Origin of the sequence: Streptomyces sp. NBC_01237 (genome assembly GCF_035917275.1) — a bacterium.
Lineage (GTDB): Bacteria > Actinomycetota > Actinomycetes > Streptomycetales > Streptomycetaceae > Streptomyces.
This window is the reverse complement of sequence record NZ_CP108508.1, coordinates 6,014,771-6,070,907: the sequence shown is the minus strand read 5'-3', so window position 1 is coordinate 6,070,907 and position 56,137 is coordinate 6,014,771. Positions and strand designations below refer to the sequence as shown.

Here is a 56,137-nt window from a genome sequence, read left to right as displayed (position 1 = left end):
GGTGTCCTCGGTGTCCAGCACTCCCAGCTGCTGGAACACCGCGCCGTCCACCGCCAGTCCGGCGAGCCGGAACCTGCTGGTGACGGCGACGAGGCTGCCCTCGGTGCCCGGCAGCAGGGGGCGCACCTGGCCCGCGCTCACCGCGTTGTCCAGCATCACGGCGATCCGGCGGCCCGCGGTACGGGTACGCCACAGGGCGGCCAGTTCGCCGAGCCCCTGCGGTACCTGCGTGAGGCCCAGGGCCCGCAGGAACTGCGCGAGTATCTCCGCGGGCGGGGCGGGGCTGCCCGTCGCGGAGTGGCCGCGCAGGTCCGCGTAGAACTGCCCGTCGGGGAACTGTTCGCCCATGCCGCGCAGCCAGCTGGACGCGAGCGCGGTCTTCCCCACCCCGGCGGGTCCGCTGATCACCGCGAGCAGGGGCGCGGTCGGTAATCGGCCCGTCATCTCGCGCAGCGAGCCGAGTTCGCTCTCGCGGCCGAGGAAGTACGGGGGCGCGGGCAGCAGTTGACGTGCCGTCGCGACGGCCGGCTCGGGCGCGGTGTGGAAGTGGACTCCGCCGTGGATGCCGTGGGCCTGGACGACGGGACCGCTGAGGGTGGCGTCGCCGCTGACGGTGTTGTCCTGAATATTCGGACCGCGAAGGCCGCCCCGCCCCCCCTCCGCCGTGTGGCCGGACCCCGGTACTGGTTCCATATCTGCCGCCTTCCCCCGTATGCGCCACCATGTACTTGCCCGCGGTCTCTCCGGTCGGCCCGTGGTTTACCCCTTTCTTGGTCCACACAGACCAAAAGCCCTTACACGTTGAACATTTGAGCCAAGATAATCGATCATTCGATGCCATCTTTTGATCAAAGTTGGCATCGTGTCATCCTTTGGCTCTTGCTTTGGTACGCGCCTCGACACGGACGTCAGCGGTGGGTCGTGGCGACGACGGACTGCCGTGGCCGCAGACCGGCGCACGGCGGCACGAGCGGAACAGCCGGTCCGCGCGCGGACCGGCGATGGGGGCGCTGGTGGAATTCGAGATCCGCATCCTGGGGTCGATCGAGTTACGGGTGGACGGGCGGGGTGATCCGCTCGGCACGGCCAAGGAGAGAGCGATGATCGCCGCGCTCGCCGTCGACGCCGGCCGCCCGGTCGCTCTGGACTCCCTGGTCCACCGGCTGTGGGACGACGCCCCGCCCGCGAAACCCCGGGCGAGCCTGCATGTGTACGCGGCGAGAATCCGCCGCAGGCTGGGCGAACGGGCGGGCGGGCCGACCCGTATCGTCCAGCAGGCCCACACGTACTCCCTCGTCGTCGATCCCGACAGCGTGGACAGCCATCGCTTCCAGCGCCTGACCGCCGAGGCGCTCGCCCGGTCCGACGACGGTGACGGGCCCAGGGCCCTGGCCCTGCTGCGCGAGGCCGACAGCCTGTGGCGGGGCGATCCGCTCACCGGGATGCCCGGCCTCTGGGCCGAGAGCGTCAGGACGAACCTGCTCGAAAAGCGCCTCGCCGCGACGCTGACCCGCGTCGGCATCGAACTGCGCACCGGACGGTACGCGGAGCTCGTACCCGACCTCTCCACCCTCTTCGAGCTGCACCCCACGGACGAGACCCTGGCCGGCCACCTCATGGTCGCGAACTACGGCTGCGGTCGGCAGGCCGACGCGCTGCGCACGTTCGACACCGTCCGGCGCCGGCTCGGTGAGGAGTTCGGATCGGATCCGGGCGAGGCGCTGACCAGGCTCTACCAGCTCATCCTGAACCGGGTACCGGTATCCGAGCTCCTGAGCGGCCCCGAGCCGGTGACCACGGCCCCGCACACCCTGCCCAGCCACGGCGACCTCGTGGGCAGGGACCGGGAGATGCTCACCCTCCTCGCCCGTCCGCCGGCGGGCTCGGTGATCGCACTCCAGACCATCAGCGGCATGGGGGGCGTGGGCAAGACACTCCTGGCGCTCCACGCCGCCCGCGCCCTCACCCCGCACTACCCGGACGGACAGCTCCATCTCGACCTGAGCGCACACACCACGGACGGGCACCCGCTGAGCCCCGAGTCCGCGCTCACCCGGCTGCTGAGGGACTTCGGGGTGCCCGTCACGGATCTGCCGGACGACCTGGAGGGGCTGGTGTCCCTGTGGCGCACCCTGCTCAGCACCCGTCGATCGGTGATCGTCCTCGACGACGCGGCGGACGCCGAGCAGGTGGCCCCGCTCCTTCCGGGCACCTCCGAGTCCCTGCTCATCATCACCAGCCGCCGACGGCTCACGGGGCTGCCGGGCATCCGCTCGCTCTTCCTGGACGTCCTGCCGGCCGACGACGCGAGCACGCTGTTCCGCAGGCTGGTGGGCCCGGAGCGGACCTCCGAGCTCGGCGAGGTGGCGGAGATCGTCCGGCTGTGCGGCCACCTTCCGCTGGCCGTGGAGATCGCCGCGGGCAGGCTGGGCTCACGCCCGTCCTGGACCACTTCCCACTTGATCGAAAAACTGTCGCGCGAACACGGACGCCTCAATGAAATCCGGGACGGCTATCGAAAGATCGCCGGAGTGTTCGAGATGTCCTACCACACACTCGGGACCGAAGAGCGAACGATCTTTCGACAGCTGAGCCTGCATTTTGGGCCGGATTTCACCCCCTACTCCGCCGCCGCGCTCACCGGGCTTCCGCTGGAGGAGACGGAGCGCGTCCTGGATTCCCTGCTGGACGCGCATCTCCTCCAGGAACCGGCCCCGGAACGCTTTCGCTTCCATGATCTTGTGGGGGAGTACGCGCGGAGCCTGAGCGCGACGGAGGACCGATACGAAGGTCAACTCCCCGCCGTACGGAGGATGATCGATTTCTATGTCCACGGGGCCGAGAAGGCCGACCGTCTGATCTATCCGCGGCGCCTGAAAACAGATATCGCGGAAACCGCACCGGAGTTCGCCCTGCCCGAATGGCAGGACGCCTCGGCCGCCCGGCACTGGCTCGCGCAGGAGCACGGCGCCCTCGTCGCGGCGGAGCACCGCGCCCGAGGCAACGGACTCACCCGCCAGGCCGCGCGCCTGGCCCACGCGCTCGCGGCCCACCTGGACGAGGAGGGCTACTGGGGCGAGGCACGGCCGATGCACACCGCCGCCGCCGAGTTCTGGCGCGAGAGCGGCGAACGCCGCCCGGAGGCCCTCGCGCTGATCGATCTCGGGACGACGCTGGCACGGGCCGGCCGCTACGAGTCCGCTCTCGCCGCCGGTCATGCCGCCATGCGGGCGGCCGGCACGCTGGACGATCCGGCGACGGACGCCGAAGCGCGTCATCTGCTCGGCGTCATTCACTGGCACAGGGGACAGCTCGACGAAGCCCTTTCCTTCCAGAATCAGACCCTGGAACGCCGGCTCAGGTCGGGTGACATATGGCAGCTCGCGCGGACAAGAAACAACCTCGGCATCACCCACCTCTTTCTCGGAAACCACACGACATCAATGGAATTCTTTGTGTCGGCCCTGAGCGGATTCCGTCGGTCGGGTGATGCGCGCGAAGAATTCAATGTGCTGAACAATCTCTCGGACCTCCACTTCCAGACCGGCGACCGTGAATCCGCGCGACGACTCCTGAAGAAATCGCTGTCGAATCCCCGGCTGGCCGGAACACCTCTGGCCCGCGCCACGGGGCAGGTAAATCTGGCGAACACCATGGAAATGCCGGAGGAAGTGGAAGCCGCGCTGGATCTCTATCGCGAGGCGCTGCTGTCGTTCCGGCAGCTCGGTGACCGGCGCAACGCGTCCATCACCCTGCACCGGATGGGCGTCGCGTTCGAGGAGTCCGGCAACGACGACCAGGCGGTCGCCCACCACGAGCGCGCCCTCGACCTGGCCACCGGCATCGGCGCGGGACACGAGCGCATGCTCGCGCTCCGGGGCATGGCCGCGGCGGAACGGCGGCTGGGCCGCACGCAATCGGCCGCGCGACATCTCGCGGAGGCGCTCACCCTCGCCCAGCACATCGGCACCATGGACGAAGCGGCGCGGACGCAGGCCGAATTCGCCGCTCTCCAAGAAGAATCCGAGGGCGCCGGAACAGAGTGACAGGACCCCGGCGGGAAAACAACGAAATTACCGCCCGACTTGATCACCCGAGGGCATATGGAGAGTATGAGCACTCGGCACGAACGCTGCCGAAGAATCTCCCCGTATGCCTGGAGAAATGCGCACCATGTTCAAGAAGTCACCGATCATGCCCGTGGCATATGCCATTCTGGGCGCCACCCTCGTCGCCCTGATCTGCCTGCCGTCGATGTCCGCACCGAGGAACGTCACGAATACGACGACCGTCAGCTGATCCTCCGACGACGGCGACCGTCACGCCGGTGCGCCGATAAAGGCGCCCGGCGGCGAAACACACCGAAGCGGACCTGAGCCGCAAAAGGCGCGCCCCGTACCGGAATGTGCAATTCCAGTACGGGGCGTGACGGCGGGCGGGCACGGGGCGTGACGGTCAGGCGAGTTCCAGCGGGAACGCGCCCCGGTGGCCGGTCCCGGCCCCCTCGGCCGGGCGCGCCTCGAACTCGCGGCAGCTCCAGATCTCCTGCACGAACCCGCTCCGCCGGTCCCACAGGTCCAGGACGTCGTCCTCGCCCGCCGCTCCCCGGTACGCGTCCTTCGCACCGCGGAAGCAGGCGAGAGCGCCGGAGAGGCCCCGGCCCGGGGCCGGGAAGTAGTCGGAGAAGGCGCAGGCGATACACGTCTGCACCTGTGTGCCGGACGGCAGGATGCGCTGGATCGTGGCCATCGCGGCGGCGAAGTCGCGTTCGGCACGGGCGGATTCATAGACCGCGCCGTCCAGATGCAGGGCGAGGTAGAGGTCCGGATCGCTGCGCCGCAGCGACAGCAGGCAACTGAGCGTGGCCTGGCGGACCGTACCCGCGGAGCGGACCGGAAGCGGGAGATCCCACTCCAGTACGCAGTCGGTGAGGGCGCCGTCCGCCAGGGCGAACATGCCGCTTTCGGGCGGTATCCCGCCCACCGGAACGAGGTCGTCGAAGCTCTCGCCCTCGAAGTCGACTCCCCTGATCCGGATCCGGAGTTGCTGTCCGTCCGTGGTGAGAACGACGGCATCGGAACCCTCGCGGTCCCGGTACCAGCCTGCCCACGACTCATCTGTCATGAGCAGGGACTGTAGCCCGTGCCCGGCGCGGTCCCCGTGGCGCCCTCCACCTGCGCATCAGCCCTTCGCCGGTTCGCGCCACATGGGCCACATGGACGGTCCGTCGGGGAGCTCGACGGCGCGGCCCAGGAAGGTGAAGCCGAGCCGCTCGTAGAGGCCGCGGCTGCGGGCACTGCTGGCCTCCAGGTAGGCCGGGACGCCCTCGCGGTCGCATCGCTCCAGGACCTCTTCGATCAGCGCCGCCCCGATGCCCTCCCCCTGGCGTCCGGGGGAGACACCGACCATGAGCAGATACTCGTGGGCCCGGTCGTGCGGATGGACCGCACCGGTCAGTCTGCCCACCAGTTCGCACCGTTCGTTGCCGGGGTCCGCGGTCCGCCGCATCAGCGCCGGGGTGGGGTCCTCCTCCTCGGGCACCCCGGCCGGCACCGTGAGCCACAGGGCCACGGCGGTGCCGTCCGCCAGCAGGTCGATACGGCCTTCGGCGAGGGCGACATCGACGAAGACGCCGAGGAACTTCCCGTGCACCGCCCGCCGGTGCTCCTCCTCGGGGAAGACCCAGCCGCTCACCGGGTCGTGGTGGAACGCCTCCTCCAGGACCGATACGACCAGGTCCCTGTCCCGCGCGTCCGCACGCCGTGTCCGTACACCCATGACCGGCTCCCGCCCCTTCTTCCGTCCGACCTCGACCGACGGGTGGAATCCTAGAGTTGGGAGGCGGGAGCGGGTCGCGGAAGGCCGGTCAGCGGGTACGGCGCGTGACGAATTCGGCCAGCGCCAGCAGGTCCCCCGCCGCGGCCGGCTCGGGCACCGCGCGGGACAGATGGTGCACCGCGCGCGCCATCCGGTCCGCCGCGCAGACCTGTGCCCAGTCCCGGCCGCCGGCCCGTTCGACGGCGTCGGCGGCCCGCCTCACCTCCCCGGGCGTGTTCATGGCGCCCCGGTAGAGCACGGCCAGGTCGGCGGCGGCGGGGGTGCCCGAGGTGAGCGCGGCCACCACCGGCAGGGACTTCTTGTGGGCGGCCAGATCCGCCCCGGCCGGCTTGCCCGTGTGTGCCGGGTCCCCCCAGATGCCGATCAGATCGTCGATGAGCTGGAAGGAGAGTCCCGCCTCACGTCCGAAGCCGTCCATCGCGCCGACGGCCCGGTCTCCGGCCCCGGCGTACAGGGCGCCGAGCGCGCACGCGCAGCCGAGCAGGGCACCGGTCTTGGCGGTCGCCATCGCGAGGCACTCGTCCAGCGAGACCTCTTCGGGGCCGCGCTCCTCGAAGGCGCAGTCGGCCTGCTGCCCCGCGCACAGCTCGATCACGCAGGCCGAGAGCCGCGCGGAGGCGCGGGCGGAGGCCGGGTGCGGATCCTCGGCCAGCAGCCGCTGGGCGAGGGCGAGCAGGGCGTCGCCCGCGATCACGGCGTCCGGGATACCGAAGACCGCCCAGGCCGTCGGCCGGTGCCGGCGGGTGGTGTCCTCGTCGATGACGTCGTCGTGGAGCAGGGTGAAGTTGTGCGCCAGCTCCACGGCGACGGCGGCGCGGACGGCCCGCTCCGGGTCACCGCCCAGGGCTCGCGCGGCGGCCAGCACGAGCGCGGGCCTGATGGCCTTGCCCGCCTGGCCCGCGGCCGGGCTGCCGTCCGCGTTCGCCCAGCCGAAGTGGTACATCGCGACGCGGCGGATTCCGCCGGGCAGCGACTCCACGGCCGCGCGCAGTTGCGGATCGACGATGCCGCGCGTGCGCTCCAGCAGCGCGGCGGCCTCGTGCCCCTCCGTCGCTGCGTCCGTACTCGTCATGGTCACGGGTCTCTCCCCTGGGTGGTGCGGTGGGTACGGGCGGGGCGGTGGGCCCGGACGGCACTGGCCGGCCGGGCCCACCGGGGGAAAGGGGTCAGTGCCAGCGGCTCACCTCGACGTTCTCCAGTACACCGAGGGCGTCCGGGACCAGGACGGCGGCGGAGTAGTAGGCGGTCACGAGGTAGGAGATGATCGCCTGCTCGTCGATGCCCATGAAGCGGACCGACAGGCTCGGCTCGATCTCGTCCGGGATGCCGCTCTGCTGGAGCCCGATGACGCCCTGGTCGGCCTCGCCGGTCCTCATGCAGATGATCGACGTGGTGCGGGCGTCGGTGACCGGGATCTTGTTGGACGGGAAGATCGGCACCCCGCGCCAGGCCGGTACCTGGTGACCGCCGATGTCCACGCTCTCCGGCAGCAGACCGCGCCTGTTGCATTCGCGGCCGAAGGCGGCGATGGCCTTCGGGTGGGCGAGGAACAGCTTCGATCCCCGCCTCCGCGACAGGAGTTCGTCCATGTCGTCGGGGCTGGGCACCCCGTCGTGCGGCTGGATCCGCTGCCCGTAGTCGCAGTTCTTGAGCAGTCCGAACTCGCGGTTGTTGATCAGCTCGTGTTCCTGGCGCTCGCGCAGCGCCTCGACGGTGAGCCGCAACTGCTGCTCGGTCTGGTTCATCGGCTGGTTGTAGAGATCGGCGACCCGGCTGTGCACCTTCAGCACGGTCTGGGCCACGCTCAGTTCGTACTCGCGCGGCGCCGCGTCGTAGTCCACGAAGGTGTGCGGGACGACCGGCTCACCCACATGGCCCGCGGAGAGGTCGATCGCCGCCTCGCCGTACGGGTTGGTCCGCTGTTGCGGGATGGAGAGCTGACGGGCGAGATGGGCCCGGAGCGAGTCGGATTGGGCCGCGAGGTTGTGCACGTCCGAACGGCGCAGCGTCAGGAGCGTGCAGGGGGTGACGGCGCGGGCGGTGAACTCCCAGGTGGCGTCACCGTCGATCAGGCTCCGGTCGCCGAAGTACGCGCCGTCGGCGAGGACGCCGAGCACCGTCTCGTCCCCGTACGGCCCGGCGCCGATCTTCTCCACCTTGCCGTGCGCCAGCAGGAAGACCCGGTCCGCCGCGTCCCCCGAGGCGGCGAGCACCTCCCCCGCGGCCACGTCCCGCTGTTCGCACCTGCGCGCCAGTTCGGCGAGGACCTCCTCGTCGCCGAACTCCCGCAAGGGCGGCATCTCCCCGAGCTCGGCGGGGATGACGGCGACCTGGTCGCCGGTCTGCACGAAGGTCACCCGGCCGTCGCCGACCGCATAGCTGAGCCGACGGTTCACCCGGTACGTACCGCCCTGTACCTGCACCCACGGCAGCATCCGCAGCAGCCACCGCGAGGTGATCTCCTGCATCTGCGGCGCGGACTTGGTGGTCGTCGCGAGGTTCCGCGCAGCCGCCGTGCCCAGACTCTGCTGCGGCGGGGCCTGCGTGTCGCGAACCTCTTCACCAACGGACATCTGACGTCCTTTCGATCATGGGCTGACCTGCGTGCAGAAGCCTTTCAGCACGGTGAGTTGCTTCGCCATTACACAAACGAGTGTGACTAACCGGGCCTCGAACGGGGCACGTTGCTCAGTGTCGCCCCGCGCACGCCTTAATTTGCATCAGGCATGCCACTTATCTAGCCTGAGCGTCATGCGGCTGACGAGATTCACCGATGTGGCACTGCGCGTGCTCATGCGACTGGCCGTCGCGCGGGACGAGGATCCGCCGACCACCCGGGAGGTCGCGGCCACCATGCGTGTGCCGTACACCCACACCGCCAAGGTCGTCGCCCGCCTCCAGCACCTCGGTCTGGTCGACGCGCGCCGCGGCCGCGGCGGCGGGCTCACCCTCACCTCGGCCGGTCACCGCGCCTCGGTCGGCACGCTCGTACGGGAACTGGAGGGTGCGGACGAGGTGGTCGAGTGCGAGGGCGACACCCCGTGCCCACTGCGCTCCGGCTGCCGGCTGCGCGGTGCGCTGCGCCGGGCGCAGGAAGCGTTCTACGCCACGCTCGACCCGGTCACCGTCACCGAACTCGTCTCCTCCCCCACCGGACCGCTGCTGATCGGCATCAGCACGGGCCCCGCACCGGACTGACCCACCGGGGCGTCCGGCACCGCGAGCGCCGGCACCCCGAGCCGCGCCGCCCCGCGACCAGCACTCCACCGCGCGTTCCGCCCCGCCGGCCGCCCCGCCGCGGCCCGCGCCATCCCGGCCGAAAATACGCATCCCACATTCCAATTAATTACGCCGTCCTCCACCTCACCCCGAGGAGTCCACCGATGCTCTCCGAGACCTCGACAGCCACCGTCCGTGCCACCCTCCCCGCCGTCGGCGCCGCCATCGGGGACATCGCCGACCTCTTCTACCGCAAGCTCTTCGCGGCCCACCCCGAACTGCTCCGCGATCTCTTCAACCGCGGCAACCAGGCGTCCGGCGCCCAGCGCCAGGCCCTCGCCGGTTCCCTCGCCGCCTTCGCGACCCGGCTCGTCGAGGACCCGGACACCCGCCCCGACGTGATGCTGAGCCGCATCGCCCACAAGCACGCCTCGCTCGGGGTGACCGCCGAGCAGTACGAGGTGGTGCACACCCACCTGTTCGCCGCCATCGCCGACGTACTGGGCGACGCCGTCACCCCGGAGGTCGCCGCAGCCTGGGACGAGGTCTACTGGCTGATGGCGGGCGCGCTGATCGCCGTCGAGGAACGCCTCTACGCGCAGCGGGGCGTCGTCGCCGGTGATGTCTGGAGCGAGTGGGAGGTGACCGGCCGGACCGAGGAGACCGCGGATGTCGCGACCTTCCGGCTGCGCCCGGCGGACGGGGCACCCGCCCCCGCCTTCCGGCCCGGCCAGTACGTCTCCGTACAGGTGGAACTGCCCGACGGGGCGCGGCAGATACGCCAGTACAGCCTTTCCCGCGCGCCGGGGTCGCCGCTGCGCTCGATCACCGTCAAGCGGGTGCGGGGCGAGGGGTCCCCGGACGGCGAGGTCTCCCGCCATCTGCACGCCCGCACCCGGACCGGCGACCGGCTGCGCGTCTCCGTCCCCTACGGGGACCTGGTGCTCGACCACACGGACGCCCCGCTGCTGCTCGCCTCCGCGGGCATCGGCTGCACCCCGATGCTGTCGATGCTGGAGCACCTGGCGGACACCGGCCACCGCTCCCCGGTCACCGTCGTGCACGGCGACCGCTCGCCCGCCACGCACGCCCTGCGCACCGACCACGCGCTGTTCACCGGCAGACTCCCGGGCGGCGAAGCGCACTTCTGGTACGAGGACCCGGAGCCCGGCCACCGGGCCGACCGCACCGGCCGGGTCGATCTGACCGGCCTCGGCGTCCCGCCCGGAACGCACGCCTACCTCTGCGGACCGCTCCCCTTCATGCGCGCCGTCCGCGGCCAGTTGCTGGCCAAGGGGGTCCGGGCGGCAGACATCCACTACGAGGTGTTCGGGCCGGACCTCTGGCTCGCCGCCGGCTGACGCGGCGCCCCCGGGGCTGCTCACGGACGTGTCCGGATCGGCTCGCACACCGTACGAACAAATAGCCCAGAAGGCTGCGTTCCGGTACAAGCGGTGTACGGACACACTCCCCACACGCTCCAAAGGAGTCGGCCATGTCCTCACCCATGTCCGCGAGCAGCTTCCTCAAGGCCCTCAAGGACGAAGGTCTCACCGTCGTCCAGGTCGGCGACTGGCGTACGCACAACCGCGACGACAAGGGCCCCTGGGGGCCGGTGCACGGCGTGATGATCCACCACACCGCCACCAGGGGCACCGACCACACCGTCCAGATCTGCCGTGACGGCCACGCGGGCCTTCCCGGCCCCCTGTGCCACGGCGTCATCGCCAAGGACGGCCGCGTCCATCTCGTCGGCCACGGCCGCGCCAACCACGCCGGTCTCGGCGACGACGACGTCCTGCGCGCCGTCATCGCCGAGAAGCGGCTCCCCTCCGACAACGAGGCCAACACCGACGGAAACCGGCACTTCTACGGTTTCGAGTGCGAGAACCTCGGCGACGGGGAGGACCCCTGGCCCGCCGTGCAGCTCGAAGCGATCGAGAGGGCGGCCGCGGCGATCTGCCGCCACCACCGCTGGGGAGCGCCCTCGGTCATCGGTCACCGGGAGTGGCAGCCGGGCAAGGTCGACCCGGCGGGCTTCACCATGGACTCCCTGCGCGAGCGGATCCACGACCGTCTGAAGTGACGCCCCGTGCACCCGCCGGAAACGTGCACCCGCCGGAAACGCGGGCCCGTCGGCGAGCACGTCCGCCGGGGGCACGGGGCGCCCTCGTCGGCCACCCCGTGACAATGGACGCATGCACCACGAAGCGCAGGGCGGCGCCGGACCGCGGCCCGTCCTCCCCTCGCCGCTGCGGCCCGCCGAGGACGAGCGCTTCCGGCGGCACGGCGTGAGCCTGCTGCTCAAGCGCGACGACCTGATCCACCCGGACCTGCCGGGCAACAAGTGGCGCAAGCTCTCCCTCAACCTGGCGGCCGCCGCCGGCCGGACCGTGCTGACCTTCGGCGGCGCCTACTCCAACCATCTGCGGGCCACCGCCGCCGCCGGACGGCTCCTCGGTTTCCCCACGGTCGGTGTCGTCCGCGGCGACGAACTGGCGCACCGCCCGCTCAACCCGTCGCTCGCCCGGTGCGCGGCCGACGGCATGCGTCTGCACTTCGTGGACCGCTCGACGTATCGCGCGAAGACCGATCCTGGCGTCCTGGACGGGCTGCTGAGGCTCTTCGGGGACGTGGACGTCCTCCCGGAGGGCGGCAGCAACGCACTGGCCGCACAGGGCTGCACAGAGCTCGGGCGCGAGTTGCGCGGGCACACCGATGTGGCGGCCGTGGCCTGCGGTACCGGCGGCACCCTGGCCGGCCTCGCCGCGGGCCTGGCCCCCGGCCAGCGGGCCCTGGGCATCCCGGTCCTGCGCGGCGGCTTCCTCGGCGAGGCGGTGGCCCGGCTGCAGCGCGAGGCGTTCGGCGGCCCGGCCGGACAGTGGTCCCTGGACGAGCGCTTCCACTTCGGCGGCTACGCCCGTACGCCCCCGGAGCTGCACGCCTTCGCCGAGAACTTCGAGGACCGGCACGGTCTGCCCGTCGAGCGGGTGTACGTCGCCAAGCTGCTGTACGCGCTGACGGCGCTGACCGGGGCGGGCGCCTTCGCTCCGGGAACGACGGTGACCGCCGTGGTGACGGGCACCCCCTACGAGTCGTCCGTCTCCCGGTAGGCCGCCGCCTCCTCCAGGTCGAGGCGGCGCAGCAGGGTCCGCAGCATCTCGTCGTCGATCCGCCGCTCGTCCCGCAGGCGTACGAAGACCTCCCGCTCGGCCTCGATCATTTCGCGTGCGAGGCGCCGGTAGGTGTCGTCCGCCGATTCCCCGGTGACCGGGTTGGCCGCGCCCAGCCGCTCCCACACGGCGTTGCGGCGCCGCTCCAGAACGGTGCGCAGCCGGTCGGCGAGGGGCGGCGGCAGGCTGTTGCGCCCGTCGTCCAGGAGTTCGTCCAGGCGCGCTTCCGCGGCCGTGGACGCCTCGCTCTGCGCCTGCGCCTCGGCCAGCGTCTCCGCCTGGAGATCACGCCCCGGGAGCTTCAGCACCCGTACCAGGAGCGGCAGGGTGAGGCCCTGGATCACCAGCGTGCCGATGACCGTGGTGAAGGTCAGGAACAGCACCAGGTTCCGGGCCGGGAAGTCCTCCCCGTCATGCATGACCATCGGGATGGAGAACGCGATGGCGAGCGAGACGACCCCGCGCATCCCGGCCCATCCGACGATGAGCGGCGCGGTCCAGTCGGTCCCGGGTTCACGTTCCCGGATGCGCCGGGAGAGCCACCGGGGCAGATACGTGGCCGGATAGACCCAGACGAAGCGCACCACGACGACCGCGAGGAACACCGCCAGCGCGTAGCCGAGCGCCTCCCCGACCCCGTACGCGCCGAGCCCCTTCAGTACGAAGGGCAGCTGGAGCCCGATGAGGGCGAACACGGCGGACTCCAGGACGAAGGCGACCATCTTCCAGACCGCCGCCTCCTGGAGCCGGGTCGCGAAGTCGACCTGCCACGAGCGGTGTCCCAGGTACAGCGCGACGACGACCACCGCGAGGACACCGGAGGCATGCACCCGTTCGGCCGCCGCGTACGCCACGAAGGGGATCAGCAGGGACAGCGTGTTCTGGAGGAGTGCCTCCTTGAGGTGGGTGCGCAGCCAGTGCAGCGGCACCATCAGCACCAGCCCCACGCCGACCCCGCCGAACGCCGCCAGCAGGAACTCACCGATCCCGGCGCCCCAGCTCATCCCCTCACCGACCGCCGCGGCCAGCGCCACCTTGTAGGCGGTGATGGCGGTGGCGTCGTTCACCAGGGACTCGCCCTGGAGAATCGTGGTGACCCGGGCGGGCAGCCCGACCCGGCGGGCGATGGCGGCGGCCGTCACGGCGTCCGGCGGGGCGATCACCGCCCCGAGGACCAGCGCCGCCGTCAGCGGCAGGTCGGGCACCATCAGATAGGCCAGCCAGCCCACCGCGAACGTCGCGAAGAGCACGTACCCCACGGAGAGCAGGGCGACCGGCCTCGCGTTGGCCCGCAGATCGAGGTACGAGCTGTCGACCGCCGCCGTGTAGAGCAGCGGCGGCAGCAGCAGCGGGAGCACGATGTGCGCGTCCAGGGTGTACGACGGCACCCCCGGCAGATACGCGGCCACCAGCCCCGCGGTGACCAGCAGCAGCGGGGCGGGCACGGGCGTCCGGCGCGCCGCCCCCGCGACCGCCGCACTGGCCGCGACCAGGGCAACCAGCGGCAATGCGTCCATCTCACGGTCCTCACATCCGTCGTAACCTGGCAATCATGAGTGAGTGCCCGCATGTTCTCGAACTGCCGCGCCCCGAGCCCGCCCCGCTCAGCGACACCTGCCTCGAATGCCTGGCCGCGGGCAGCCACCCCGTACAGCTGCGCCTGTGCCTGGCCTGCGGGCATGTCGGCTGCTGCGACTCGTCGCCCCTGAGGCACGCCTCCGCGCACTTCGAGGAGTCCGGTCATCCGGTGATGCGGAGCTTCGAGCAGGGCGAGAGCTGGCGCTGGTGCTTCCAGGACGGTTCGATCGTCTGACGTCTGGGTACGTCAATCCGGCGCCGGTTCTTCGCAATTGGCCGCTGCAGACCTCTAGCCACTGTGCGTACTCATGGGCTTACCATGAGTGACGAGTAGGGGTTGGGGTCCTGGCGACACGGCATCATGGTTCGCGATAGCGTCGCCGAGCCAAGAACCGACGACGGACCGCATGGCTCCGGGCCACTTCTCCCGGAACCTCGAAAGAGTTTGTGCCACCTTGGAGGTGAGGGTGTCCCAGATCGCAGGCGAGCCCGGGAATCAGGACTTCGTAGAGGTCCGGCTGCCCGCTGCGGGTGCCTACCTGTCGGTGCTGCGAACGGCCACGGCCGGTCTCGCAGCGCGTTTGGACTTCACTCTCGACGAGATCGAGGATCTTCGCATCGCGGTCGACGAGGCCTGCGCGATCCTGCTTCAGCAGGCCGTGCCGGGTTCCGTCCTCAGCTGCGTGTTCCGTCTCGTCGACGACTCTCTCGAGGTGACGGTGTCGGCCCCCACGACGGACGGCCGCGCGCCCGAGCGTGACACCTTCGCCTGGACGGTGCTCTCCGCACTGGCCGGAAAGGTCGATTCCACGGTCGCCGAAGACCGTACGGTCAGCATCAGCCTCTACAAGCAACGCGGCGCGGGCCCCGGGCCGGCGTGAGCGACGGGAACGGGGACGGTCCTGTGCGGGACGAGACGATCCGACCCGGGGTGGTGCGCCCAGCAGGCATCCCGGAGCAACAGGCCCGGCCGCATCCGGTGGACGGAGCGGACGGGTCCGAGAGCCGTACGGTCGCGGTGGAGCAGTCGCAGGCAGAGCGGGCGGTCCAGATGAGCGAGCACGCGCACCACGATCCACACGACCGCAGCGGGGCGCGGGCCCTGTTCATCGAGCTGCGGGAGCTGCCCGACGGCTCGGCCGAGAAGGCGGAGCTGCGCAATCGGCTGGTCCGGATGCATCTGCCGCTCGTGGAGCATCTGGCCCGCCGCTTCCGCAACCGGGGCGAGCCGCTGGACGACCTGACCCAGGTCGCCACGATCGGGCTCATCAAGTCGGTGGACCGGTTCGACCCGGACCGGGGCGTGGAGTTCTCGACGTACGCGACCCCCACCGTCGTCGGCGAGATCAAGCGCCACTTCCGCGACAAGGGCTGGGCGGTGCGGGTGCCGCGCCGCCTCCAGGAGCTGCGGCTCTCGCTGACCACGGCGACCGCGGAACTCTCCCAGCAGCACGGCCGCTCACCGACCGTGCACGAGCTGGCGGAGCGCCTGGGCATCTCCGAGGAGGAGGTGCTGGAGGGCCTGGAGTCGGCCAACGCCTACAGCACCCTGTCGCTGGACGTCCCGGACACGGACGACGAGTCGCCCGCGGTCGCGGACACCCTGGGCTCCGAGGACGAGGCGCTGGAGGGCGTCGAGTACCGGGAGTCGCTGAAGCCGCTGCTGGAGGACCTGCCGCCGCGCGAGAAGCGCATTCTGCTGCTGCGCTTCTTCGGGAACATGACCCAGTCGCAGATCGCGCAGGAGGTCGGCATCTCACAGATGCATGTCTCGCGGCTGCTGGCCCGCACCCTCGCCCAGCTGCGCGAGCGCCTGCTCGTGGAGGAGTAGGGCCGCACAGCGCAGACCGCCCGGGACGGGCCGCCGGAGCGGTGGCGGCCGCGGCCCCCCGGTCGTGGTCGCTCAGGCGTCGGGGGTCGTACGCGGCCCCCGGCGGATGCCCAGCTCCCGGCTGGTCGCCGGGTTCAGCACGAGCACGAGACCGGTCACGGCGACCGCGGCCAGGACGATCCCGGTGGGGATCAGCGCACCCTGGGCCCGCAGCAGCGTCCAGGCCACCGGCAGTGCCATGAGCTGCGTGACGAGCGCGGGCCCCCGGCTCCAGGCGCGCCGCAGCAGCAGCCCGCGGGCGGCGAACAGCGGAATCAGGCCGAGCGCGACGAGGGTGACCCCGCCGGTCTCCGCCTGCTGGGGGCTCTCGGGCCGGCCGAGCACCCCCATGACCAGCATGTAGATCCCGCCGATGACGAGCGCCGCCCCTTCGAGGGCGTTGAGTCCGGCGAGGACGGCGATCCTGCCCGGCTTCTCCCCGGTGGCCGGAGGGGGCGAAGAGGGCGTGTTCTGCTGAGTACTCACGCCTCTCAGGTTGGCATCCCCGGGCGGTGAAAGCGAAGCCGGGGTACGGGGCGGCGGGTCCGCGGGCCGGGACCCGGGCCGTTCACAGCGCGTGACGAAGGCGAACGCAACGGATCCGGACTACGGAGCGGTACCACCCGGTAGGTACTCTGGCGGGCATGCGCGCACTCCTCGTGGTCAACCCAGCTGCTACCACCACCAGTGCGCGGACCCGTGACGTGCTCATTCACGCGCTGGCGAGCGAGATGAAGCTGGAAGCGGTGACCACCGAGTACCGCGGGCACGCCCAGGACCTCGGGCGCCGGGCCGCGGACAGCGACGACATCGATCTGGTGGTCGCCCTCGGCGGCGACGGGACGGTCAACGAGGTCGTGAACGGGCTGCTGCACAGGGGCCCCGATGTGGACAGCCTGCCGAAGCTCGCGGTGGTTCCCGGCGGCTCCACCAATGTCTTCGCACGCGCCCTGGGGCTGCCCAACGACGCCGTGGAGGCGACCGGCGCGATTCTGGACGCGCTGGAGCAGCGGAGCGAGCGCACGGTCGGCCTGGGGCTGGCGGCCGGCACCCCGGGCACGGCGGACGAAGCCGTCCCGGAACGCTGGTTCACTTTCTGTGCCGGGCTCGGTTTCGACGCGGGAGTCATCGGCCGGGTCGAACAGCAGCGCGAGCGGGGCAGGCGGTCCACCCATGCCCTGTACGTACGCCAGGTGGTGCGGCAGTTCCTTGAGGAGCCGCACCGGCGGCACGGGATGATCACGCTGGACATTCCCGGCCAGGAGCCGGTCACCGACCTCGCGCTGTCCATAATCTGCAACACCGCCCCCTGGACCTACCTGGGCAATCGCCCGATATACGCGTCCCCGAAGGCATCCTTCGACACCGCCCTGGACATCCTCGGCCTGAAGCGCCTTTCCACTCCCGCGGTGACCCGGTACGCCACTCAGCTGCTCACTTCGAGCCCCGAGAAGGGCCCTCACGGGAAGCACGCAGTTTCACTTCATGACCTCACGGACTTCACCTTGCATTCAAAGGCTCCACTACCCTTCCAGATGGACGGCGACCACCTGGGACTGCGTACGAGCGTGACGTTCACAGGCGTACGCCGTGCACTGCGTGTGATTGTGTGAGTGGAAGGGCCTAAAGTCCTTTAACTCGAACGTTTGGGCTGGCCCCCACCCCTTAGAAGTACGGCTGTGACCTAGCCGACACCGAGGAATCAAAAAAAACTTTCCAGAAGGGGTTGTATCCGTCGCCGAGGTTTGCGAATCTCTACATGGCGATCGGGACGGCCCGCAACACCGGCCTCCACTGAGAGCCAGAACCCCTCCTCACCTCACAGACCACATCCAGTTCTCCTGGGAGTCGGCCCGTCATCTGCGGGGGGATTCGTGAAAGCGTTCACATTCACAAGCAACAAGCATGTAATACCAAGGAGAGGTAGCAGCCATGGACTGGCGTCACAACGCCGTTTGTCGTGAGGAAGACCCCGAGCTGTTCTTCCCCATCGGCAACACCGGTCCTGCGCTGCTGCAGATCGAGGAAGCCAAGGCCGTCTGCCGTCGCTGCCCCGTCATGGAGCAGTGCCTGCAGTGGGCGCTCGAGTCCGGCCAGGACTCCGGCGTCTGGGGTGGCCTCAGCGAGGACGAGCGCCGCGCGATGAAGCGCCGTGCCGCTCGCAATCGGGCGCGTAACGCCAGCGCCTGACCGACCCCCCGCGACGAGCCTCAGCCCGGCGGCGCGTACAGAGCGTACGCACAGCCCCGCCTTCGAGTCGCAGCGCGCAGTACCCCCGAAGCGCATCGCAACGTGAGCAGTACACAGTGGGCCCGGACCGTCACCACGGTCCGGGCCCACTGTGCTGCGCGGCGGGATACCGCGGCGCCCGCCGCGGTACCGGACCGAGCGCGACGGCTACTTGTCGCCCCGCACCGGAAGGTCCAGCACCACCTGGGTGCCGCGCTCCGGTCCCGGAACCATGCCGAAGGTGCCGCCCAACTCGCCCTCCACCAGCGTCCGCACGATCTGGAGCCCCAGATTTCCGGCCCGCTGCGGGTCGAATCCCTCGGGCAGACCGCGCCCGTCGTCGGAGACGGTGATCAGCAGCCGGCCCTCGGTGGGCGATCCGCCCCGTACCGCCGAGACCTCCACCGTGCCGTGTTCGGCCATGGTGAACGCGTGCTCCAGGGCGTTCTGAAGGACCTCCGTGAGGACCATCGAGAGCGGAGTGGCAACTTCCGCATCGAGTATGCCGAAGCGTCCCGTACGGCGGCAGGTGACCTTGCCCGGGGAGATCTCGGCGACCATCGCGATGACCCGGTCGGCGATCTCGTCGAACTCGACCCGCTCATCCAGATTCTGGGACAGCGTCTCATGGACGATCGCGATCGAACCGACGCGCCGTACCGCCTCGTTGAGCGCCTCGCGGCCCTGCTCCGAGTCCATCCGGCGCGCCTGGAGCCGCAACAGGGCGGCCACCGTCTGGAGGTTGTTCTTCACCCGGTGGTGGATCTCCCGGATGGTCGCGTCCTTGGTGATCAACTCTCGCTCGCGGCGGCGCAGTTCGGTGACGTCCCGCAGCAGGACCAGCGAACCGATGCGCACCCCCTTGGGCTTGAGCGGAATGGCCCGCAGCTGGATGACACCGCCGGCGCACTCGACCTCGAACTCGCGGGGCGCGTAACCGCTGGCCACCTTGACCAGCGCCTCGTCCACCGGGCCCCGGGACGGGGCGAGCTCGGCGGTGGTCGTGCCGAGGTGGTGGCCGACGAGGTCGGAGGCGAGACCGAGGCGGTGGTACGCGGAGAGGCCGTTGGGACTCGCGTACTGGACGACACCGTCGGCATCCAGCCTGATCAGGCCGTCGCCGACGCGCGGGGACGCGTCCATGTCGACCTGCTGGCCGGGGAAGGGGAAGGACCCGGCGGCGATCATCTGGGCCAGGTCGGAGGCGGACTGGAGATAGGTGAGCTCCAGCCGCGAGGGGGTCCGGACGGTGAGGAGGTTGGTGTTGCGGGCGATGACGCCGAGGACCCGGCCCTCACGGCGTACGGGGATGGACTCGACCCGCACCGGCACCTCCTCCCGCCACTCCGGATCGCCCTCGCGCACGATCCGGCCCTCGTCCAGCGCGGCGTCCAGCAGCGGACGGCGGCCGCGCGGCACCAGATGGCCGACCATGTCGTCCTGGTAGGAGGTGGGGCCGGTGTTGGGCCGCATCTGCGCCACGGACACATAGCGGGTCCCGTCGCGGGTCGGAACCCACAGGACGAGGTCGGCGAAGGACAGGTCGGAGAGCAGTTGCCACTCCGAGACCAGCAGATGGAGCCACTCGAGGTCGGTGTCACTCAGGGCTGTGTGCTGGCGGACGAGGTCGTTCATGGAGGGCACGTGTGCGAGCGTACCCGTGGATACCGAGAGGTTCCGAACCGATCGGCCGCCGCCCCGTGCGGTGACGGAGGGGAAGTACGGCCGGAGGTGTGGCCGGGAAGTGTGGCCGGGAAGTGCGACGGAAAATGTCTGTCCCATGGATAGACACGAGCAATTGGTCTAGTCCACAATGCTCAGGACAAGAACCTCCGCTCTCCCCGCACAGGAGAGCGGAACGAGGCACCCGGCGCTCTCTGCCCTGACTGCGCCGGTGCCTCCATCGGCCGGAGGCACCGCACACCGCCGGCCAGGTAGCTCCGGGCTGCGGTGCCGGACGGGCCGAGGGTCCCGTCGCGGCGCCGCGGCCCGCGGGTGTTTTCGGGGCCACGCCCCTCGGCCGGCCCGGCGTTCAGTGGGTCTCGGTGACCTTGGCGAGGGCGCGCGGCGCGTCCGGGTCCTGACCGCGGGCGATCGTCACCTCGTACGCCAGCATCTGCAACGGCAGGATCTCCAGGATCGGCTGGAGCTCCTCCGCCACCCCCGCCGTCGGCAGCACGAAGCCTGCCGAGGCCGCGTCCACCTGGGCCTTCGGGCCGACCACGAACAGATCGGCGCCGCGCCCGCGCAGCCGGTCCAGGACCGGTTGCAGCGCGGCTCCGCCCCGGCCGTCGGTGACCACCGCGATCACCGGGGAGATGTTGTCGACCATCGCGAGCGGACCGTGCAGCAGGTCGGCGCCGGAGTAGGAGAGCGCGGGGATGTAGCTGGTCTCCATCAGCTTCAGGGCCGCCTCCTTGGCCGTCGGGTAGCCGTAGCCGCGCGAGGTGATGACCATGCGCTCGGCGAAGCGGTAGCGCGAGGCCAGTGCCTTGACCTCGTCCCGGCGCCCCAGGACCGCCTCGGCCAGCTCGGGCAGGACGGCGGCGGCCGCCGTGCCGTCGACGCCGCCCAGGCCCTCCACGAAGAGGTAGAGGGACAGCAGGGACGCGGTGTACGTCTTGGTCGCCGGCAGGGCCTTCTCCGGGCCCGCGAGAATGTCGATGTGGTACTCGGAGACCGCGGCCAGCGCGGAGTCCGGGTTGTTGGTGACGGCGAGGGTGACCGCTCCCGCCTCCCGGGCCGCCGTCGTGGAGGCCACCAGGTCCGGCGAGCCGCCCGACTGGCTGACGGTGATGACCAGGACGTCCGTGAGGTCGGGCTCGGCCCCGTACGCCGTCGTGGTGGACATCGAGGCCAGACCGCAGGGCAGACCGAGCCGGATCTCCAGCAGGTACTTCGCGTAGAGCGCCGCGTTGTCCGACGTACCGCGGGCGGTGAGCAGGACGAAGCGGGGCTTCCTGGCGGCGATCTCGGCGGCCACCTCGCGGATCCCGGGGGCACCGCGGTCGAGGATGCGCCGCAGCATCGCGGGCTGCTCGGCCATCTCGCCGGACATGATCCGGCCGGGCCGTTCGCCCCTGCCGTCCCGCTCGGCCGAAAAGGTGGCGGACATATGGGTGCCTCCCTGCGGTGTCGTCGCTGGGGACAAGTCGACCACGGCGGCACGGGCGCCCGCCACCGGGCCGCGGGGAGGACCAGGGACTGAACGGTTCACCTCGCGGATGCCGCGTTCTGCTAGGTTAGTATTTTGATTGGTCTATACCACATGACTCCACCACTCTTCAGATCGGCAGGCACAGCGTGGAAGTTGTCATCGTCCCGGATGCCAAGGCAGGCGGCGAACTCATCGCGGAGGCCATCGGCGCCCTGCTGAGCCGCAAGCCCGACGCCCTGCTCGGCGTCGCCACCGGCTCCACCCCGCTGCCCATCTACCAGGCGCTCGCGGCCAGGGTCCGCTCCGGTGCGGTGGACGCCTCGCGCGCCCGCATCTGCCAGCTGGACGAGTACGTCGGGCTGCCCTCGGGCCACCCCGAGTCGTACCGCTCCGTGGTGCTGCGCGAGGTCGTCGAGCCGCTCGGTCTGTCCGAGGCGTCCTTCATGGGCCCCGACGGCTCCGCCGAGGACGTCCAGGCCGCCTGCGAGGCGTACGACAAGGCGCTCGCCGCGGCCGGCGGGGTCGACCTCCAGCTCCTCGGCATCGGCACCGACGGGCACATCGGCTTCAACGAGCCGTGCTCCTCGCTGGCCTCCCGTACCCGGATCAAGACGCTGACCGAGCAGACCCGGGTCGACAACGCGCGCTTCTTCGACAACGACATCGCCCAGGTGCCGCACCACGTGATCACCCAGGGCATCGGCACCATCCTGGAGTCCCGGCACCCGATCCTGCTGGCCACCGGTGAGGGCAAGGCCGAGGCCGTGGCCCAGACGGTGGAGGGACCGGTCGCCTCGATCGTGCCCGCCTCCGCGCTGCAGCTGCATCCGCACGCGACCGTGGTCGTCGACGAGGCCGCCGCGTCGAAGCTGAAGCTCGCGGACTACTTCCGCGCCACGTTCGCGGCGAAGCCCGCGTGGCAGGGCATCTAGCCGGTCCCCGCAGGACGACGGAGGGCCGGGACACCCTGGGGTGTCCCGGCCCTCCGTCGTACGTACACCCGTCCGGCGAGAGGCGTTGCCCTCGATCGCCGGACGGGCCGGCTGTGCGGGCCCGGCCGCGCGTGCGGCCGGGCCCGGAGTCCGGTCAGGCCGTGACGGCCTCCGCCGCCGCCTGGCCGCAGACCCGCGACGCACCGTGGGTGGCCACGTACAGCGATCCCCGCGGCTCCGACTGCGGCAGGCCCATCTCGACCACGATCGTGTCGGGGCGGGCCGCCACCAGCGCGTCGAGCGCCGCGGCCATCCAGTCGTGCCGGTGGGCGTCGCGGACGACGGCCACGATGCGCCGCTCCCCCGCGGCGCTCAGCACATCGGCCGCCGCCGTCACGCTGTCGCTGCCGTAGGTGCCGTTCTCGGTACCGGGCCGCAGCCTGCGCAGGTCGGCGGCGAGGCCCCACGGCGTCTCGTTGCCGACCGCGATGTTGGGCGCCGGGTTGAACTCGGCCACATAGGCCGGCCCGGTCAGCCGCTCGCCCGTGCCGGTCACCTGGACGGCGCGGCGGGCCGCCACCAGACCGATGTCGGAGCTGACACCGGTGCCGGGCGCGATCCCCTCCTGCGTTGCCGCGCCCGGCTCCGTGACAGCCCCCCGCGCGCTCTGCGTCCAGGACGCGAGGGCACGTACACGCGCGGCCGCGTCGGCGAGCCGCTCCTCGGCCAGTTCGCCGCTGCGTACCGCGTCGACCAGCGCGTCGCGCAGCAGCAGGACCGTGGGCTCGTCCTCCAGCCCGCCGCCGACGCACAGGGCGTCGGCGCCCGCGGCGATCGCGAGGACGGAGCCGCGGGCGATGCCGTAGGTCGAGGCGATGGCCTGCATCTCCACGGCGTCGGTGACGATCAGGCCGTCGTATCCCAGCTCCTCGCGCAGCAGACCGGTGAGGATCTGCGGGCTCACCGTCGCGGGACGCTCGGCGTCGAGGGCGGCGAGCAGGATGTGCGCGGTCATCACGGACTTGGACCCCGCCGCGATGGCCGCCCGGAAGGGCACCAGCTCACGGGCGTGCAGGGTCTGGAGGTCCACGTCGATGCGGGGCATCGCGTGGTGCGAGTCGACCGCGGTGTCGCCGTGCCCGGGGAAGTGCTTGGTGCAGGCGGCGACACCGGCGGCCTGGAGGCCCTCGATGTACGCGGCCGTGTGCCGGGCGACGAGGCGGGGGTCGGCCCCGAAGGACCGGACGCCGATGACCGGGTTGCCCGGGTCGGAGTTGGCGTCGGCGGACGGCGCCCAGTTCAGGTTGACGCCGCACTCGGCGAGCCGGCGGCCCAGCTCCTGGGCGACGGCGCGGGTCAGGTGCACGTCGTCGACCGCGCCGAGGGCGAGGTTGCCGGGGAACGAGGAACCCTGCCGGACCTCCAGCCGGGTGACGTCACCGCCTTCCTCGTCGATCGCGACGAGGACGTCCTCGCGCTCGGCCCGCAGCTGCGCGGTGAGCGCGGCGACCTGCTCGGGCGTCTGGATGTTGCGGCCGAACAGGGCGACGGCGGCGAGCCCTTCGCCGACCCGGCGCAGGACCCAGTCCGGGGCGGTGGTGCCGGTGAACCCGGGCTGCAGGACGGCGAGCGCGTCCCGCGTCAGGGTGTCCGTAGTGGAAACGAGGGTGGTCATGAGGCCCGCACTATCCCTTCACGGCGCCGGAAGTGAGGCCAGCGGCCATCTTCCGCTGGATGAACATGAAGAACACGACGACCGGCAGGGCGATCATGGTCGACGCCGCCATCAGCGCGCCGTAGTCCGTCCCGCGCTCGGTCGTGAACGTCATCAGCCAGACGTTCAGCGTGTACTTGGAGTTGTCGTTGATCAGGATGTACGCGAAGAGGTACTCGTTCCACGCGTTGACCAGGGCGAAGATCGACGCGGCGGCGAGGCCGGGCGCGAGCAGCGGGAAGATCACACGGCGGAAGGCACCGAAGCGGGTGCAGCCGTCCACCATCGCGGACTCCTCCAGCTCCACCGGGATGTTCACGACGAAGCCGCGGATCATGATGGTCGCGAAGGGCAGCGTGGAGACCAGGTAGACGACGATCAGGCCCCAGTACTCGTCGATGCCGCCCATGGCGTTGAGCTGGGCGTAGATCGGGATGAGCATCGCGGTCGGCGGCAGCATCTGGACCAGGATCATGATCAGGACCAGGGCCTTGCGGCCGAAGAAGCGGAAGCGGCCGATGGCCAGCGCCGCCAGGGTCGCGATGATCATTCCGCCGACCACGGCGGTGATCGAGACGATGAGGCTCGACTGGATCGCGGTGCCGAAGTTCGGCTGCTCGGTGGCCCGTACGAAGTTGTCGAAGGTGATCGACGAGGGCCACAGCGTCTGGTCGTAGGAGCGGATCTCGCGGTTGGGCCGCAGGGCGCTGACGACCAGCCAGTAGACCGGGAAGACCATGACCAGGGAAATGCCCAGGCCGATGACGTCGAAGCCGAGCCGGCTCTTCTTGCGGTCCGGGCGAAGTGTCTGTGTGTCGGTCGTGGTGCTCATTCGACCTCTCCCGTCTTCATGAGCTGGCGCAGGTAGTACACGGCCACGCCGGACAGCAGCAGCACCGTGATCAGGGCGATCGCGGTGCCCTGGCTGAAGGAGGTGGACTCGAACGCCTTGGAGTAGGAGTAGAGGCCGAGGGTCTCGTACTCCGGCTCGGGCTTGTTTCCGCGCAGCAGCCAGATCTGGCCGAAGACGTTGAAGTCCCAGATCACGGAGAGCGTGGCCACCATGGTGAAGACCGGCTTGATGACCGGCCAGGTGACGTACTTGTAGACGCCGTAACTGCTGGCGCCGTCGAGCGAGGCGGCCTCTTCCAGTTCCTTGGGGACCTGGGTGAGGGCGGCGTACAGGGTGACGACGACGAACGGAATGGCGCCCCACACGACCAGGATGGCGATGATCGTGAAGCCCTGAAGCGGGTCCAGGTACCAGTTGTGGCCGAGGAAGTCCTCGCCGGCGACCTTGGCGATCATGGTGTTGATCAGGCCGTAGTCGGAGTCGGCCATGAAGCGGAAGATCGAGGCCGCGACCATCAGCGGCATGGACCAGGCGGCGATCAGGCAGAAGGTCAGCACGAGCCTGACCCAGGTCGACAGCCGGCGCATCAGGAGGGACACCAGGAGGCCGATGGCCATCGTCAGCGTCACACAGACGGCCATGAAGACCACGGTGCGGAAGGTGACCCACCAGAACTCGGAGTCGCCGAGGATGTTGGTGAACTGTTCCAGGCCGACCCACGGAGCGGGTTCGCCGGACCACAGTTCCCGACGGCCCATGTCCTGGAAGGACATGATGACGGTCTTGCCGAGTGGGTAGAGGTAGACGGCGGCGATCGCCACGATCGCCGGGAGGATCAGGAAGTAGGGGAGGAGTGCACCCTTCTTCCGCTTCCTCTTCTGTACACGGGGCCCGGTGCCGTCCTCGTCGGACAGCCGGGGCCCGGTCACTTGGGGATCACGTGTTGGGGAGACCGGTGGCCCGGCGGCCTTGGTGTCGGCGGCAGTCACGTGGCGACCTTCCATCGCGGTCCGAGGCAACCCCCGGAAATCACGGCGTTCTTGAGCTGAAGGAGCGGGGGCCCGGCGCAGTGCCGGGCCCCCGCCTGGCGATCAGAAGGCTCAGGCCTTCTTGTTGATCAGAGCGTTGATCTCGCCGTCGGCCTTCTTGGTGGCGTCGGCGACGGACTTGCCCTTGAGGATCTCCAGGAGCAGGTTCTCCAGGATCTCCTCCTTCTCGACCGAGGCCCAGCCCGGGGCGATCGGCGTGAACCAGGCGTCCGGCACCGCGTTGGCGATGGCGGCCGTCTCCGGCTTGGCCTTCAGCGGCTCAAGCTGCTTCTCGTTGTTGGGGAGGATGTTCTTCGACGCGAGGACGTCCATGGACTTCGCGTTGGTGAAGAGGGAGATCCACTCCTCGCCGAGGTCCTGGACCTTGGACTTGGAGATGACCGCCAGGTCCGAGCCGCCGATGAAGGACGGGAGCGCCTTGCCGTCCGGGCCGGGCATACCGGCCGTGGCGATCTTGCCCTCGAGCTTCGGGTTGCCGTTCTCGCCCGTGGTGACGCTGCCGGCCTCCCAGGCCTGGCCATAGATGACCGCGGCCTTCTCGTTGGCCATGACGTTGGCGTGGTCCTGCTCGTCCTTCGTCTGGTCGGCCTTGTTGTACTTCTTGATCAGGTCGATGTAGTGGGTGATGCCGCGCTGCGCCTCGGGCGTGGAGAGAGTGGCCTTCCACTCCTTGGAGCCCTCGTCGTACTTGGCGATCTGCCCACCGGTGGCCGCGACGTAGGACATGGCGGCGTACCAGTAACGGCCCGGGTAGTAGAGGGACGAGGCGCGCTTGTCCTTCTTGGCCAGCTCGGCCGAGACCTTGTCCATGGCCTTGAGGAACTCGTCCTCGGTCTGCGGAAGGGCGTCGCTGCCGGTGGCGGCCTTCAGCATGTCCTTGTTGTAGACGGCGAGGCGGGCACTGGCGTAATAGGGGACGCAGTAGCTCTTGCCCTCGAAGGAACACGTGTCCTTCAGACCCTTGATCCAGGTGTCCGAGTTCTCGTACTTCTTGGGGTCGATCTCCGCGAGCGCACCGTTGAGGATGTACTGCATCGTCTCGGTGTTGCCGAGCTCGACGACATCCGGGAACTTGTCGCCACCGAGGGAGGTGTCAAGCTTCTTGACCTTGTCGGCCCACTGCTGATACTGAACCTTGACGGTGACGCCGGGGTACTTCTTCTTGAACTGGGCGTTGACGTCCTTGACGAGTTCCGGCCAGGTCGACTGGGCGTCGCCCATCAGCCAGACCGTCAGGTTCTCCTTGCGGTCCTTCGGGTCCTGCGACGATGCTTTGTCGTCGGAACCGCATGCCGCAATCGAAACCAACATGCCCGCGACGCCGATCGCCGCGATGAGCTTGCGCTTCACGCCAAACCCTCCTCAGGGATGCTGCAACCCCGCCCACCGCGAAGACATTCGACGAGTACTGCTGGGGCTGGACCTGGTCTTTAATGGTTTAGACCAGTACCGGGAGCTTGGCCTAGACCTTTAGGGGTGTCAAGGGTGTATAAGAAGTGCACTCGCGTCCGTTATAGGACCGACACCTAAGGGAGGGCGAGGACCCGTGACGGGACCGTGCCACCATGTGAGCCGCGACAGACGGAGGAGCCGGTGACGGCAGCAACGCAGCAGTCGGGAAGGCGGGCCATGGGCGCCGACGGGGGCAGTTCGGGGAACGAGACCGGTGCAGGAACGCGCACAGCGCGCGTACCGAAGTACTACCGGCTCAAGCGGCATCTCCTCGACATGACCGACACCCTGCCACCGGGTACACCAGTGCCGCCCGAACGCACCCTGGCCGCCGAGTTCGACACCTCGCGCACCACCGTGCGCCAGGCTCTCCAGGAGCTGGTGGTCGAGGGCCGGCTGGAGCGCATTCAGGGCAAAGGCACCTTCGTCGCCAAGCCGAAGGTCTCCCAGGCGCTCCAACTGACCTCGTACACCGAGGACATGCGTGCCCAAGGACTGGAGCCGACGTCTCAGTTGCTGGACATCGGCTATGTCACGGCCGACGACACGCTCGCCGGTCTGCTGGACATCACGGCGGGCGGACGGGTGCTGCGGATCGAGCGTCTGCGGCTCGCCAGCGGCGAGCCGATGGCGATCGAGACCACACACCTTTCGGCCAAACGTTTCCCGGCGCTGCGCCGTTCGCTGGTGAAGTACACCTCGCTCTACACCGCGCTCGCCGAGGTGTACGACGTCCGGCTGGCCGAGGCCGAGGAGACCATCGAGACCTCACTGGCCACACCGCGCGAGGCGGGTCTGCTCGGCACGGACGTGGGTCTTCCGATGCTGATGCTCTCCCGTCACTCGATCGACGGGCAGGGCGAACCGGTGGAGTGGGTGCGCTCGGTGTACCGCGGCGACCGGTACAAGTTCGTCGCCAGGCTGAAGCGGCCCACGGACTGAGGCCGTCCGCCTCCGGTGGGGGACGGACGACGGACAGATGCGGCGGTCGGGGGCACTCCCCCGACCGCCGCATTTTTCCGTACGGGCCCCGTGCGTATTTCTGCGCCTACGGGTCGGCGCGCGCACTTCTCCGCGTACGGGCCGGCGCGCGTGCGGGTACGCCTACGGGCCCGCACGCGTACTGCTCCGCGCACGGGCCCGCCTGCGTGCGGGTACGGGATGCGCGTCAGCGCCGTTCCGGGTCCGTCTCGATCACGCTGTACGGATACGGCAGCGCCTGCTCACTCGCCTCGGTGAGCCGCGCCGCGTCGGCCGCCTCCAGGTCGAGACCGGCGGCCCCCAGGTTGCTCTCCAACTGCTCCAGCGTGCGCGCCCCCACGATCGGCGCCGTCACCCCCGGCCTGCCGAGCAGCCAGGCGATGGCCACCTGGGCCACCGCCAGACCGGTGCGTTCCGCCACCCCGTGCAGCGCGTCCAGCACCCGCCAGGTGCGTTCGTCCTGGTAGGCGCTCCATGACTCGCCCCAGCCCAGCCGCTCGGCGGTCTCCACCCGGGTGCCGCTCGGCGGCGCCGTCGCACCGCGCCGGATGGCGCCGCTCAGCCAGCCGCCGCGCAGCGGGCTCCAGGGAATGACCCCGAGCCCCTCGTTGCGGCTGACCTCGATCAGCTCCCATTCGGCGGACCGGTCCAGCAGGTTGTAGAGCGGCTGGAGGCTGGTGAAGGGCTCCCAGCCGTGCAGCCGGGAGAGGTCCAGGGCCTTCTGGAGCTGCCAGCCGGAGAAGTTGCTGGCCCCGATGTAGCGCACCTTGCCGGAGGTGACCAGGGAGTCCAGCGTGGCGAGGGTCTCCTCCAGCGGGGTTCCGGGGTCCCAGGCGTGGACCTGGTACAGGTCGATGTGGTCGGTCCCCAGCCGCCGCAGGCTGGCCTCCACCCCGGCGATGAGGTGGTTGCGCCCCAGACCCCGGTCGTTGGGGCCCTCCCCGGTGCCGTACCGCACCTTGGTGGCGACCACGATGTCCTCGCGGCGCCGGTGCTTGAGCCAGCGGCCGAGGATCTCCTCCGAGGCACCGGCCGAGTAGATGTCGGCGGTGTCCACGAAGGTGCCGCCCGCCTCGGTGAAGCGGTCCAGCATCGCGTGCGAGGTGGTCTCGTCGGCCTCTCTGCCGAACGTCATGGCGCCCAGGCACAGTTCACTGACCCGCAGGCCGGTGCTTCCCAGATAGCGGTAGCGCATCGTCGGTTCCTTCGTGGTGGTGTCGGATGTCGTCCGGTGTCCGGTGACGGAGGTCGTCGAGGGAGACGGACACCTCTTGAACGCTGTGGTCGGACAGGCCGCGCGGGTCGCGGAAGCGGTAGTGGTGCACCCGGGCGCCGGGCGTGGTGAGCACCCAGTCCAGCCGCCACCAGCGCATGCCGGGGCGGACCTGCCAGGAGGTGGGGCAGAACCTTCCGGCCAGCTGTACGGCGTCGGCTCCCAGGCGTGCGATACGCCGGGCGTCCCCGACCGCCGGGGTGGTGTTGAAGTCCCCCGCGATCAGCGCCGGATGGGGGCAGCCCGCGACATCGCGGGCGAGCCCCCCGAATTCCCGTGCCCGGTCCCCGGCCCGCTCGCGGACCGCGCGGTAGAACTCCGCGCGCAGCGGGCTGATCAGCCGCAGCTGGACGGGGATGTGCACATTGAAGGTGGAGAGCAGCCGGTCCCGCGTACCGCCGCCGGGCATCGTGAGGTCGACCCGGAGGGTCCGGCGGGCGGCGGTCTCCACCGTCGCGGCGACCGGCAGCCGCGACATGGTGACCAGGCCCCTGGCGATGACGATCTCGTGCTCCGGGAAGTCCGCCCGCAGCCGTGCCTCGTCGTCGATCAGCCGGTAGCTGCCGTCGAACACGTCGTGGTGGTACTCCTGGAGCAGATAGACATCGGCCTCCAGGGCGCGCAGAAAGGCGTAGAACGGGTCCGGATCGGTGGACTGGCACCAGTGCTGGGTGTTCCAGGACACGACCCGTACGGTGCCGTTCGCCGGTGGCACCGGCGGGACCGGGCGCCGGACGGGTGGCACCGCCCGGCGCAGCAGCGCCCGGGGCACCAGCCCGGACTGGCCGGCGCCCAGGAGCAGGGCGCCCGCGGCGAGCACCGCCGCCGCGAGCACCGGGCCCGCCGTCCCCTCGGTACCCGCCACTCCCGCCGTGAGGAGCAGCAGCACGGCGGGCACGGCCACGAACACGGGCGGCGGGATCAGCGAGGGCAGCAGCCACAGCCACCACCGGCCGTTGAACACCAGGTGCGCGCCGAGGAACACGGCCCAAGCCCCGGCGGCCCACAGCACCGTGTCCGCGGTCATACGGTGGCCCTCCGCTCCGCGCCGACCTCCTGGAACAGCGCGTCGTACGCGTCGAGGCAGCTGTCCGTGCCGTACCGGGCGCGGGTGGCGCGCCCGCCCTCGGCCCGGCGCTCGGGCGAGTACGCCGCCACGTCGAGGAGTGCCTCGGCCAGGGCGTGCGGGTCCTTCGGCGGGACGAGGCGCCCGAAGCCCGTCTCGGAGACCGGGACCCGCATTCCGGGGGCGTCGCAGGCGACCGAGGGGACACCGAGCATCATCGCCTCGGCCTGGGAGATGCCGAACGACTCCTCGGCCACGGAGGGCAGGGCGAAGGCGTCGAGGGAGGCGTAGAACTCCGGGACCCGCGAGTCGGCGAGGAATCCGGTGAACCGGATACGGGTGTCGTCCCCGGCCCGTGCGCGCAGTGCGCCGACGACGCTGCCGCCCGCCACCTTGGAGTAGTCACCGGCGATCAGGAGCCGTGCCTCGGGGTCGGTGATGGTGCGGAACGCGTCCACCAGGTGGTGCAGGCCCTTCTCCGGGGCGATCCTTCCGAGGAAGCCGAAGTGCGGTCCGGCGCTCTCGCGGAAGGTGGCGGGCGCCGTCGCGCGCTCCCGGCAGGGCGGGGCGATGGCCAGGATCCGGCGGTCACGCATCAGCGGCCAGTGGCGCGAGTGCTCCGCGTGGTCCACGTTGTTGACGACGACGGCGGCGGAGCGGCGGAGCGCGGCCCCCACCGAGGCGTCCACCACGGGGACCTGGAGCGCGGCGAGACGGCCCGGCGGCAGCCATACGTCGTCGTGGTGGGTGCTCACCACCGGGGTGCCGCCCGCGAGCCGGGCCACCAGCCCCGCTTCCAGCATGGGCAGATGGATGTTGACCACCCGGGAGGCGCGGGCGATCCGCCCGGCGAGCGGGGCGAAACCGGGGCTGAGCACGCCCCGGCCGATCCGGGCGGCCACCGGGGCGCGGAACACCTCGACGCCCCGGACCGTCTCGCGCGTCGGATGCTCCGTGTCGTGCCGGGCCGCCACGACGGCGACCCGGCGGCCCCTGGCGGCCAGTCCCTCGGCGACGGTACGGGCCACTTCGGTGAGCCCGCTGGTGTAGGGCAGGTAGTAGGTGAGGACGATCGTCAGGTCGAAGCGGGGCGACCGTGCGGCGCGCCTGGTCATGACCGGTCCTTGTCGGAGTCGGGGGTGGGGGCGGGGGCGGTGTGGGTGTCGGTGTCGGTATCGGGGAGGGAGAGGCGGAGGTCGATCAGCCGGTGGGTGGACAGGTCCGCGGGCGGGTCGTCCAGAACATGGCGGTGTACGTCGATCCCCGGCGAGACGAAGGCCCAGTCGAGCCGCCACAGCGCGGGGCCGCGCACCGGGAACGTCGCCGGGTACAGCGAGTCCCCGTCGTCCGCCGCGTCCCGCAGCCCCCGGAACCAGCGCAGGTCCCCGGTCCCGGGCAGCACGTTGATGTCACCCGCGAGCACCACCGGGTTCTCGTTGGCGTCCAGGTCCGCGCGCAGTTCGCCGAAGTGCCGCTCCCGCCGCTCGGACAGCTGCCGGACGGACCGGTGGTACGAGGGGGTCAACGGGTTGCGGTCCACATTCAGCAGATCGGGCAGATGCGTGTTGTAGAGGGAGACGGTCCGGCCGCCGACCCTGAGGTCCGTGCGCAGCGCCCTGATGTTCCAGTAGTCGGCCCACGCCGTGTCGGGCGCCGCGAGGCCGTCGGGCCGCAGCGCGGTCACGGCGGTGAGCGGGTAGCGCGAGAGGGTCAGGAACTCCCCCGCGGTGGCCACGTGATAGCCGGGGAACTCGGCCTCGACCCTGGCGAGCCGGTCGATGGGGACGGGTTCCCCGTCGCGGGCGTTCTGGTACTCCTGGAGGAGATACACGTCGGCGGGGCGGGACTTGAGATAGGCGTAGAAGTCGTCCGGGTCGCTGTCCTGGTCCCAGAAGAAGGTGTTCCAGCTGACCACCCGCAGGGCGTCGGCGGGCACCTCGTCCCTGCCGTGCAGCAGCGCCCCCGGGTGGAGGCCGGACTGCCACGACCCGAGGAGCAGGGAGACCAGGACGAGACCGAGGGTGACGCGTCGGCGGCGGGCGACCAGCGCGGCCGGGATCAGCAGGGCGAGCGGGATCAGCAGGTGGGCCAGGGGCGGGGCGAGTCCGAGTCCGTTCCACAGCCACCACCGGCCGCTGAACGCCGTACGGGCGGCGATGAACAGGGTCCAGGCGATGACGACGGCGAGCAGGAACACAGCCCGGCGCCGGCCCCGGCGTACGGGGGTGGTGCCGGTGGCCGGGGCGGTGGCGGGGACGGAGGCAGCGTCGGTGGCCGGGATGGTGGCGGTGTCGGTGGCGGTGGCCGGGGCGCCTGCCGTCCCCTCCCGTTCCGCTCGCTTCTCCCCCTCCTCGCTCGGGGAGCCGACCGCGGGTGGCCGGGTCATGCCGCCGCCCGCAGCGCGCCCGGGCTCCCGTCGGGCTCGTAGAGCCGGCGGAAGCGCCGGGAGGCGAGCCATTGGAGGACTCCTACGCCCGCGCCCGCCGCGATGACCGCGTTGACCAGGAAGTGCGCCATCGCGAAGTAGGCGGTGAACAGGGGCCCGCGCCGCCGCAGGACGAAGCGGTAGAGCGCGCTGTCGGCCAGCAGACAGAACACGAGCAGGGCGGCGGACGCCAGGAGCCAGAGCGGGGAGAGCAGGGCCGGGGGCAGGGTGAGCAGGGCCAGCAGCGCGGCGACGCTGGCTCCGGCGCGCGGCCCGGTGGCGATGCCGCCGGGGAGGTCGCCCCGGCGCACGTACAGCGGGATGTGCAGCCGGGTGCGGTGGAAGACCTTGCGCATCACGACGCGCCAGGTGTCGTCGTGGTCGTGCCGGCCGCGGACCGCGGTGGAGCTGTGGACCTCGTAGCTCCGGCAGATCCGGGCGGCGTAGTCGCCGTCCTCGGTGTGCCGCAGACGGGGGTTGAACGGGCCGATCTCGGCGAAGACCTTGGCCGGCATGGCGCAGATCGCGGTGTGCAGGGTGCCGATGCGGCCTTCCGTCTCGGCCAGCCAGTAGAACTGGTGGAGGCAGCGGTACTCCTCGATCAGGCTGTCCCTGATCAGCGGTTCGGCGTCGTACGTACCGCAGACCGCGCCGATGCGGGCGTCGGAGCCGAGCAGGGCGACGGCCTGGGCGACGGCGTCCGGTTCCATGGCCACGTCGGAGTCGACGAAGACGATGATCTCGCCACGGGCGTGCGCCGCGCCCGTGTTGCGGGTGGTGGCCACCCCGCTGTTGACACCGGTGCTGATCACCCGCACCCCGCACGCCTCGGCGACCGCGACGGAGTCGTCGGTGCTGCAGTCGTCGATCAGCAGCACCTCCATGGGCTCGTAGGTCTGGGCGAGCGCGGCGCGCAGGCACAGTTCCAGGGCCCGGCCGTAGTTGTAGTTGGGGATGACGACGGAGACGAACGGTGGCTTCTGGGTCATGGGGCCGCACCTTCGGGCGGTCGGAGGGGTCAGGCGGAACGGTGGGAGAGGAACAGCGCGACGGCGACGAGCAGCGCCCACAGGCCGGAGTTGACGAGCATGGTCCGGTCGCGGAACAGCGCGTGGACCGGATTGCCGCCGCCGTCCTCGACCAGGAGCACCTGGAGATAGCGGGCGAGTCCGAAGACCGCGAAGGGCGCGGAGAGCAGAGTGACCAGTTGGGCCCCGGTGGCGAAGACCGCGTCGTCGCGCACATAGAGCACGTACGAGACGGCGGTCAGTACGGCGACGAGCACGACGAGGTGGTCGAGGAAGGCGAGCGTGTAGCCGCGCAGGGCGGGGCGGTGGGCACGGCCCGCCGCTGTCATCTCGTGCCGTCGTTTGCCGAGCGCCAGCATCAGACAGAGCGAGAACACGCACAGCGCGAGCCACTCGGAGACCGGCTGCCCCACGGCCAAGGAGCCCTGGGCGAGCCGCAGGACGAAGCCCGTCGCCACGATGAACGCGTCCACCAGCGGCACGTGCTTGAGGCCCTGGGTGTAGGCGAGGCTGACCAGCAGATAGAGGGCGGTGGGCCACCACTGCCACGGGGCACCCGCCGCCGCCCAGCCGAGGAGCGACAGGACGAGGAGGCAGATCAGGGTGACGGCGGCTCCGGTGCCGACCCGACCGGAGGCGAGCGGGCGGTGCCGCTTGACCGGGTGCAGCCGGTCGCGTGCCCGGTCGGCGAGGTCGTTGACGACGTAGACGAGGCCGGAGGCGAGCGTGAACCCGAGCACGGCCCAGGCGATGTGCGCGAATCCGGCGGGGTTCAGGGGGCGGGTGTCCAGCAGGGCCAGCGGCACCACGACGAGGTTCTTCACCCACTGGCCGGGGCGCAGCAGGGTGAGCAGATCCCGGGCGGGCCGACGGCGTGGGACAGGTGAAGTCGTGGGGACGGGTGAGGTGGTGGGGGCAGGGGGATTCGTAGGAGCGGGTGAGGTGGTCGGGGCGAGAGGAATCGTAGGGGCGGGTGAGGTGGTCGGAGCGAGGGGAATCGTGGGGACGGGTGAGGTGGTCGGGGCGGTGGAGAGGTCCGGTGGTCCGGGTGGGGCTGCCGTCACCCGCGCGGGCGCGGGTGAGGACTGGGTGATGTCCACGGCAAGGCTCCAGGGGGTTTCAGAAGAAGACCTTGGCGAGACCGAGCGCGCCCTGGCGCCACGGGTCGCGGCTGGTCCGGCCGGCGCCGGGGGCCGGTCCGCTGCCCCGCCGCTGGGTGCGCCACCACTCGTACGTCCGCAGGATGGCGTCCTGGTTCGACTGCGCGGGGCTGAAGCCGAGGCGTTCCCGCGCACGGCTGATGTCGACGTACGAGTCGTCGAGGAGCTTGAACAGCAGGCGTCCGTACACCGGGGAGAGCCGTGCGCGTTCCAGCGTCCGCAGGGCCGCGAGCGCGGGGGCGGCCGGCAGCGGGACGACCCGTTTGCCGTGTCCCGCGGCGTCGAGCACCGCCTGGAAGTCCTCCCGCAGGGTGCCGAAGCGCGCCGCGCCCAGGTTGTAGACGTCGTTGGCGGTCTCCTGGTCGGCGTGGAGCGCGAGCATCACCGCGTCGACGAGGTCGTCCATGCCGAACATCTGGATGCGTACGTCGCCGCGGCCCAGGACGGGGAAGTTGCGGCGTTCCTCGGCCCATTCGAAGAGCATGGAGAACAGGCCCATCCGGCCGGGTCCGAGGAACGTCTTGGGCCGCAGCACCGAGACGCACATGCCCCGGCTCCGGAACTCCTCGCAGATCTCCTCCGCTTCTGCCTTCGCCCTGCTGTACGGGTCGACGGGCTCGCGCGGGTGTTCCTCGGGGGTGGGCACCTGCTTGGGCAGCCCGTAGACGGCGGTGGAGGAGATGTGCACGACGCGCGCCACACCGGCGCGGTGGGCGGCGCCCAGGACGGTACGGGTGCCCTCGACCGTCACCGAGCGGATCTGGTCGGCGGGGTAGCTGGGGAGCGCCGCCGCGCAGTGCACGAGGGCGTCCGCGCCGTCCAGGGCGCGCCCGATCGCCGCGCCGTCGCGGATGTCGGCCACCACGTGGCGGGAGCCGGGCGGCGGGGCCGGGTCGTCCCGGACGTCGAGGCCGGTGACCCGGTGCCCGTCGGCGGCCAGCCGGGCGACGAGGTGGGAGCCGAGCATGCCGGCCGCGCCGGTCACCAGGACGTTCAGGCCCATCGGGACACCGCCTTGTCCTTGAAGAAGGCGGCGAGCAGCCGGTTCATGCCCTTGGCGAGGGTCCTGTCGAAGGCGTCGAGGAAGAGCTCCACCTCGTCGGGGCCCGCGACCAGGCAGGGGGCGACCACCAGCGGGCTCCTGCCGTTGAGCGTGTAGTACATGTAGACGTCGTGGTCGTGGTACATCGCGTTGATCACGGCGCAGGTGATGACCTTGGTGCGGAGCAGCGGGTCGCGGGCGAGGCCGCCCGGGGCCAGTTTGGCCGCCAGGTCGAGGACCTTCGGGCCGCCGTCGAGGAAGACTCCATACAGCGCGCCGGCTCCGCGCACGTCCGCGATGATGTCCGGGTACTGCTTGTGCAGCCGTTCGAGACCGGGGGCGAGGACCCGTTCGATGGCGCGGGCGCGGGCGGGGTAGTCGTCCTCGACGGCGATGTTGACCGCCTCGACGGCGGTGGCGGTCTCCTCGCCGAAGCCGTAGTAGGTGGTGCTGGTCGACTGGAGCATGGCGTCGCCGAGATGGTCGTACGCCTTCCTGAAGACGGGTTCCCTGGCCACGAAGGCGGAGATGGAGGACTTGCCGCCGCCGAAGGACTTCGAGGTCGTCACGACGTCCGGGATCAGTCCGGGATAGCGCATGAAGTGGAAGAGGCTGCCGGTCTTGCCCCAGCCGGTGTAGATCTCGTCGAAGATCAGGACGATGTTCTCCGCGGTGCACAACTCCCGCAGCCCGCGCAGGAACTCCTCCGAGCACCAGGTCATGGTGGAGGCGGAGAAGGGCTCGATCAGGATCGCGTACACATCGCAGCGGCCCTTGGCGTCACGGGCGGCGGCGACCGCCTCGCGCACGGAGTCCAGGTCGCCGTAGCCGAAGGTGGAGACGCCGGGTATGCCGGGAAAGGTGAAGGTGCTCTGGGCGCTGCCGGTGAGGCTTCCCGACCCGAGCAGCTTGCCGTGGAAGCTGATGTCGGCGTGCAGAATCTGCGCTCTGCGTCCGCCGTGGTACTTGTACGCGAGTTTCACCGCGCCCTCGACGGCCTCGGCGCCGGAGTTGGGGAAGAACGACATGTTCAGGTCGCCGGGCAGGAGCTGGGCGAGGTTGTGGCCGAGCGCGGCGACGTACGGCGAGAAGTAGGTCTTGTGGACCTCCATCCGGCGCTGCTCCTGGAAGCGTTGGCGTACGGCCAGGATGCGCGGGTGGTTGTGCCCGTGGTTGAGCACGCCGACGCCGCCGGTGAAGTCGAGGATGCGGCGGCCGTCACGGGTGTGGATCCAGGAGCCCTCGGCGTGGCTGACGAGTTCCCGGCCGAAGCCGAAGGAGGTCATCAGGGACACCTGGCTCTTGTTGACATGGGAGCGGTACAGGTCGTGCACCTGGCGCAGCGGCATGTCGTCGCAGTCGTCGACGGTGAGCAGGGGCTGTGCGTCGGAGGTCACGGTGCTCCTTTCTGGAGCGCGGGTCGGGGAATGGCGGTGGGGGCGGGAGCGGGAGCGGGAGCGGCGGAAGCCTCGGGCGTCGGGGCCGGTGCGGCCGGGGTCGTCGGTGCGGCCGGGGCGGCCGGGGCGGCCGGGGCGGCCGGGGCGACGGTGATGGCGGCCGGGCCGGTGGAGGTCTCGGGCGTCGGGGCCGGGACGGTCGGGGCCGGGCCCGCGAGGCGGGCCAGGAGCAGGGCCGCGCCGGTGGCGGCCACCTCGCTGAGCACGCAGACGAGCCGGCTGGCGATGACCGTGGCCGTGGCGGCGGCCGGTGACATGACCGCGGCCAGTGGTGCGAGCAGGACGAGTTCGCGGGCTCCCCAGCCGTCCGGCAGGACGAAGGCGAGGCTTCCGGCGACCGTGGCGAGGGCGAAGCCGCCGACGCAGACCGCCAGGGAGCTCAGGACGGGGGCGCCGAAGAGCACGGCGAGCGCCCACAGGTGCAGGCCGGAGACCGCCCAGGAGGCGAAGGCCCAGCCGATGGAGCGGCGGATCGCCCGGGGCGAGCCCTCGGCGGCACCGGCCGGGCGCCGGGCGATCCGCATGACCAGGGCCACCGACCGGTTGACCCAGCCCGGCCGGGCGATGGCCGCCGCCGCCAGCAGGACGAGGGGGGCGAAGATCCATGCCCGGACGCCGAGCGCGGCCGGGGCCACGAGCAGTCCGGCCGTGGCGCCGGTGGTCATCCCGACCACGAGGCCGAGCCCGAAGGCGGCGATCATCCGGTCCGGCGCGATCCCGATGCCCTTGCCGAGCTGGATGTGGGCGAGGACGCCCCAGATCCGTCCCGGTACGAATTTGCTGATGACGCCGATGAAGAAGATCCGGGCGGCGTCCGTCGTCCGTACGGCCGGGCCGCCGTCCACGACGAGCACCTTCCACGACAGCATCGACAGCACCAGGCCCGCCGCGTTGGCCAGCAGCGCGGCCAGGAGCAGGACCACACCGCCGGGCCTGCCGGACGCCTCCGCCACCTCCGCACCCGCCCCGCGCAGCGAGCCGCCGACGGCGAAGGAGGCGGCGGCGATGAGGGCGACGGCACCGGTGAGGCGCAGGAGGCGGGTGCGCCGGGAGGCGGTCACGGGGCGACCGCCGCCTCGGAGCGCTCACGCCGCCGTCGCCGTACGGAGGGCCCGAAGCGGGGGTCCACCAGCCAGCGGACACCGCCGTGCACGGCGCCGAGCACCAGCGCCAGATGCACGGTGAAGTGGACGGCGGTGAACCAGAGGAGGAACGCCGGTCCCTTGCGCCGGGCCACGAAGCGGGAGAGCCCGGGATCGGCGACGGCGAAGCCGACGGCACAGACGAGGGGCACCAGCAGCAGCCAGGGAGTGAACAGCGCCAGCGGGAGCGTGGCCGGTACGAGCCCGGCGGCCAGCACTCCCGAGGTGCGGTTGGCCCGCAGCCCGCCGCCGCGCCGGCGCTCCACCGCAGCCACCGGGATGAGCAGTTGGGAGCGGCGGTACTGCTCGGCGAGCAGCGGCAGCAGCCGGTCCACGTCGTCGTGGCGGCCGACGACGGTCTCCGTGAGCCGGATGCGGTGGGTGGCGGCGAGCCGGTCGCTGTACTCCACGTCCTCGGAGTCGCGCAGATTCTCGTCGAAGGGGCCGGTCAGTTCGAAGACCCGGCGCTCGATCGCGGCCAGCGCGAAGAACGCGGTGCCCACGACGCCGACGCTGCGCCGGCGCCAGAAGTGCGCGTGCAGGACGTGGTAGGTCTCCACCGGGCCGTCGTCGAAGAGCGGTTCGGCGTCCAGGATGCCGTGCACACAGCCGGTTTCGGGGTCGCCGGTCAGCAGCGTGACGGCGTTCTCGATCGCGTCGGGGGCGAGCGCGATGTCGGAGTCGAGGAAGAAGAGGATCTCCCCGCGGCTCGCGGCGACACCCAGGTTCCTGGCCGCGGAGACCCCGCCGTTGTGCGGGCTGGCCACCAGGACGCAGGGGAACTCCCGGGCGATGTCCCGTGAGTTGTCGGTGCTGGCGTCGTCCACGACCACCACGTCGAGCGGGCTCAGGGTCTGGGCGTAGACCGATTCCAGGCAGGCGCGCAGGGTCTTCTCGTAGTTGTAGTTGGGGATGATCACGGACACGGTGGGCTGGTCCCGTGACATGTCGGTCCTTGTCCTTTCCGGTCGGGGAATCGGTGCGGGTCCGGGCGGCCGAGGGCGACCAGGTGCCAGCCCCCCGTCCCCGGCCCGGCGGTCAGGACGCCCAGGAGGAAGTCCAGCGCCGCCAGTTCGGCGTGGAGCGCGTCGGGGCACTCCATGAAGAGCGTGGCGGCCACCGCCCGGAGGGACCGCGCGGTGGCGTAGAGGTGGGCCGGGCCGCCGTCCCGCGGCGGTGCCCCGGAGCGGTACGACCGCAGCCGGTCGGCCAGCTCGGCGGCCGCCCGGCGGTCAGGCCCCTCGGGCCCGGCGCGGACCAGCAGGGCGGTCACGAGGTACATGGAGGGGGCGGGTTCCGGGCGTCACCCCCAGGAGAAGCCGTTCAGCCGCCCGGAGGTGAGCGCGATCGCGGACACGGTCACCGCGGCGCAGGCGACGGACAGGCGAAGCGTCATGGCGCGGAACGCACGCATGAGGGGGCTCCTTCTCGATAACAGCACGTGAATGTCGGGGACGGCGCCGAGCATGTCGCCCCGGCCGCCGCGAGGGCCATGTTTTCGGCCTGGCAGGGAGTTGCGGGGCAGCCCGCTGCCAGCGGGCGTACGCCGGGGCACCGGCACGCACCTGCGGCGATGCCGCGCTGGCAGGGAGCGGCCAGGCACCTTCAGGCCAGCGGCGGAACGGTGTCCGCCGCGCCCGGAACGGCCCGCGCGGGGCGCCGCCGGCGCGCGGCTTCGCCGTCGCGCCCGCATCCAGCCTCTGGACTTGGTCTATACCTGCACAGGCTGTGGATCTAAGCTCACGCCCGGTATCCGCGGGACGTCCGGCGTCGGCGCCGGCGTCTGCGGGGGGTCGCGAGAGCCACGCCTGTGGGGGGAGTACGTGATGTTTCAGGTACTGGGGATGGACGCGCGGACGGAATTCGTCTACCGCCTCGTCCTGGAGAGACCGGAACTGACACTCGATGAGATCGTCCTGCGCCTGGGCTGGCCGGAGACCGAAGTGCGCGACGCCCTCGACCGTCTCGCCGAGCTCTGCCTGCTGGACCGGGACGGCGTGCAGGGCCCGGACGAGGAACCGCCCGTCTTCCGCGCCCTCGACCCGGCGGCCAGCCTGCCGTTCCTGCTCTCCCGCCGGGAGGCCGAACTCGCCCGCCAGCAGCGGAGCCTGGAGCTGGTGCGCGATGCCGTGTCCGCCCTCGCCGCGCACCAGGACCGGCCCGCCGCCCGCGGCTACGACGTCATCAAGCGGCTGGAGGGGCTGGACGAGGTGCGTGAACGCCTCACGGAGCTGGCCGAGCTGGCGCGGACCGAATGCCTGTCGCTGCTGCCCGGCGGCGCCCAGGCCCCGGACACCCTGGCGGCCAGCAAACCGCTCGACCGGCAGGCGCTGGAGCGCGGGGTCCGGGTGCGCAGCATCTACCAGGACAGCTTCCGCAACGACCCGGGCACGCTGCGCTATGTGAACTGGCTCGGTGAACTCGGCGCCGAGAGCCGTACCCTTCCGGCGCTGCCCCTCATCATGGTCGTGGTCGACCGCGAGGTGGCCCTCGTCCCCCTGGATCCGGACGACCCCCGCGCGGGCGCGCTCGAACTGCGCAGCCGCGGTGCCGTCGCCGTGGCCCATCTGCTGTTCGAGGAGTACTGGGCCGCCGCCACCCCGCTCGGCCGGATCCCTCCGCGCGGCCCCCACGGCCTCACCCCGCAGGAGGACGAACTGCTGTCCCTGCTGGCGAAGGGGCACACCGACGCCACCGCGGCCCGGCGCCTGGGCGTCTCCCTGCGCACCGTACGCCGGATGAACGCGGAACTGACGGCCCGGCTGGAGGCGCGCAGCCGCTTCCAGGCCGGCGCGGAGGCCGTACGCCGAGGCTGGGTCTGAACCTGGCCCGCCACGGACGATCCGGATCCCACGGATGGTCCGGCCCCCGGCGCGGACCGGACCCGCCACGCACGAGCCGGACCCGCCACGCACGAGCCGGGCCCGCCGCGCGGGAGCCGGATCACCTCACCCTCCCGGATGAACCGGACCCCGTGACGGATGAACCGGACCGCGCCCGCGTACGTGACTCCCTCCGATACATCACCGTTGCCGGACGCCAATGCGGACAGGGGGTGACGCCGGCCGACCGGCTCGCCCGGATCTCCTGCCCATGGCCACCGGCGGTCAGCGAGGGGACGGAGTCACCACATGCCAGAAGACACCGAGGCGAAACCACCCACGGTCACCCCCATGAGAGGGGTGATCGCGCTCTGCCTCGTCGCGCCGTTCGTGGCGATGCTCTGGGTGGGTTCGTACGCGAAGGTCGAGCCGACGTTCATCGGCATCCCGTTCTTCTACTGGTACCAAATGCTCTGGGTGCTCATCTCGACCGCGCTGACGATGGTCGCGTACAAGCTGTGGCAGCGTGACCAGCGCGCCCGCAAGGGGGGTGCTTCCGCATGAAGGACGGCGTGAACGGCGTCGCGCTCGGCGTCTTCATCTTCTTCTTCCTGGCCGTCACGGTCATCGGTTTCATGGCCGCCCGCTGGCGCAGGGCCGAGAACGAGGCGAGCCTGGACGAATGGGGCCTGGGCGGCCGGTCCTTCGGCACCTGGGTCACCTGGTTCCTGCTGGGCGGCGACCTCTACACGGCCTACACCTTCGTCGCCGTCCCGGCGGCGATCTACGCGGCGGGCGCGGCGGGCTTCTTCGCGGTTCCGTACACGATCCTCGTCTACCCGCTGATCTTCACCTTCCTGCCGCGCCTGTGGTCGGTGTCGCACAAGCACGGCTACGTCACCACCTCGGACTTCGTCCGCGGCCGTTTCGGCTCGAAGGGGCTCTCGCTGGCGGTCGCCGTCACCGGCATCCTCGCCACGATGCCGTACATCGCGCTCCAGCTCGTCGGCATCCAGGCGGTACTGGACGTCATGGGCGTGGGCGGCGGGGAGACCACGCACTGGTTCATCAAGGACCTGCCGCTGCTCATCGCCTTCGCGGTGCTCGCCGCGTACACCTACTCGTCCGGGCTGCGCGCGCCCGCACTGATCGCGTTCGTCAAGGACGGCCTGATCTACCTGGTCATCGCGGTGGCGATCATCTACATCCCGATCAAGCTGGGCGGGTTCGACGACATCTTCGCCAAGGCGGGCGAGGCGTTCGCGCAGAAGAACCCGGCGACCGGCCAGCCGCGCGGCGCCCTGGTCCCCGGCGACATGGGCCAATGGGGATACGCCACCCTGGCCCTGGGCTCGGCGCTGGCGCTCTTCATGTACCCGCACTCGATCACGGCGACGCTCTCCAGCCGCAGCCGTGAGGTGATCCGGCGCAACACCACCATCCTGCCGCTGTACTCGCTGATGCTGGGCCTGCTGGCGCTGCTCGGCTTCATGGCCATCGCCGCCGGGGTCAAGGTGGACAACGGTCAGCTGGCCATCCCGCAGCTGTTCGAGAACATGTTCCCGGACTGGTTCGCGGGCGTGGCCTTCGCCGCCATCGGCATCGGCGCGCTGGTGCCCGCGGCGATCATGTCCATCGCCGCGGCCAACCTCTTCACCCGCAACATCTACAAGGACTTCCTGAAGCCCGACGCGACACCCGCGCAGGAGACGAAGGTCTCCAAGCTGGTCTCGCTGCTGGTCAAGGTCGGGGCGCTGGCCTTCGTCCTGACCATGGACAAGACGGTCGCCATCAATTTCCAGCTGCTGGGCGGCATCTGGATCCTCCAGACGATGCCGGCCCTGGTCGGCGGTCTGTTCACCCGGTGGTTCCACCGCTGGGCGCTGATCGCGGGCTGGGCGGTCGGCATGGTGTACGGGACGGTCGCCGCGTACGGCGTGGCCAGTCCCACGCAGAAGCACTTCGGCGGGTCCTCGAAGGAGATCCCGGGCATCGGTGAGATCGGCTACATCGGGCTGACGGCGTTCGTGCTGAACGTCGTCGTCGTGATCGTCCTGACCCTCGTCCTGAACGCGCTGAAGGCCCCGGCGGGGATCGACGAGACCTCCCCCGCCGACTACACGGCGGACGTCGGCGACGCGGGCGTCCAGGCGAAGCTGCCGCCCGCGACGGTGGGTGCGCCGGGCGGTCACTGACCCCCGCGGCGGCACGGTGCGGGCCGTCACGTCTCCCCTGGAGGCGCGGCGGCCCGCACGCTTTCCGGTCCCCCGGACCAACGGCTCGGGAGCGGCCCGAACGGCCCCGTACGGCCCTCCCGGCGCGGCTGGAAGCCCCTTCCCGGCCTGCCCCCGCCGGCCCTCCGGCCGACGCTCCGTCAGGGCCCAACACGCCTCGCGACACAAGATGTGGGGGCTGCCTCATCGGGCGGCCCCCACATGTATGCTCGTGCTCGCTGTCGTCGCAGGGGAATCCGGTGCGAATCCGGAACTGTCCCGCAACGGTGTATTCAGTGTGCTTTTGCACACCCGAAGTCCGACGACCTGTCGACAGCGCGTCCGGCTCGACCGAACCGGACGCCAAGACGTCCGGGCCTCGCGGATGGGCCGGTGGACGCCGTACGCAGTGCTGCCCCGCTCCGGGCTTCGCGCTGCCCGGCTGCCCCCGCTCTCCGCCGGCCCCCAGCCGAGCGAGGGAAAGCCCAGTGACCATCGCGCCAGCCGATCCGGTTTCAGCCTCCGCCGTAGCCGCCGAGGCGACGGAAGCCACGACCGACGCGCCGGGGACCGCACTCCTGCGGACCCTGACCGACCTCACCGTCGATCTGCCCGACACCGATCCCGGACGGGTCGCCGCCGCCGCGCTGCGCGGCCGCAACGCCCGGTCGGACGAGGCCGAGCTGCGTTCGCTGGCCACCGAGGCGGCCGCGGGCCTGATCTCCGAGGACCCCGCGTACTCCCGGCTCGCCGCCCGGCTGCTGACCCGTTCCATCGCCGACGAGGCCGCCGGACAGGGCGCGGTGTCGTTCTCCGCCTCGGTCGCCGTGGGGCACCGCGAGGGCCTGATCGCCGACCGTACGGCCGCCTTCGTGACGCTGCACGCCGCCGCGCTCGACGCGCTGGTCGAGCGGTCGCTGGCCGACGGCGCGGACGACCGCTTCGGCTACTTCGGGCTGCGGACGCTGCACAGCCGCTATCTGCTGCGCCACCCGCACACCCGCCAGGTCATCGAGACGCCGCAGCACTTCATGCTGCGGGTCGCGGCCGGTCTGGCCGAGGACGAGAGCGTGCGCGCGCTGGACGAGGTCGCGGCGCTGTACGGCCTGATGAGCCGGCTGGACTACCTGCCCTCCTCCCCCACGCTCTTCAACTCCGGCACCCGGCACCCGCAGATGTCCTCCTGCTATCTGCTGGACTCGCCCAAGGACGAGCTGGACTCGATCTACGACCGCTACCACCAGGTGGCGCGGCTCTCCAAGCACGCGGGCGGCATCGGCCTCTCGTACTCCCGTATCCGCGCCCGCGGTTCGCTGATCCGGGGCACCAACGGGCACTCCAACGGCATCGTGCCGTTCCTGAAGACGCTCGACGCCTCGGTCGCCGCGGTCAACCAGGGGGGCCGCCGCAAGGGCGCCGCCGCCGTCTACCTGGAGACCTGGCACGCGGACATCGAGGAGTTCCTGGAGCTGCGCGACAACACGGGTGAGGACCAGCGGCGTACGCACAACCTCAACCTGGCGCACTGGATCCCGGACGAGTTCATGCGCCGGGTCGACACGGACGGGCAGTGGTCGCTGTTCTCGCCCGCCGATGTGCCCGAGCTGGTGGACCTGTGGGGCGACGAGTTCGACGCGGCCTACCGTGCGGCGGAGGCGTCGGGGCTGGCCCGCAAGACGATGCCCGCGCGTGACCTGTACGGCCGGATGATGCGTACGCTCGCGCAGACCGGCCAGGGCTGGATGACGTTCAAGGACGCCTCCAACCGGACCGCCAACCAGACCGCCGAGCCGGGCCGCGTGGTCCACTCGTCGAACCTGTGCACCGAGATCCTCGAAGTCACCGACGACGGCGAGACGGCCGTCTGCAACCTCGGCTCGGTCAACCTGGGGTCGTTCGTCGTGGACGGGTCCATCGACTGGGAGCGGCTGGACGCCACCGTGCGCACCGCCGTGACCTTCCTGGACCGGGTCGTCGACATCAACTTCTACCCGACCGAGCAGGCCGGGCGCTCCAACGCCCGCTGGCGCCCGGTGGGCCTGGGCGCGATGGGCCTCCAGGACGTCTTCTTCCAGCTCCGGCTGCCCTTCGACTCCCCCGAGGCGCGGGCCCTGTCGACGCGGATCTCCGAGCGCATCATGCTCGCCGCGTACGAGGCGTCCTGCGACCTCGCCGAGCGCTCCGGCCCGCTCCCGGCCTGGGCCGAGACCCGCACCGCACGCGGGGTGCTGCACCCCGACCACTACGACACCGCGCTGAACTGGCCGGAGCGCTGGGAGGCCCTGCGCGCCCGTGTCGCGAAGACCGGGATGCGCAACTCGCTGCTCCTGGCCATCGCGCCGACCGCCACGATCGCCTCGATCGCCGGGGTGTACGAGTGCATCGAGCCGCAGGTCTCCAACCTGTTCAAGCGCGAGACGCTCAGCGGTGAGTTCCTCCAGGTCAACGCCTATCTGGTGGACGAGCTGAAGCGGCTCGGCGTCTGGGACGCCCGGACCCGCGAGGCGCTGCGCGAGGCGAGCGGTTCGGTGCAGGGCTTCGCCTGGATCCCCGAGGAGGTGCGGGCGCTGTACCGCACCGCGTGGGAGATCCCGCAGCGCGGACTGATCGACATGGCGGCGGCGCGTACGCCGTTCCTCGACCAGAGCCAGTCGCTGAACCTGTTCCTGGAGACGCCGACGATCGGCAAGCTCTCCTCGATGTACGCGTACGCCTGGAAGCAGGGGCTGAAGACGACGTACTACCTGCGCTCGCGCCCGGCGACCCGGATCGCCCGTGCCGCGTCCGGTTCCGCGTCCGCCGCCGCCCCCATTCCCGTACAGCAGGCCCAGGCTCCCGACGCGGACGCCGTCGCCTGCTCCCTGGAAAACCCCGAGTCCTGCGAGGCCTGCCAGTAATGAGCTCCAACGACAACAAGAACCTGCTCGACCCGGGCTTCGAACTGACCCTGCGGCCGATGCGCTACCCGGACTTCTACGAGCGCTACCGGGACGCGATCAAGAACACCTGGACGGTGGAGGAGGTCGACCTCCACTCCGACGTCGCCGACCTCGCCAAGCTCTCCCCCGGCGAGCAGCACATGATCGGCCGGCTGGTGGCGTTCTTCGCGACCGGTGACTCGATCGTCTCCAACAACCTCGTGCTGACGCTGTACAAGCACATCAACTCCCCCGAGGCGCGGCTGTATCTGTCGCGGCAGCTCTTCGAGGAGGCCGTGCACGTCCAGTTCTATCTGACGCTGCTCGACACGTATCTGCCCGACCCGGACGACCGGGCGGCGGCGTTCGACGCGGTCGAGGAGATCCCCTCCATCCGCGAGAAGGCGCAGTTCTGCTTCAGGTGGATGGATTCGGTCGAGAAGATCGACCGGCTGGAGACGAAGGCGGACCGCCGCCGCTTCCTGCTGAACCTGATCTGCTTCGCGGCGTGCATCGAGGGGCTGTTCTTCTACGGTGCCTTCGCGTACGTCTACTGGTTCCGCTCGCGCGGCCTGCTGCACGGCCTCGCCACGGGCACCAACTGGGTGTTCCGTGACGAGACCATGCACATGAACTTCGCGTTCGAGGTCGTGGACACCGTCCGCAAGGAGGAGCCGGAACTCTTCGACGACGAGCTCCAGCAGCAGGTCACCGACATGCTGAAGGAGGCCGTCGAGGCGGAGCTTCAGTTCGGCCGCGACCTGTGCGGCGAGGGCCTGCCCGGCATGAACACGGAGTCGATGCGCCAGTACCTGGAGTGCGTGGCCGACCAGCGGCTCACCCGCCTCGGCTTCCCCCCGCTGTACGGCTCGGAGAACCCGTTCTCGTTCATGGAGCTCCAGGGCGTCCAGGAGCTGACGAACTTCTTCGAGCGCCGCCCGTCCGCCTACCAGGTGGCGGTGGAGGGCTCGGTCGGCTTCGACGACGACTTCTGAGCGGTCCGCCGGGGTCAGATCCTGGCCCAGCTTCCGAGGTGAAGGCGCCGCGTGGCCGTGACCGGCTGCGCGGCGCCTGCCGTTCGCGGGGGTTCGGCCTCGCGTGCCCGTTCCGCCTCTCTCAGCTCGCGGTCGATGCGGCGCTCACGGGCGAGCCCGACGAACGTCGGCAGCAGGAAGAGGGCGAAAACAACCGTAATGCCCAGGTAGTTCAGGAATGTGTTCATGCCCCTACTCTCGTCCGTGCGGGCGGATTGCGGGAGTGGCAGGACTGTCATAGAGCATCGAATTACTGCCACACTGCCGTCATGCTGAAAAATGTCGCCGCCCTGCTGCTCGACGAGGTCCACCCCTTCGAACTCGGCGTGCTCTGCGAGGTCTTCGGGCTCGACCGCAGCGACGAGGGCCTGCCGGTGCACGATTTCGCGGTGGTCTCGGCGGAGGGGCCCGAGCTGCGGACGCACGCCGGGTTCACCATCAGCACGCCCCACGGCCTGGACCGCCTGGAGGAGGCCGACCTCATCGCCGTACCGGCGGGCAGTCATTTCATGGAGCGGGAGTATCCGGAGGAGGTCCTGGACGCGCTGCGCCGGGCCGTGGAACGCGGCGCACGGGTGCTGAGCGTCTGCTCCGGCGCGTACGTCCTCGGCGCGGCCGGCCTGCTGGACGGCCGCCGCTGCACCACCCACTGGCGGCACGCCGACGAGCTGGCCCGGCGCTTCCCCGAGGCCGTCGTGGAGCCGGACGTGCTGTACGTGGACGAGGGGCCGGTCATCACCTCGGCGGGCACCGCCGCCGGGATCGACGCCTGTCTGCATCTGGTGCGCCAGGCGCACGGCCCCGATGTCGCCAACGCCATCGCCCGCCGCATGGTGGTGCCACCGCACCGCGACGGCGGCCAGGCGCAGTACATCCAGCGCCCGCTGCCCCGCACGAGGTGCGACACGGTCGGCGACACCCTCGCCTGGATGGAGCGCCACCTCGACCGGGAGATGACCGTCGAGCAGCTGGCCGGCCTGTCCCACATGTCCCCGCGCACGTTCGCGCGCCGCTTCCAGCAGGAGACCGGGACCACCCCGTACCGCTGGCTGCTGCGGCAGCGGGTGCTGCTGGCCCAGCACTTGCTGGAGACCTCGGACGAGACCATGGACACGATCGCCGGACAGACCGGCTTCGGCAACGCGGCGGCGCTGCGCCATCAGTTCGTACGGTCCCTCGGGACGACCCCGAACGCCTACCGCCGCACCTTCCGCGGTCCGGCCGCGCTCTCCGAGGCCGTCTGACTCCCCGCGGCCGCCGCATACGGGGGCGCGCCGGCCCGCACGCGGCCGCCGCGCACACGAAGGGGCCCCGCTCGCACGGGGCCCCTCGCTCACCGCCCGGTCAGATACCGCAGCCGGACGCCGACCAGAAGTGGCTCGGGCCCTGGTTCACGTGCACATGGTCGCCGTGGCCGGGGTACCCGGGACCGAGGATCCCGTTGAAGCCGTGGTTGCGGGCCTGCTTGGCGAGGGTGCACAGGGAGTGCGGCCCGGCGCCGAGGTCGGCCGCGTCACCGTACAGATGGCGGCTGTTGGTGGCTCCGCCGACGGCCGCGTTGCACGAGGTGGAGCGGAATCCGCTGGTGACGCGGATGGACTGGTCACCGAGGGCGTGCCGCAGGGCCTCCAGCTTCCACATGGTGCTCAGGGCGTTGGCCTTGGCCGTCCCCGCGGCGACCGCCCCACCGGCCCAGGTGCTGTTGCAGGTGTTGTGCTCGCCGTACGTGAAGTGGACCGGCGTGCAGTCGTTGTCCTGGAGCTCGTAGATCTTGGCCTGGGTGGCCGGGCCGGCGACACCGTCGGCGGCCAGACCGTAGGCGGCCTGGAAGCGCTTCACCGCTGCGGTGGTGGCCGGGCCGTACGAACCGTCGAGGGCGAGCACGGAGTTGTACCCGGGGTAGCCGGCGACGCGGATCTGGAGCTGGACGACGTCGTTGCCGGTGGCGCCGGGCGACAGCGTGCGGGACCAGGTGTAACAGCCGTCGGCCTGCGCGGTACCGGCGGTCAGGAACACCCCGCCCACCGTGAATGCAATGGTCATGACAAGGCCGAGCAGGACGCGCGCGGTGCGTCTGAGCATGGGGGGACTCCCTATCACCGGATGATGTCCAGGCGAGCCTGGCCCAGGAGTCGACGCGCGTCAACTCCCTCCGGAAAAGCGGCAGTTACCTGCCATGCAGCCATCCAGGGCGCCGGGCCGCGCGACTGTCGGGCCGCCCGGCCGCGCCGTCTCCGCACCGCTACCGCCGCTACCGCCGCTCGCGCCGCCCGGCGGTCCTGCGGTCCTGCGGTCCTGCGGTCGGGAAAGCGGCGGGGGTCCGCCGCCGTCACCGGCCGCGGACCCCCGCCCCACTGGCTCGCGACGTCAGCCGTTCGCGACGACCTCGTAGCGCGGGGTGCCCTCTTCCATCTGCCGCAGCGCGTCCTTGCGGTCACGCTTGGAGAGCCGGTCGATGTACAGGTAGCCGTACAGGTGGTCCGTCTCGTGCTGGAGGCAGCGCGCGAAGTACCCGTCGCCCCGCACCTTGACCGGGTTGCCCTTGGCGTCCTGGCCGCGCACCACCGCGTAGTCCGGGCGGGCCAGCGACGCGTACGCCGTCGGCACCGAGAGGCAGCCCTCGTTGGAGTCGTCCAGCACCCGCGCCTCGGGCGGCAGCTCCTCCAGCACCGGGTTGCAGATGGCGCCCACGTGCCGCACACCGTCGTCGTCCGGGCAGTCGTAGACGAAGACCTTGAGGTCGACACCGATCTGGTTGGCGGCCAGGCCCACGCCCTCCGCCGTCCGCTGGCTGGCGAACATGTCGTCGATCAGCCGCGCCAGCTCGTCGCCGAACTCGGTGACGTCCCGGCACTCCTTGTGGAGCACCGGGTTGCCCACGACCGTGATCGGACGAGAGGTGCCCCGCTCGCGGTACGCCGCCTCGCGCGCCTCGCAGTCCTCGGTGTCCACGACGAATCCTTCGTCGTCCACGCTGATCTGCTCGTCCGTCTCCTGCTGCGACATGTCCGCCGTACGCCTTCCTGCAAAACCTGATACTCGGGAAACCCGGAACCCCGGGAAACTCGGGACACTCGGGAGAATCAGCACCACGATCGGTGCCCGTACAGCCTACGGGCACCGCTCAGCAGACTTCTTCGAGATCCCGCCATTCCCGGCTGTCCGGACTGTCCGCGACCCAGCCGTCCAGCAGCCCGCGCACCAGCCCGGCGGGGGCGGCGAGACCGCACTCGCGCTCCGGGACCCACAGGTCACCGGCGGTGCGATGGCCCAGCGGCCCGGGGTGGCCCGGCTCGCTGTGGTCGTGCGGGTCCAGATGCTCGCCGTCGCCCTCGTCGCTCTCCATCCGGCTCTCCGAGCAGGCCCGGCACAGCAGCCGTACGGAGGACGACCAGTCCTCGGCGGCGAACCCGGCGTCCGAGGCCAGCTGCTCCAGCGCGTCCCGGTCCTCCTCGGTGGCCGCCTCCAGCAGCACCACCCAGGTGGGCACGGGCGACGGCGCCCACAGCTCGATCTCGTCGAAGACCGGGTACGAGGGCCCGGCGGCGGTGACCCGCTCGCCGTGCGGCACCCCGTCGTGCAGGACGACCTCGCCCCAGCGCCGCCCGGAGGACGGCAGCGGGATCGACAGCACTTCCATCCGGGCCGGATCGAGCCTGCGGCCCCAGACGACCTCGGCCTCGCCCTCCGGCGACAGCCGTACCGCCGCGCTGCCCAGCTCCATGCCGGTCGGCTCGGTGTTCGACGCCGCGTTGTGCTGACCGCTGCCCGGCACCTTGAGGCCGTACGCCTGCCAGGCCCGGCGCGCCAGTGGCCAGTCCTGGAGCGCGGTGGCCGCGATCCCGACATTCCACCAGTCAGGGGCTCCGGACTCCCGGTCGAGCAGGGCGACGGCCCGCAGGCCGGCCGCTCTCGCCTGTTCCCAGTCGTGCCGGAACTTGTGCAGCAGCGCGAGATTGAACCAGGACTCGGAGAGCCAGGGCTCCAGGTCCGCCGCGCGCGTCAGCAGCGCCCCCGCGTCCTCGTACCGGCCGTCGCCGATCAGCGTGAACGCGCGGTCCGTGGCCTGCCGCCAAGATGCGGATGGCCGATGCCGTACCTTCCCGAAGATCCTCACGATTCCCGCCTGTCCCGACTGGACACCCTCTTTTTCCGCTCTGCTTTCGCATCCAACCATGCCCGGCCGGACGCCCGCTCATTACCCATGGGTTACCCACCCCGGACCGGGGTCAGACCATCGCGGGCCAGGACTCTCGCCAGCGCTTCCACCACCTGCGGCTGGTAGTCGTGGCCGGTGCCGAGCCGCAGCCGCTCCAGCGCGCCGAGCGGCCCGCTGACGCCTTCCCCGCACAGGTCGTCGTATGCGTTGGCCGTTCTGACGATCCGGGCGCTCAACGGCTGCTCACGGTACGGATCGGCCTGCCGCTCCACCACCGCGGCGACCTCCGGGTCCACCCCGGTCTGCCGGACCACGGCCCCGCCGAGCAGCGCGATCCGGCGTTGCTCGACGGCGGGAAGGGTGGCGGTCGCCCCGTCGGCCACCGGTTCGACGAGGGAGAGCTGCCCGATGTCGTGCATCAGCGCCGCGTACTCCAGCACGGTCAGCTGCGCCCCCGACAGACCCAGCTCCCGCCCGACGGCGGTGGCCAGCCCGGCGACCCTGCGCGCATGCCCGTGCGGGGTGTATCCGGCGACCTCGGTGGAGCGGGCGAGCGAGGCGATGGTCTGGCCGTAGGTCGCGCGAACGGCCGCGTACCGCCGGAAGGAGACCTGCGTCAGCAGCAGCGGTACGCAGACGACGGGCAGCGCCCACAGCCCCGCGGCGGCGACCCCCAGCGCCAGCACCGCACCGGTCGCGCAGACCGCCGAGCCGATGCCGGACAGGCCGCGCAGCTCGTCGCGGAGCAGCGGACCGTACGGATGGCGCGTGCGGGAGCGGGCCAGGAGGGCGGCGAGCACGGCGTCGCACAGGGCGGTCAGCACGAGCAGCAGGAGCAGGAAGAGGGCGAAGTACGGGCCCTCGCCGAACCGGCGCACGACCTCGCCCGAGTTGTAGAGCGGCTGGAAACAGACGGCGGCGAAGAGGACGAACAGGACCCGCCGGGCCGGCCGGTCGAGATCGAGCCCGCGGCCGCGGGCCGGCCGGTGCGCTGCGGCGACGAGCTGCGCCACGACCACGACGACGATCACCTGGAGGATGCCGTGCGTGGTGGGTTCCCCGCCGCTGCGTCCGAGGAGGGCGTACCCGAGCGCCCCGGCGGCCCCGAGGGGCGCGGGCTCCCGTTCACCCGGGAGCGAGCCCCGGGGGGCCGGCTCGCCGACGGCGATGAGGAGGCAGAAGGCGAGGGCGTGGCCCGGTTCGGCCACGCCCTCCCACAGGGTGTGGCCGAACCCGGCGAGGGCGAGCGCGAGGGCGGCACCGCGCACGGCGAGGACGGCCGGGGGCTGCCGCAATCCGTGGAGACGGCTCATCCGGACCGGTCCGACGGCGCGTCGAGCCCGGCTGCCGTCCTGCCGGGCCCGGCCTGCGGACCGTCGCGCCCCGCCCCCTGGCGCGGCACCGGAGCCGGCACCGTCCGCTCGTCGGCGGTGACGGTCGTCGCCTCGCCGGACCAGCCGTGCCGGTCCAGGGCCCGCGCCAGCGCCCCCACCATCCGCGGGTCGAACTGGCTGCCCGCGCACCGCCGCAGCTCCGCCACCGCGGCCGGGACGGGCCGCCCGCGCCGGTAGGAGCGGGTCGAGGTCATCGCGTCGAAGGCGTCGGCGACCGCGACGACCCGGGCGGACTCGGGGATACGGCCGCCGCGGAGCCCGTAGGGGTAGCCGCTGCCGTCGAGCCGTTCGTGGTGGTGCAGGATCGCGGCGCGCGCCTCGTCCAGGAAGCCGATGCCCCGGACGATCTCGTGTCCGTACTCGGGATGGAGTTCGATGACACGGCGCTCCTCGGGGGTGAGCGGCCCGTCCTTGCGCAGTACCCGGGTCGGGACGCCGAGCTTGCCGATGTCGTGCAGGATCCCGGCGAACCGGAGCGCTTCGATCCGGCTCGCCTCCATACCGAGCTCGCGGGCGATCATGACGGAGGCCAGGCCGACCCGTTCGCTGTGCCCGCGGGTGTACCTGTCCTTGATGTCGACCGCCTGCACGAGCGCCCGGACGGTGGCGCGGTGCGCGGCGTGCTCGCGGTGGTACTGGGCGAAGACCCAGCAGGAGAGGTACATCGGCAGCAGCACGACGAGCGCGGCCAAAGGCCCGTACGAGCTGCGCCACAGGACCGCCATCATCAGCCCGGCCGACGCGTGCACCAGGTGCGGTCCCAGCGAACGGGACAGCAGCCCGCGCCGGGCGCGGCGGAACGGCAGCCGCTCCGCGGCCACCAGGATGGCGCCGTCCAGGGTGGTCAGGACGAGGCTGAAGACGAGAGCGGCGGCGCAGGCGGGCAGCAGCGCGTACGGGAACGAGGGCAACGCCTCCGGACCCTCGCCGCCCCCGAGCGTGGCCGGGCCGCCGAGAGCGGCGTGGACGGACGAGGCGGCCCAGACGGTGACGGCGAGCTGGGCGGCCCGCCAGATCCGCCGGGCGGCCGCCGGCGGCTTCTCCACCCGTCCGGCCAGCGAGCCGGGCACCGCGACCAGGGCGGCGGCGGCCGGCGGGAGCAGGAACGCGGCGGCGAGCAGCAAGGGAAAGAACGATCCGGCACCGACCGGCACGGAGCTGCCGAAGAAGGGGCAGCGGCCGGGAAGTTCACAGACGAGATAGAGCGCGGTGAGGAGAGCGGGCGTCTGCCAGGGGACGGCGGCCCCGGGCGCCGTCGCCGGCAGAGCGCAGAGGGCGGCGCAGAGCACCGTGGCCAGAATCAGCGCGCGCGCCGCGCCCGGTGTGCCCCTCATGTCCGCACCCGCCCCCAGCCTGGTCAATGAAGGCGTCAGGCTAGCGAGTTGGGAGGCCCGTGGAGCCGCACCGGGTTCGATTAGCGCGTTCGGGTGACACAGCGTTCGATGGCGCGAAGGAGGGCGCGCCGCGAATGTCGCGGCACGCCCTCACCCGTACAGCGGTCGGCTGCCGCCGCTGTCACTCGCTGTCACTCCGTGGCGGCCGCCGAGCGGTCGGCTCCGCCGAGCGTCACGTCCTGGTCGGGCACGGCCTGTCCGGCACGGATCAGATCGATCCGGCCCATGACCTTGGACCGCAGGTCGGTCGGGACGTCGTCCTGACCGCAGCAGCGCTTGACCAGCTTCTTCACGGCCTGTTCCAGGCCGTACTTCTCCAGGCACGGGGAGCACTCCTCGAAGTGCACCTCGAACTTGGTGCAGTCGCCCTCGGGCATCTCACGGTCGAGGAACTCGTAGAGATGGTCGAGAACCTCTGAGCAATCCGTCTCGTGCGGCTCTCCGCAGCTCATGAGGCCGAGCCTTTCCGATCGTCCGACTCACCGGCTACGGCACCGGCCGGGACGAGCCCGCGCTCACGGGCGTAGTCCTCCAGCATGCCGCGCAGTTGACGGCGGCCGCGGTGCAGTCGGGACATCACCGTACCGATAGGAGTCCCCATGATGTCCGCGATCTCCTTGTACGCAAAGCCCTCTACGTCGGCGAGATACACGGCGATGCGGAACTCTTCGGGGATCGCCTGGAGCGCGGACTTCACATCGGAGTCCGGCAGGTGGTCCAGGGCCTGGGACTCCGCCGAACGCAGACCGGTCGACATGTGCGACTCGGCACGCGCCAGCTGCCAGTCCTCGATCTCCTCGGCGGCACTGCGCTGGGGCTCGCGCTGCTTCTTGCGGTACGAGTTGATGAAGGTGTTGGTGAGAATGCGGTACATCCACGCCTTGAGGTTCGTACCCTCACGGAACTGGTGGAAGGACCCGTACGCCTTGGCATACGTCTCCTGGACCAGGTCCTCGGCGTCGGCGGGGTTGCGCGTCATGCGCAGCGCCGCCGAGTACATCTGGTCGAGAAAACCGAGGGCGTCCCGCTCGAAGCGCGCGTTGCGCTCGGCGGTCGTCTCCTCCGCGCGGCCGTCGTCGGTCCCTGTGTCGGTCCCAGTGACCGGACCCACCTCCTCCAACGATGTGGCGGAGCCGAAACCGGACCCGCTCGCCTCGGAGAATAGTCGACCTTGCTTGGAGACGGGCTGTCGATCCGATCCGCTCAGCGCCCGCTCGGGAGCGGTCCTGGCCGCGTGCAGCACCGTCCACTCCAGATCAGCGGCGTTCGAGCGGCGCGGGCAGATGGTCGAACCCATGCGACAGACTCCCTCTCCACGTACGACGTACTTGTACCGACGTCCCGAACAACAGTGGTCCCGCACTCCGCATTCCCGCGACGTACGTCACACGGGGCGTGCGTCACACGAGTGAGGACAGCCACCCGGTCACGGCCTTCGTCAGGATGCCCATCGCCTGATCCTCGGTCAGGCCGGACCGCTTCGGTACGGCGAAGCCGTGGTCCCCGTACGGCACCTCGGCCAGCTCGTAGGAGCCCCCGGGGAACTCGGCGGGCCGCCCGAACGG

General features: G+C 71.1%; 52 protein-coding genes and 1 riboswitch (2 of these 53 cut by a window edge). Of the genes, 19 read left to right on the top strand and 33 right to left on the bottom strand.

Annotation, left to right across the window (positions count from 1 at the left end):
* Nucleotides 1–693, bottom strand: partial view of a tetratricopeptide repeat protein gene (locus OG251_RS27185; RefSeq protein ID WP_326679586.1) — the 5' end (the start) only. 1,491 nt of this gene lie to the left of the window's left edge; the window shows 693 of its 2,184 coding nt (coding positions 1–693); it begins with the start codon at nucleotides 691–693; its stop codon lies off the left edge, out of view.
* A 221-nt stretch (nucleotides 694–914) separates the two neighbouring features.
* Between OG251_RS27185 and OG251_RS27180 the strand changes: the two genes are divergently transcribed.
* On the top strand, nucleotides 915–4,046 hold the full coding sequence (locus OG251_RS27180; RefSeq protein WP_326679585.1) for an AfsR/SARP family transcriptional regulator: 3,132 nt from the start codon (nucleotides 915–917) through the stop codon (nucleotides 4,044–4,046).
* A gap of 106 nt (nucleotides 4,047–4,152) precedes the next feature.
* Nucleotides 4,153–4,299 (top strand): hypothetical protein, encoded by a 147-nt coding sequence (locus OG251_RS27175; protein ID WP_326679584.1) that lies wholly within the window; start codon nucleotides 4,153–4,155, stop codon nucleotides 4,297–4,299.
* 156 nt (nucleotides 4,300–4,455) lie between these two features.
* Here the strand turns inward: OG251_RS27175 and OG251_RS27170 are convergent, their stop codons facing one another.
* The 4 genes from OG251_RS27170 to OG251_RS27155 form a co-directional block, all read right to left on the bottom strand.
* Nucleotides 4,456–5,124, bottom strand: coding sequence for a DUF6304 family protein (locus OG251_RS27170; protein WP_073717894.1), 669 nt, complete (start codon nucleotides 5,122–5,124; stop codon nucleotides 4,456–4,458).
* Nucleotides 5,125–5,181: 57 nt separating this feature from the next.
* Nucleotides 5,182–5,778, bottom strand: coding sequence for a GNAT family N-acetyltransferase (locus OG251_RS27165; RefSeq protein ID WP_326679583.1), 597 nt, complete (start codon nucleotides 5,776–5,778; stop codon nucleotides 5,182–5,184).
* Between the two features lie 88 nt (nucleotides 5,779–5,866).
* Nucleotides 5,867–6,910 (bottom strand): family 2 encapsulin nanocompartment cargo protein polyprenyl transferase, encoded by a 1,044-nt coding sequence (locus OG251_RS27160; RefSeq protein WP_326681430.1) that lies wholly within the window; start codon nucleotides 6,908–6,910, stop codon nucleotides 5,867–5,869.
* A gap of 94 nt (nucleotides 6,911–7,004) precedes the next feature.
* The gene (locus OG251_RS27155) at nucleotides 7,005–8,411 is read right to left on the bottom strand and encodes a family 2B encapsulin nanocompartment shell protein (protein ID WP_326679582.1); all 1,407 of its coding nucleotides are present in this window, start codon (nucleotides 8,409–8,411) and stop codon (nucleotides 7,005–7,007) included.
* A gap of 178 nt (nucleotides 8,412–8,589) precedes the next feature.
* Between OG251_RS27155 and OG251_RS27150 the strand changes: the two genes are divergently transcribed.
* From OG251_RS27150 to OG251_RS27135, 4 genes are all read left to right on the top strand, one after another.
* Complete coding sequence (locus OG251_RS27150) at nucleotides 8,590–9,036, top strand: RrF2 family transcriptional regulator (RefSeq protein WP_326679581.1); 447 nt, start codon at nucleotides 8,590–8,592, stop codon at nucleotides 9,034–9,036.
* Nucleotides 9,037–9,221: 185 nt separating this feature from the next.
* A complete protein-coding gene (locus OG251_RS27145) occupies nucleotides 9,222–10,418 on the top strand; it encodes a globin domain-containing protein (protein WP_326679580.1) in 1,197 nt (398 codons plus the stop codon).
* Between the two features lie 134 nt (nucleotides 10,419–10,552).
* Nucleotides 10,553–11,143, top strand: a complete 591-nt coding sequence (locus OG251_RS27140; RefSeq protein ID WP_326679579.1) for an N-acetylmuramoyl-L-alanine amidase — start codon at nucleotides 10,553–10,555, stop codon at nucleotides 11,141–11,143.
* Between the two features lie 112 nt (nucleotides 11,144–11,255).
* Nucleotides 11,256–12,170, top strand: a complete 915-nt coding sequence (locus tag OG251_RS27135) for a 1-aminocyclopropane-1-carboxylate deaminase/D-cysteine desulfhydrase (protein WP_326679578.1) — start codon at nucleotides 11,256–11,258, stop codon at nucleotides 12,168–12,170.
* Here OG251_RS27135 and OG251_RS27130 read toward each other — a convergent pair.
* Nucleotides 12,146–13,747, bottom strand: a complete 1,602-nt coding sequence (locus OG251_RS27130) for a Na+/H+ antiporter (protein ID WP_326679577.1) — start codon at nucleotides 13,745–13,747, stop codon at nucleotides 12,146–12,148. The genes OG251_RS27135 and OG251_RS27130 overlap by 25 nt on opposite strands.
* A gap of 35 nt (nucleotides 13,748–13,782) precedes the next feature.
* Between OG251_RS27130 and OG251_RS27125 the strand changes: the two genes are divergently transcribed.
* The 3 genes from OG251_RS27125 to OG251_RS27115 all read left to right on the top strand — a co-directional run bounded on the left by OG251_RS27125 (nucleotide 13,783) and on the right by OG251_RS27115 (nucleotide 15,639).
* Entirely contained in the window at nucleotides 13,783–14,043 is a 261-nt protein-coding gene (locus tag OG251_RS27125) for a UBP-type zinc finger domain-containing protein (RefSeq protein ID WP_326679576.1), read from the top strand.
* 232 nt (nucleotides 14,044–14,275) lie between these two features.
* Nucleotides 14,276–14,689, top strand: a complete 414-nt coding sequence (locus OG251_RS27120) for an anti-sigma regulatory factor (protein ID WP_073718917.1) — start codon at nucleotides 14,276–14,278, stop codon at nucleotides 14,687–14,689.
* Nucleotides 14,686–15,639, top strand: a complete 954-nt coding sequence (locus OG251_RS27115; RefSeq protein WP_385891694.1) for an RNA polymerase sigma factor SigF — start codon at nucleotides 14,686–14,688, stop codon at nucleotides 15,637–15,639. Before OG251_RS27120 ends, OG251_RS27115 begins: the two co-directional genes overlap by 4 nt.
* Nucleotides 15,640–15,711: 72 nt before the next feature.
* Here OG251_RS27115 and OG251_RS27110 read toward each other — a convergent pair whose 3' ends face one another.
* Entirely contained in the window at nucleotides 15,712–16,164 is a 453-nt protein-coding gene (locus tag OG251_RS27110) for a hypothetical protein (RefSeq protein ID WP_326679574.1), read from the bottom strand.
* Nucleotides 16,165–16,322: 158 nt separating this feature from the next.
* Between OG251_RS27110 and OG251_RS27105 the strand changes: the two genes are divergently transcribed.
* Together OG251_RS27105 and OG251_RS27100 are read left to right on the top strand one after the other, a co-directional pair.
* Complete coding sequence (locus OG251_RS27105) at nucleotides 16,323–17,291, top strand: diacylglycerol/lipid kinase family protein (RefSeq protein ID WP_326679573.1); 969 nt, start codon at nucleotides 16,323–16,325, stop codon at nucleotides 17,289–17,291.
* A gap of 319 nt (nucleotides 17,292–17,610) precedes the next feature.
* Entirely contained in the window at nucleotides 17,611–17,868 is a 258-nt protein-coding gene (locus OG251_RS27100; RefSeq protein ID WP_003953983.1) for a WhiB family transcriptional regulator, read from the top strand.
* A 207-nt stretch (nucleotides 17,869–18,075) separates the two neighbouring features.
* On the opposite strand, the gene OG251_RS27095 is transcribed toward OG251_RS27100, so the two are convergent.
* Together OG251_RS27095 and OG251_RS27090 are read right to left on the bottom strand one after the other, a co-directional pair.
* Nucleotides 18,076–19,542, bottom strand: a complete 1,467-nt coding sequence (locus OG251_RS27095; RefSeq protein WP_326681429.1) for a sensor histidine kinase — start codon at nucleotides 19,540–19,542, stop codon at nucleotides 18,076–18,078.
* A 397-nt stretch (nucleotides 19,543–19,939) separates the two neighbouring features.
* Entirely contained in the window at nucleotides 19,940–21,022 is a 1,083-nt protein-coding gene (locus OG251_RS27090) for an SIS domain-containing protein (protein WP_326679572.1), read from the bottom strand.
* A 188-nt stretch (nucleotides 21,023–21,210) separates the two neighbouring features.
* Here OG251_RS27090 and nagB point away from each other — a divergent pair, with 188 nt between their 5' ends.
* Nucleotides 21,211–21,996, top strand: a complete 786-nt coding sequence (nagB, locus tag OG251_RS27085) for a glucosamine-6-phosphate deaminase (protein ID WP_326679571.1) — start codon at nucleotides 21,211–21,213, stop codon at nucleotides 21,994–21,996.
* A gap of 154 nt (nucleotides 21,997–22,150) precedes the next feature.
* On the opposite strand, the gene OG251_RS27080 is transcribed toward nagB, so the two are convergent.
* From OG251_RS27080 to OG251_RS27065, 4 genes are all read right to left on the bottom strand, one after another.
* Nucleotides 22,151–23,671: a glycoside hydrolase family 3 protein gene (locus OG251_RS27080; RefSeq protein ID WP_326679570.1), complete on the bottom strand. Its 1,521-nt coding sequence runs from the start codon at nucleotides 23,669–23,671 to the stop codon at nucleotides 22,151–22,153.
* Between the two features lie 10 nt (nucleotides 23,672–23,681).
* Nucleotides 23,682–24,542, bottom strand: a complete 861-nt coding sequence (locus tag OG251_RS27075) for a carbohydrate ABC transporter permease (RefSeq protein WP_326679569.1) — start codon at nucleotides 24,540–24,542, stop codon at nucleotides 23,682–23,684.
* Nucleotides 24,539–25,552, bottom strand: coding sequence for a carbohydrate ABC transporter permease (locus OG251_RS27070; RefSeq protein ID WP_326679568.1), 1,014 nt, complete (start codon nucleotides 25,550–25,552; stop codon nucleotides 24,539–24,541). The genes OG251_RS27075 and OG251_RS27070 overlap by 4 nt, the downstream gene beginning before the upstream one ends.
* A gap of 111 nt (nucleotides 25,553–25,663) precedes the next feature.
* Nucleotides 25,664–26,962 (bottom strand): sugar ABC transporter substrate-binding protein, encoded by a 1,299-nt coding sequence (locus OG251_RS27065; RefSeq protein WP_326679567.1) that lies wholly within the window; start codon nucleotides 26,960–26,962, stop codon nucleotides 25,664–25,666.
* A 279-nt stretch (nucleotides 26,963–27,241) separates the two neighbouring features.
* Here OG251_RS27065 and OG251_RS27060 point away from each other — a divergent pair, with 279 nt between their 5' ends.
* Entirely contained in the window at nucleotides 27,242–28,006 is a 765-nt protein-coding gene (locus tag OG251_RS27060) for a GntR family transcriptional regulator (RefSeq protein WP_073717913.1), read from the top strand.
* Between the two features lie 226 nt (nucleotides 28,007–28,232).
* Here the strand turns inward: OG251_RS27060 and OG251_RS27055 are convergent, their stop codons facing one another.
* The 11 genes from OG251_RS27055 to OG251_RS27005 are packed head-to-tail and all read right to left on the bottom strand — an operon-like array spanning nucleotide 28,233 to nucleotide 39,920.
* Nucleotides 28,233–29,240: an aldo/keto reductase gene (locus OG251_RS27055; protein ID WP_326679566.1), complete on the bottom strand. Its 1,008-nt coding sequence runs from the start codon at nucleotides 29,238–29,240 to the stop codon at nucleotides 28,233–28,235.
* On the bottom strand, nucleotides 29,197–30,345 hold the full coding sequence (locus OG251_RS27050) for an endonuclease/exonuclease/phosphatase family protein (RefSeq protein ID WP_326679565.1): 1,149 nt from the start codon (nucleotides 30,343–30,345) through the stop codon (nucleotides 29,197–29,199). The genes OG251_RS27055 and OG251_RS27050 overlap by 44 nt, the downstream gene beginning before the upstream one ends.
* Entirely contained in the window at nucleotides 30,342–31,499 is a 1,158-nt protein-coding gene (locus OG251_RS27045; RefSeq protein WP_326679564.1) for a glycosyltransferase family 4 protein, read from the bottom strand. Before OG251_RS27045 ends, OG251_RS27050 begins: the two co-directional genes overlap by 4 nt.
* Nucleotides 31,496–32,770: an endonuclease/exonuclease/phosphatase family protein gene (locus tag OG251_RS27040; RefSeq protein WP_326679563.1), complete on the bottom strand. Its 1,275-nt coding sequence runs from the start codon at nucleotides 32,768–32,770 to the stop codon at nucleotides 31,496–31,498. The genes OG251_RS27045 and OG251_RS27040 overlap by 4 nt, the downstream gene beginning before the upstream one ends.
* Nucleotides 32,767–33,798: a glycosyltransferase family 2 protein gene (locus OG251_RS27035; protein ID WP_326679562.1), complete on the bottom strand. Its 1,032-nt coding sequence runs from the start codon at nucleotides 33,796–33,798 to the stop codon at nucleotides 32,767–32,769. Before OG251_RS27035 ends, OG251_RS27040 begins: the two co-directional genes overlap by 4 nt.
* Nucleotides 33,799–33,827: 29 nt before the next feature.
* On the bottom strand, nucleotides 33,828–34,937 hold the full coding sequence (locus OG251_RS27030; protein WP_326679561.1) for a UbiA prenyltransferase family protein: 1,110 nt from the start codon (nucleotides 34,935–34,937) through the stop codon (nucleotides 33,828–33,830).
* 19 nt (nucleotides 34,938–34,956) lie between these two features.
* The gene (locus tag OG251_RS27025; protein ID WP_326679560.1) at nucleotides 34,957–36,000 is read right to left on the bottom strand and encodes an NAD-dependent epimerase/dehydratase family protein; all 1,044 of its coding nucleotides are present in this window, start codon (nucleotides 35,998–36,000) and stop codon (nucleotides 34,957–34,959) included.
* Nucleotides 35,991–37,436 (bottom strand): aspartate aminotransferase family protein, encoded by a 1,446-nt coding sequence (locus OG251_RS27020; protein ID WP_326679559.1) that lies wholly within the window; start codon nucleotides 37,434–37,436, stop codon nucleotides 35,991–35,993. The genes OG251_RS27025 and OG251_RS27020 overlap by 10 nt, the downstream gene beginning before the upstream one ends.
* A complete protein-coding gene (locus OG251_RS27015) occupies nucleotides 37,433–38,557 on the bottom strand; it encodes a lysylphosphatidylglycerol synthase domain-containing protein (protein WP_326679558.1) in 1,125 nt (374 codons plus the stop codon). The genes OG251_RS27020 and OG251_RS27015 overlap by 4 nt, the downstream gene beginning before the upstream one ends.
* A complete protein-coding gene (locus OG251_RS27010) occupies nucleotides 38,554–39,585 on the bottom strand; it encodes a glycosyltransferase family 2 protein (RefSeq protein ID WP_326679557.1) in 1,032 nt (343 codons plus the stop codon). Before OG251_RS27010 ends, OG251_RS27015 begins: the two co-directional genes overlap by 4 nt.
* Nucleotides 39,555–39,920 carry a hypothetical protein gene (locus tag OG251_RS27005; protein WP_326679556.1) on the bottom strand — a complete coding sequence of 122 codons (366 nt, stop codon included), beginning with the start codon at nucleotides 39,918–39,920 and terminating at the stop codon, nucleotides 39,555–39,557. The genes OG251_RS27010 and OG251_RS27005 overlap by 31 nt, the downstream gene beginning before the upstream one ends.
* A 544-nt stretch (nucleotides 39,921–40,464) precedes the next feature.
* On the opposite strand from OG251_RS27005, the gene OG251_RS27000 reads away from it, so the two are divergent.
* The 5 genes from OG251_RS27000 to OG251_RS26980 all read left to right on the top strand — a co-directional run bounded on the left by OG251_RS27000 (nucleotide 40,465) and on the right by OG251_RS26980 (nucleotide 47,586).
* A complete protein-coding gene (locus OG251_RS27000; protein WP_326679555.1) occupies nucleotides 40,465–41,460 on the top strand; it encodes a helix-turn-helix transcriptional regulator in 996 nt (331 codons plus the stop codon).
* Nucleotides 41,461–41,769: 309 nt separating this feature from the next.
* Complete coding sequence (locus OG251_RS26995) at nucleotides 41,770–42,024, top strand: DUF3311 domain-containing protein (RefSeq protein ID WP_326679554.1); 255 nt, start codon at nucleotides 41,770–41,772, stop codon at nucleotides 42,022–42,024.
* Nucleotides 42,021–43,655: a monocarboxylate uptake permease MctP gene (gene mctP, locus OG251_RS26990; protein WP_326679553.1), complete on the top strand. Its 1,635-nt coding sequence runs from the start codon at nucleotides 42,021–42,023 to the stop codon at nucleotides 43,653–43,655. The genes OG251_RS26995 and mctP overlap by 4 nt, the downstream gene beginning before the upstream one ends.
* Nucleotides 43,656–43,899: 244 nt before the next feature.
* A riboswitch (cobalamin riboswitch) is annotated at nucleotides 43,900–44,022 on the top strand.
* Nucleotides 44,023–44,161: 139 nt separating this feature from the next.
* Nucleotides 44,162–46,570, top strand: a complete 2,409-nt coding sequence (locus OG251_RS26985; protein ID WP_326679552.1) for a ribonucleoside-diphosphate reductase subunit alpha — start codon at nucleotides 44,162–44,164, stop codon at nucleotides 46,568–46,570.
* Complete coding sequence (locus OG251_RS26980; protein WP_326679551.1) at nucleotides 46,570–47,586, top strand: ribonucleotide-diphosphate reductase subunit beta; 1,017 nt, start codon at nucleotides 46,570–46,572, stop codon at nucleotides 47,584–47,586. The genes OG251_RS26985 and OG251_RS26980 overlap by 1 nt, the downstream gene beginning before the upstream one ends.
* A gap of 14 nt (nucleotides 47,587–47,600) precedes the next feature.
* Here OG251_RS26980 and OG251_RS26975 read toward each other — a convergent pair whose 3' ends face one another.
* Nucleotides 47,601–47,813: a hypothetical protein gene (locus OG251_RS26975; RefSeq protein WP_326679550.1), complete on the bottom strand. Its 213-nt coding sequence runs from the start codon at nucleotides 47,811–47,813 to the stop codon at nucleotides 47,601–47,603.
* A gap of 81 nt (nucleotides 47,814–47,894) precedes the next feature.
* Here OG251_RS26975 and OG251_RS26970 point away from each other — a divergent pair, with 81 nt between their 5' ends.
* Nucleotides 47,895–48,869, top strand: a complete 975-nt coding sequence (locus tag OG251_RS26970; RefSeq protein WP_326679549.1) for a GlxA family transcriptional regulator — start codon at nucleotides 47,895–47,897, stop codon at nucleotides 48,867–48,869.
* Between the two features lie 100 nt (nucleotides 48,870–48,969).
* On the opposite strand, the gene OG251_RS26965 is transcribed toward OG251_RS26970, so the two are convergent.
* The 8 genes from OG251_RS26965 to OG251_RS26930 all read right to left on the bottom strand — a co-directional run.
* On the bottom strand, nucleotides 48,970–49,707 hold the full coding sequence (locus tag OG251_RS26965) for a D-Ala-D-Ala carboxypeptidase family metallohydrolase (RefSeq protein WP_326679548.1): 738 nt from the start codon (nucleotides 49,705–49,707) through the stop codon (nucleotides 48,970–48,972).
* Nucleotides 49,708–49,992: 285 nt separating this feature from the next.
* On the bottom strand, nucleotides 49,993–50,631 hold the full coding sequence (gene def / locus OG251_RS26960; protein ID WP_326679547.1) for a peptide deformylase: 639 nt from the start codon (nucleotides 50,629–50,631) through the stop codon (nucleotides 49,993–49,995).
* Between the two features lie 118 nt (nucleotides 50,632–50,749).
* Complete coding sequence (locus OG251_RS26955; protein WP_073717931.1) at nucleotides 50,750–51,742, bottom strand: tetratricopeptide repeat protein; 993 nt, start codon at nucleotides 51,740–51,742, stop codon at nucleotides 50,750–50,752.
* 92 nt (nucleotides 51,743–51,834) lie between these two features.
* Nucleotides 51,835–53,097, bottom strand: coding sequence for an HD-GYP domain-containing protein (locus tag OG251_RS26950; protein WP_326679546.1), 1,263 nt, complete (start codon nucleotides 53,095–53,097; stop codon nucleotides 51,835–51,837).
* On the bottom strand, nucleotides 53,094–54,512 hold the full coding sequence (locus OG251_RS26945; protein WP_326679545.1) for an HD-GYP domain-containing protein: 1,419 nt from the start codon (nucleotides 54,510–54,512) through the stop codon (nucleotides 53,094–53,096). The genes OG251_RS26950 and OG251_RS26945 overlap by 4 nt, the downstream gene beginning before the upstream one ends.
* Nucleotides 54,513–54,703: 191 nt before the next feature.
* Nucleotides 54,704–55,024, bottom strand: coding sequence for a mycothiol system anti-sigma-R factor (gene rsrA, locus OG251_RS26940; protein ID WP_326679544.1), 321 nt, complete (start codon nucleotides 55,022–55,024; stop codon nucleotides 54,704–54,706).
* On the bottom strand, nucleotides 55,021–55,683 hold the full coding sequence (locus OG251_RS26935; protein WP_326681428.1) for a sigma-70 family RNA polymerase sigma factor: 663 nt from the start codon (nucleotides 55,681–55,683) through the stop codon (nucleotides 55,021–55,023). The genes rsrA and OG251_RS26935 overlap by 4 nt, the downstream gene beginning before the upstream one ends.
* A 289-nt stretch (nucleotides 55,684–55,972) precedes the next feature.
* Nucleotides 55,973–56,137: the end of an alpha/beta hydrolase family protein gene (locus OG251_RS26930; protein WP_326679543.1), read on the bottom strand. Its footprint extends 477 nt past the window's final position; 165 of the gene's 642 nt are visible here — the last part of the coding sequence; the start codon falls outside the window, past its right edge; its stop codon occupies nucleotides 55,973–55,975.

Excerpts from the sequence above, each read along its gene's own strand:
- OG251_RS27175 (WP_326679584.1), top strand. The coding sequence starts at position 4,153 with ATGCCTGGAGAAATGCGCACCATGTTCAAGAAGTCACCGATCATGCCC.
- OG251_RS27170 (WP_073717894.1), bottom strand. The coding sequence starts at position 5,124 with ATGACAGATGAGTCGTGGGCAGGCTGGTACCGGGACCGCGAGGGTTCC.
- OG251_RS27165 (WP_326679583.1), bottom strand. The coding sequence starts at position 5,778 with ATGGGTGTACGGACACGGCGTGCGGACGCGCGGGACAGGGACCTGGTC.
- OG251_RS27160 (WP_326681430.1), bottom strand. The coding sequence starts at position 6,910 with ATGACGAGTACGGACGCAGCGACGGAGGGGCACGAGGCCGCCGCGCTG.
- OG251_RS27155 (WP_326679582.1), bottom strand. The coding sequence starts at position 8,411 with ATGTCCGTTGGTGAAGAGGTTCGCGACACGCAGGCCCCGCCGCAGCAG.
- OG251_RS27150 (WP_326679581.1), top strand. The coding sequence starts at position 8,590 with ATGCGGCTGACGAGATTCACCGATGTGGCACTGCGCGTGCTCATGCGA.
- OG251_RS27145 (WP_326679580.1), top strand. The coding sequence starts at position 9,222 with ATGCTCTCCGAGACCTCGACAGCCACCGTCCGTGCCACCCTCCCCGCC.
- OG251_RS27140 (WP_326679579.1), top strand. The coding sequence starts at position 10,553 with ATGTCCTCACCCATGTCCGCGAGCAGCTTCCTCAAGGCCCTCAAGGAC.
- OG251_RS27135 (WP_326679578.1), top strand. The coding sequence starts at position 11,256 with ATGCACCACGAAGCGCAGGGCGGCGCCGGACCGCGGCCCGTCCTCCCC.
- OG251_RS27130 (WP_326679577.1), bottom strand. The coding sequence starts at position 13,747 with ATGGACGCATTGCCGCTGGTTGCCCTGGTCGCGGCCAGTGCGGCGGTC.
- OG251_RS27125 (WP_326679576.1), top strand. The coding sequence starts at position 13,783 with ATGAGTGAGTGCCCGCATGTTCTCGAACTGCCGCGCCCCGAGCCCGCC.
- OG251_RS27105 (WP_326679573.1), top strand. The coding sequence starts at position 16,323 with ATGCGCGCACTCCTCGTGGTCAACCCAGCTGCTACCACCACCAGTGCG.
- OG251_RS27100 (WP_003953983.1), top strand. The coding sequence starts at position 17,611 with ATGGACTGGCGTCACAACGCCGTTTGTCGTGAGGAAGACCCCGAGCTG.
- OG251_RS27095 (WP_326681429.1), bottom strand. The coding sequence starts at position 19,542 with ATGAACGACCTCGTCCGCCAGCACACAGCCCTGAGTGACACCGACCTC.
- OG251_RS27090 (WP_326679572.1), bottom strand. The coding sequence starts at position 21,022 with ATGTCCGCCACCTTTTCGGCCGAGCGGGACGGCAGGGGCGAACGGCCC.
- OG251_RS27080 (WP_326679570.1), bottom strand. The coding sequence starts at position 23,671 with ATGACCACCCTCGTTTCCACTACGGACACCCTGACGCGGGACGCGCTC.
- OG251_RS27075 (WP_326679569.1), bottom strand. The coding sequence starts at position 24,542 with ATGAGCACCACGACCGACACACAGACACTTCGCCCGGACCGCAAGAAG.
- OG251_RS27060 (WP_073717913.1), top strand. The coding sequence starts at position 27,242 with ATGGGCGCCGACGGGGGCAGTTCGGGGAACGAGACCGGTGCAGGAACG.
- OG251_RS27055 (WP_326679566.1), bottom strand. The coding sequence starts at position 29,240 with ATGCGCTACCGCTATCTGGGAAGCACCGGCCTGCGGGTCAGTGAACTG.
- OG251_RS27050 (WP_326679565.1), bottom strand. The coding sequence starts at position 30,345 with ATGACCGCGGACACGGTGCTGTGGGCCGCCGGGGCTTGGGCCGTGTTC.
- OG251_RS27045 (WP_326679564.1), bottom strand. The coding sequence starts at position 31,499 with ATGACCAGGCGCGCCGCACGGTCGCCCCGCTTCGACCTGACGATCGTC.
- OG251_RS27040 (WP_326679563.1), bottom strand. The coding sequence starts at position 32,770 with ATGACCCGGCCACCCGCGGTCGGCTCCCCGAGCGAGGAGGGGGAGAAG.
- OG251_RS27035 (WP_326679562.1), bottom strand. The coding sequence starts at position 33,798 with ATGACCCAGAAGCCACCGTTCGTCTCCGTCGTCATCCCCAACTACAAC.
- OG251_RS27025 (WP_326679560.1), bottom strand. The coding sequence starts at position 36,000 with ATGGGCCTGAACGTCCTGGTGACCGGCGCGGCCGGCATGCTCGGCTCC.
- OG251_RS27010 (WP_326679557.1), bottom strand. The coding sequence starts at position 39,585 with ATGTCACGGGACCAGCCCACCGTGTCCGTGATCATCCCCAACTACAAC.
- OG251_RS27005 (WP_326679556.1), bottom strand. The coding sequence starts at position 39,920 with ATGTACCTCGTGACCGCCCTGCTGGTCCGCGCCGGGCCCGAGGGGCCT.
- OG251_RS27000 (WP_326679555.1), top strand. The coding sequence starts at position 40,465 with ATGTTTCAGGTACTGGGGATGGACGCGCGGACGGAATTCGTCTACCGC.
- OG251_RS26995 (WP_326679554.1), top strand. The coding sequence starts at position 41,770 with ATGCCAGAAGACACCGAGGCGAAACCACCCACGGTCACCCCCATGAGA.
- mctP (WP_326679553.1), top strand. The coding sequence starts at position 42,021 with ATGAAGGACGGCGTGAACGGCGTCGCGCTCGGCGTCTTCATCTTCTTC.
- OG251_RS26980 (WP_326679551.1), top strand. The coding sequence starts at position 46,570 with ATGAGCTCCAACGACAACAAGAACCTGCTCGACCCGGGCTTCGAACTG.
- OG251_RS26975 (WP_326679550.1), bottom strand. The coding sequence starts at position 47,813 with ATGAACACATTCCTGAACTACCTGGGCATTACGGTTGTTTTCGCCCTC.
- OG251_RS26970 (WP_326679549.1), top strand. The coding sequence starts at position 47,895 with ATGCTGAAAAATGTCGCCGCCCTGCTGCTCGACGAGGTCCACCCCTTC.
- OG251_RS26965 (WP_326679548.1), bottom strand. The coding sequence starts at position 49,707 with ATGCTCAGACGCACCGCGCGCGTCCTGCTCGGCCTTGTCATGACCATT.
- def (WP_326679547.1), bottom strand. The coding sequence starts at position 50,631 with ATGTCGCAGCAGGAGACGGACGAGCAGATCAGCGTGGACGACGAAGGA.
- OG251_RS26950 (WP_326679546.1), bottom strand. The coding sequence starts at position 53,097 with ATGAGCCGTCTCCACGGATTGCGGCAGCCCCCGGCCGTCCTCGCCGTG.
- OG251_RS26945 (WP_326679545.1), bottom strand. The coding sequence starts at position 54,512 with ATGAGGGGCACACCGGGCGCGGCGCGCGCGCTGATTCTGGCCACGGTG.
- rsrA (WP_326679544.1), bottom strand. The coding sequence starts at position 55,024 with ATGAGCTGCGGAGAGCCGCACGAGACGGATTGCTCAGAGGTTCTCGAC.